Origin of the sequence: Pseudomonas sp. NY15435, from assembly GCF_048068295.1 — a bacterium.
Lineage (GTDB): Bacteria > Pseudomonadota > Gammaproteobacteria > Pseudomonadales > Pseudomonadaceae > Pseudomonas.
On sequence record NZ_JBLUQA010000004.1, the window covers coordinates 1 to 57,078 of the forward strand.

At 63.8% G+C, this 57,078-nt stretch carries 50 protein-coding genes, 1 tRNA gene and 1 pseudogene (1 of these 52 only partly in view); 22 read left to right on the top strand and 30 right to left on the bottom strand.

The window, feature by feature from the left end; genetic code table 11:
* The first annotated feature begins 155 nt into the window (after positions 1-155).
* Positions 156-599, top strand: a complete 444-nt coding sequence (locus ACNFH5_RS10285; protein ID WP_416746432.1) for an REP-associated tyrosine transposase — start codon at positions 156-158, stop codon at positions 597-599.
* Positions 600-701: 102 nt separating this feature from the next.
* Here the strand turns inward: ACNFH5_RS10285 and ACNFH5_RS10290 are convergent, their stop codons facing one another.
* Positions 702-1,715, bottom strand: coding sequence for a succinylglutamate desuccinylase/aspartoacylase domain-containing protein (locus ACNFH5_RS10290; protein WP_416745673.1), 1,014 nt, complete (start codon positions 1,713-1,715; stop codon positions 702-704).
* Positions 1,716-1,845: 130 nt separating this feature from the next.
* Here ACNFH5_RS10290 and ACNFH5_RS10295 point away from each other — a divergent pair, with 130 nt between their 5' ends.
* The gene (locus ACNFH5_RS10295; protein WP_416745675.1) at positions 1,846-2,469 is read left to right on the top strand and encodes a TetR/AcrR family transcriptional regulator; all 624 of its coding nucleotides are present in this window, start codon (positions 1,846-1,848) and stop codon (positions 2,467-2,469) included.
* A 103-nt stretch (positions 2,470-2,572) separates the two neighbouring features.
* Here ACNFH5_RS10295 and ACNFH5_RS10300 read toward each other — a convergent pair whose 3' ends face one another.
* The 4 genes from ACNFH5_RS10300 to ACNFH5_RS10315 form a co-directional block, all read right to left on the bottom strand.
* On the bottom strand, positions 2,573-3,322 hold the full coding sequence (locus ACNFH5_RS10300) for an ABC transporter permease (protein WP_416745678.1): 750 nt from the start codon (positions 3,320-3,322) through the stop codon (positions 2,573-2,575).
* A 13-nt stretch (positions 3,323-3,335) separates the two neighbouring features.
* Complete coding sequence (locus ACNFH5_RS10305) at positions 3,336-4,046, bottom strand: ABC transporter permease (protein ID WP_015475765.1); 711 nt, start codon at positions 4,044-4,046, stop codon at positions 3,336-3,338.
* Positions 4,047-4,119: 73 nt separating this feature from the next.
* Positions 4,120-4,905: a transporter substrate-binding domain-containing protein gene (locus ACNFH5_RS10310; protein WP_416745680.1), complete on the bottom strand. Its 786-nt coding sequence runs from the start codon at positions 4,903-4,905 to the stop codon at positions 4,120-4,122.
* 69 nt (positions 4,906-4,974) lie between these two features.
* A complete protein-coding gene (locus ACNFH5_RS10315; protein ID WP_416745682.1) occupies positions 4,975-7,023 on the bottom strand; it encodes an aminotransferase class I/II-fold pyridoxal phosphate-dependent enzyme in 2,049 nt (682 codons plus the stop codon).
* 278 nt (positions 7,024-7,301) lie between these two features.
* Here ACNFH5_RS10315 and arnB point away from each other — a divergent pair, with 278 nt between their 5' ends.
* From arnB to ACNFH5_RS10355, 8 genes are read left to right on the top strand one after another with little or no spacing between them, the layout of a single operon-like run.
* The gene (arnB, locus tag ACNFH5_RS10320; RefSeq protein WP_416745684.1) at positions 7,302-8,441 is read left to right on the top strand and encodes a UDP-4-amino-4-deoxy-L-arabinose aminotransferase; all 1,140 of its coding nucleotides are present in this window, start codon (positions 7,302-7,304) and stop codon (positions 8,439-8,441) included.
* A 7-nt stretch (positions 8,442-8,448) separates the two neighbouring features.
* A complete protein-coding gene (gene arnC, locus ACNFH5_RS10325) occupies positions 8,449-9,453 on the top strand; it encodes an undecaprenyl-phosphate 4-deoxy-4-formamido-L-arabinose transferase (protein ID WP_416745686.1) in 1,005 nt (334 codons plus the stop codon).
* The gene (gene arnA / locus ACNFH5_RS10330) at positions 9,450-11,471 is read left to right on the top strand and encodes a bifunctional UDP-4-amino-4-deoxy-L-arabinose formyltransferase/UDP-glucuronic acid oxidase ArnA (protein ID WP_416745688.1); all 2,022 of its coding nucleotides are present in this window, start codon (positions 9,450-9,452) and stop codon (positions 11,469-11,471) included. Before arnC ends, arnA begins: the two co-directional genes overlap by 4 nt.
* Positions 11,468-12,355, top strand: a complete 888-nt coding sequence (arnD, locus tag ACNFH5_RS10335; RefSeq protein WP_416746434.1) for a 4-deoxy-4-formamido-L-arabinose-phosphoundecaprenol deformylase — start codon at positions 11,468-11,470, stop codon at positions 12,353-12,355. The genes arnA and arnD overlap by 4 nt, the downstream gene beginning before the upstream one ends.
* Entirely contained in the window at positions 12,352-13,998 is a 1,647-nt protein-coding gene (gene arnT / locus ACNFH5_RS10340; RefSeq protein WP_416745690.1) for a lipid IV(A) 4-amino-4-deoxy-L-arabinosyltransferase, read from the top strand. Before arnD ends, arnT begins: the two co-directional genes overlap by 4 nt.
* The gene (gene arnE, locus ACNFH5_RS10345) at positions 13,995-14,339 is read left to right on the top strand and encodes a 4-amino-4-deoxy-L-arabinose-phosphoundecaprenol flippase subunit ArnE (protein WP_017516757.1); all 345 of its coding nucleotides are present in this window, start codon (positions 13,995-13,997) and stop codon (positions 14,337-14,339) included. The genes arnT and arnE overlap by 4 nt, the downstream gene beginning before the upstream one ends.
* Positions 14,336-14,764, top strand: coding sequence for a 4-amino-4-deoxy-L-arabinose-phosphoundecaprenol flippase subunit ArnF (arnF, locus tag ACNFH5_RS10350; protein ID WP_416745692.1), 429 nt, complete (start codon positions 14,336-14,338; stop codon positions 14,762-14,764). The genes arnE and arnF overlap by 4 nt, the downstream gene beginning before the upstream one ends.
* Before the next feature lie 40 nt (positions 14,765-14,804).
* Entirely contained in the window at positions 14,805-16,187 is a 1,383-nt protein-coding gene (locus tag ACNFH5_RS10355; protein ID WP_416745695.1) for a UDP-glucose dehydrogenase family protein, read from the top strand.
* Between the two features lie 99 nt (positions 16,188-16,286).
* Here ACNFH5_RS10355 and ACNFH5_RS10360 read toward each other — a convergent pair whose 3' ends face one another.
* Genes ACNFH5_RS10360 through ptsP form a run of 3 tightly spaced genes read right to left on the bottom strand, consistent with a single transcriptional unit; the run spans position 16,287 to position 21,897 of the window.
* The gene (locus tag ACNFH5_RS10360; protein ID WP_416745697.1) at positions 16,287-18,041 is read right to left on the bottom strand and encodes a PTS fructose-like transporter subunit IIB; all 1,755 of its coding nucleotides are present in this window, start codon (positions 18,039-18,041) and stop codon (positions 16,287-16,289) included.
* A gap of 26 nt (positions 18,042-18,067) precedes the next feature.
* Entirely contained in the window at positions 18,068-19,003 is a 936-nt protein-coding gene (gene pfkB / locus ACNFH5_RS10365) for a 1-phosphofructokinase (RefSeq protein WP_416745699.1), read from the bottom strand.
* Complete coding sequence (ptsP, locus tag ACNFH5_RS10370) at positions 19,003-21,897, bottom strand: phosphoenolpyruvate--protein phosphotransferase (RefSeq protein WP_416745701.1); 2,895 nt, start codon at positions 21,895-21,897, stop codon at positions 19,003-19,005. The genes pfkB and ptsP overlap by 1 nt, the downstream gene beginning before the upstream one ends.
* Positions 21,898-22,101: 204 nt before the next feature.
* Here ptsP and cra point away from each other — a divergent pair, with 204 nt between their 5' ends.
* The gene (gene cra / locus ACNFH5_RS10375; protein WP_416745703.1) at positions 22,102-23,094 is read left to right on the top strand and encodes a catabolite repressor/activator; all 993 of its coding nucleotides are present in this window, start codon (positions 22,102-22,104) and stop codon (positions 23,092-23,094) included.
* 4 nt (positions 23,095-23,098) lie between these two features.
* The gene (locus ACNFH5_RS10380) at positions 23,099-23,878 is read left to right on the top strand and encodes a TatD family hydrolase (protein WP_416745705.1); all 780 of its coding nucleotides are present in this window, start codon (positions 23,099-23,101) and stop codon (positions 23,876-23,878) included.
* A gap of 317 nt (positions 23,879-24,195) precedes the next feature.
* Here the strand turns inward: ACNFH5_RS10380 and ACNFH5_RS10385 are convergent, their stop codons facing one another.
* The 5 genes and pseudogenes from ACNFH5_RS10385 to ACNFH5_RS10405 all read right to left on the bottom strand — a co-directional run bounded on the left by ACNFH5_RS10385 (position 24,196) and on the right by ACNFH5_RS10405 (position 30,237).
* The gene (locus tag ACNFH5_RS10385) at positions 24,196-24,909 is read right to left on the bottom strand and encodes a methyl-accepting chemotaxis protein (RefSeq protein ID WP_373874415.1); all 714 of its coding nucleotides are present in this window, start codon (positions 24,907-24,909) and stop codon (positions 24,196-24,198) included.
* Positions 24,910-25,053: 144 nt separating this feature from the next.
* Positions 25,054-26,193 (bottom strand): annotated as a pseudogene (locus ACNFH5_RS10390) (HAMP domain-containing protein); the annotation flags it as partial.
* Positions 26,194-26,452: 259 nt separating this feature from the next.
* Positions 26,453-27,295 carry a regulatory signaling modulator protein AmpE gene (gene ampE / locus ACNFH5_RS10395; RefSeq protein ID WP_416745707.1) on the bottom strand — a complete coding sequence of 281 codons (843 nt, stop codon included), beginning with the start codon at positions 27,293-27,295 and terminating at the stop codon, positions 26,453-26,455.
* Entirely contained in the window at positions 27,292-27,864 is a 573-nt protein-coding gene (ampD, locus tag ACNFH5_RS10400) for a 1,6-anhydro-N-acetylmuramyl-L-alanine amidase AmpD (protein ID WP_416745709.1), read from the bottom strand. The genes ampE and ampD overlap by 4 nt, the downstream gene beginning before the upstream one ends.
* A 75-nt stretch (positions 27,865-27,939) precedes the next feature.
* Complete coding sequence (locus ACNFH5_RS10405; protein ID WP_416745711.1) at positions 27,940-30,237, bottom strand: DUF1631 domain-containing protein; 2,298 nt, start codon at positions 30,235-30,237, stop codon at positions 27,940-27,942.
* Between the two features lie 277 nt (positions 30,238-30,514).
* Here ACNFH5_RS10405 and nadC point away from each other — a divergent pair, with 277 nt between their 5' ends.
* Positions 30,515-31,363 carry a carboxylating nicotinate-nucleotide diphosphorylase gene (gene nadC, locus ACNFH5_RS10410; RefSeq protein ID WP_416745713.1) on the top strand — a complete coding sequence of 283 codons (849 nt, stop codon included), beginning with the start codon at positions 30,515-30,517 and terminating at the stop codon, positions 31,361-31,363.
* 127 nt (positions 31,364-31,490) lie between these two features.
* On the top strand, positions 31,491-32,507 hold the full coding sequence (gene galE, locus ACNFH5_RS10415) for a UDP-glucose 4-epimerase GalE (protein WP_416745715.1): 1,017 nt from the start codon (positions 31,491-31,493) through the stop codon (positions 32,505-32,507).
* A 58-nt stretch (positions 32,508-32,565) separates the two neighbouring features.
* On the opposite strand, the gene ACNFH5_RS10420 is transcribed toward galE, so the two are convergent.
* The 4 genes from ACNFH5_RS10420 to ACNFH5_RS10435 all read right to left on the bottom strand — a co-directional run bounded on the left by ACNFH5_RS10420 (position 32,566) and on the right by ACNFH5_RS10435 (position 34,914).
* Positions 32,566-32,641 (bottom strand) — tRNA-Thr (locus ACNFH5_RS10420).
* Between the two features lie 75 nt (positions 32,642-32,716).
* Entirely contained in the window at positions 32,717-33,376 is a 660-nt protein-coding gene (locus tag ACNFH5_RS10425; protein WP_416745717.1) for a methyltransferase family protein, read from the bottom strand.
* The gene (locus tag ACNFH5_RS10430; protein ID WP_416745719.1) at positions 33,373-34,398 is read right to left on the bottom strand and encodes a hypothetical protein; all 1,026 of its coding nucleotides are present in this window, start codon (positions 34,396-34,398) and stop codon (positions 33,373-33,375) included. Before ACNFH5_RS10430 ends, ACNFH5_RS10425 begins: the two co-directional genes overlap by 4 nt.
* Before the next feature lie 57 nt (positions 34,399-34,455).
* Complete coding sequence (locus ACNFH5_RS10435; RefSeq protein ID WP_416745721.1) at positions 34,456-34,914, bottom strand: pilin; 459 nt, start codon at positions 34,912-34,914, stop codon at positions 34,456-34,458.
* 225 nt (positions 34,915-35,139) lie between these two features.
* On the opposite strand from ACNFH5_RS10435, the gene pilB reads away from it, so the two are divergent.
* The 5 genes from pilB to yacG all read left to right on the top strand — a co-directional run bounded on the left by pilB (position 35,140) and on the right by yacG (position 39,814).
* The gene (pilB, locus tag ACNFH5_RS10440; RefSeq protein ID WP_416745723.1) at positions 35,140-36,843 is read left to right on the top strand and encodes a type IV-A pilus assembly ATPase PilB; all 1,704 of its coding nucleotides are present in this window, start codon (positions 35,140-35,142) and stop codon (positions 36,841-36,843) included.
* Between the two features lie 3 nt (positions 36,844-36,846).
* Positions 36,847-38,064, top strand: coding sequence for a type II secretion system F family protein (locus tag ACNFH5_RS10445; protein WP_416745725.1), 1,218 nt, complete (start codon positions 36,847-36,849; stop codon positions 38,062-38,064).
* A 3-nt stretch (positions 38,065-38,067) separates the two neighbouring features.
* A complete protein-coding gene (locus ACNFH5_RS10450; protein ID WP_416745727.1) occupies positions 38,068-38,940 on the top strand; it encodes a prepilin peptidase in 873 nt (290 codons plus the stop codon).
* A 65-nt stretch (positions 38,941-39,005) separates the two neighbouring features.
* Positions 39,006-39,614, top strand: coding sequence for a dephospho-CoA kinase (coaE, locus tag ACNFH5_RS10455; RefSeq protein WP_416745730.1), 609 nt, complete (start codon positions 39,006-39,008; stop codon positions 39,612-39,614).
* On the top strand, positions 39,611-39,814 hold the full coding sequence (yacG, locus tag ACNFH5_RS10460) for a DNA gyrase inhibitor YacG (RefSeq protein WP_416745732.1): 204 nt from the start codon (positions 39,611-39,613) through the stop codon (positions 39,812-39,814). The genes coaE and yacG overlap by 4 nt, the downstream gene beginning before the upstream one ends.
* Positions 39,815-40,000: 186 nt before the next feature.
* On the opposite strand, the gene ACNFH5_RS10465 is transcribed toward yacG, so the two are convergent.
* From ACNFH5_RS10465 to ACNFH5_RS10475, 3 genes are all read right to left on the bottom strand, one after another.
* Positions 40,001-40,216: a hypothetical protein gene (locus tag ACNFH5_RS10465; RefSeq protein ID WP_416745734.1), complete on the bottom strand. Its 216-nt coding sequence runs from the start codon at positions 40,214-40,216 to the stop codon at positions 40,001-40,003.
* 106 nt (positions 40,217-40,322) lie between these two features.
* Complete coding sequence (locus tag ACNFH5_RS10470; protein WP_416745736.1) at positions 40,323-41,012, bottom strand: energy-coupling factor ABC transporter permease; 690 nt, start codon at positions 41,010-41,012, stop codon at positions 40,323-40,325.
* Entirely contained in the window at positions 41,009-41,443 is a 435-nt protein-coding gene (locus tag ACNFH5_RS10475; protein ID WP_416746436.1) for an FAD/FMN-containing dehydrogenase, read from the bottom strand. Before ACNFH5_RS10475 ends, ACNFH5_RS10470 begins: the two co-directional genes overlap by 4 nt.
* A gap of 121 nt (positions 41,444-41,564) precedes the next feature.
* Here ACNFH5_RS10475 and ACNFH5_RS10480 point away from each other — a divergent pair, with 121 nt between their 5' ends.
* From ACNFH5_RS10480 to ACNFH5_RS10490, 3 genes are all read left to right on the top strand, one after another.
* The gene (locus ACNFH5_RS10480; RefSeq protein WP_416745738.1) at positions 41,565-42,194 is read left to right on the top strand and encodes a DUF1780 domain-containing protein; all 630 of its coding nucleotides are present in this window, start codon (positions 41,565-41,567) and stop codon (positions 42,192-42,194) included.
* A gap of 94 nt (positions 42,195-42,288) precedes the next feature.
* Positions 42,289-42,459 carry a DUF3094 domain-containing protein gene (locus ACNFH5_RS10485; RefSeq protein ID WP_416745740.1) on the top strand — a complete coding sequence of 57 codons (171 nt, stop codon included), beginning with the start codon at positions 42,289-42,291 and terminating at the stop codon, positions 42,457-42,459.
* 53 nt (positions 42,460-42,512) lie between these two features.
* Positions 42,513-43,811 carry an NAD(P)/FAD-dependent oxidoreductase gene (locus ACNFH5_RS10490; protein ID WP_416745742.1) on the top strand — a complete coding sequence of 433 codons (1,299 nt, stop codon included), beginning with the start codon at positions 42,513-42,515 and terminating at the stop codon, positions 43,809-43,811.
* A gap of 205 nt (positions 43,812-44,016) precedes the next feature.
* Here the strand turns inward: ACNFH5_RS10490 and cyoE are convergent, their stop codons facing one another.
* From cyoE to ACNFH5_RS10540, 10 genes are all read right to left on the bottom strand, one after another.
* Positions 44,017-44,904, bottom strand: coding sequence for a heme o synthase (gene cyoE, locus ACNFH5_RS10495; RefSeq protein WP_065084247.1), 888 nt, complete (start codon positions 44,902-44,904; stop codon positions 44,017-44,019).
* A gap of 11 nt (positions 44,905-44,915) precedes the next feature.
* Positions 44,916-45,281: a cytochrome o ubiquinol oxidase subunit IV gene (cyoD, locus tag ACNFH5_RS10500; protein ID WP_024765643.1), complete on the bottom strand. Its 366-nt coding sequence runs from the start codon at positions 45,279-45,281 to the stop codon at positions 44,916-44,918.
* On the bottom strand, positions 45,281-45,910 hold the full coding sequence (gene cyoC / locus ACNFH5_RS10505) for a cytochrome o ubiquinol oxidase subunit III (protein WP_015475724.1): 630 nt from the start codon (positions 45,908-45,910) through the stop codon (positions 45,281-45,283). Before cyoC ends, cyoD begins: the two co-directional genes overlap by 1 nt.
* Positions 45,911-45,914: 4 nt before the next feature.
* Complete coding sequence (gene cyoB, locus ACNFH5_RS10510) at positions 45,915-47,897, bottom strand: cytochrome o ubiquinol oxidase subunit I (RefSeq protein ID WP_416745745.1); 1,983 nt, start codon at positions 47,895-47,897, stop codon at positions 45,915-45,917.
* Between the two features lie 6 nt (positions 47,898-47,903).
* Positions 47,904-48,884 carry a ubiquinol oxidase subunit II gene (gene cyoA, locus ACNFH5_RS10515; RefSeq protein ID WP_416745747.1) on the bottom strand — a complete coding sequence of 327 codons (981 nt, stop codon included), beginning with the start codon at positions 48,882-48,884 and terminating at the stop codon, positions 47,904-47,906.
* Between the two features lie 927 nt (positions 48,885-49,811).
* Entirely contained in the window at positions 49,812-51,137 is a 1,326-nt protein-coding gene (locus tag ACNFH5_RS10520) for a TolC family protein (protein ID WP_416745749.1), read from the bottom strand.
* 283 nt (positions 51,138-51,420) lie between these two features.
* Entirely contained in the window at positions 51,421-52,728 is a 1,308-nt protein-coding gene (locus ACNFH5_RS10525; protein WP_416745751.1) for an HlyD family type I secretion periplasmic adaptor subunit, read from the bottom strand.
* A 6-nt stretch (positions 52,729-52,734) separates the two neighbouring features.
* Positions 52,735-54,921, bottom strand: coding sequence for a type I secretion system permease/ATPase (locus ACNFH5_RS10530; protein WP_416745753.1), 2,187 nt, complete (start codon positions 54,919-54,921; stop codon positions 52,735-52,737).
* Between the two features lie 261 nt (positions 54,922-55,182).
* Positions 55,183-56,082, bottom strand: a complete 900-nt coding sequence (locus tag ACNFH5_RS10535) for an OmpA family protein (RefSeq protein WP_416745755.1) — start codon at positions 56,080-56,082, stop codon at positions 55,183-55,185.
* Between the two features lie 103 nt (positions 56,083-56,185).
* Positions 56,186-57,078 carry the end of an Ig-like domain-containing protein gene (locus ACNFH5_RS10540; RefSeq protein ID WP_416745757.1) on the bottom strand. The gene runs 7,594 nt beyond the window's last position, so 893 of the gene's 8,487 nt are visible here — the last part of the coding sequence; its start codon lies off the right edge, out of view — the gene reads right to left on this strand; it ends in the stop codon at positions 56,186-56,188.

Genomic DNA, 57,078 nt, shown 5'->3' on the forward strand with positions numbered 1-57,078 from the left:
CCGTGGGGGGGCTTTTTATTTTCCCGGCCCGGGCTTTTGGTCGGAGCGCGCGGGCGCGCGACCCGCACCCCACCGGTTCGCGAGCAAGCTCGCTCCTACAGGCAGGCCCCACCTCCTCTGCGATTTTTGACGCTGGCTTCCCTGAGGAACTGGCGATGAGTTTTCACGGCAAGGATTTGCGCAGCGGACGTTTCTCGATTCCAGGGCAGGTCTACTTTGTTACCACGGTCACTCATCAGCGCGAGCTGCTATTCCGGGATTGGAGTGCGTGCTGCGCAGCCGCCCGAGGACTCCACAACGAGGCGCACGCCGATCTCCTCGCCTGGGTATTGATGCCAGATCATTTTCACTGCCTGGTCCAGCTCGAAAACGACTCATTGAGTGACTTCATGCGGCGGCTGAAATCTCTTACCGCAATCTCGCTCAACAAAGCACTGAAGCGCACGGGCAAAGTCTGGCAATCGGGCTATCACGACCACGCTCTACGCCGTGACGAAGACCTGAAAGCCGCAGCCCGCTATCTGGTCGCCAATCCCTTGCGCGCAGGACTGGTCAAATCACTTCGTGATTATCCCTTCTGGAACGCTGTCTGGTTGTAACGCATAGCCTGTAGGAGCGAGCTTGCTCGCGAACCCAGGCTTCGCAGCGGGAGCTGTTCGCGAGCAAGCTCGCTCCTACAGAAAAGCAAAAGCAGTTCGGCGCTACGGATCGAGAGCCCCGGCACTCCAGGTGCTCGAAGGCGCTGTGCCGGTAAACTTGCCCGCGATAGCCCCCTGGGGAATCAGCCGGTCACGGTAACGGGTGGCGAACAATCCACTCTGCGGCGCCCGCAGGATGTGCTCACTGCTTGTGTCGCCAGGGCGCGAAACGATGCGCGCAAAGCGCTCGCCCGCCTCGATGTACTCGCCCAACTCACGCTCGAACACCAGCACGCCGGCAGCCGGTGCAAACACGGTTTCCATGAACCCCATGGGCGTAGCGACGCCCTTCCAGTCCGGCAATGGCCCGGCATCGGTGACCACGCCACGGGCGCCGAGGAAGCGGTACAGGCCATCGGCATCCTGCTGCGCCAGCGCGTCGCTGACGTCGCCCTGGCCACGCAGCTCGACGGTCGCCACCAGGCGCCCGGCGAAGCGCTGCTCGGCCAGCCACGGGGCGATCACTACCTCTTCGAACGCGCCGTCGCCATCGCCTTCCCAGATGATCGCCAGCTTCGCGTGCAGCGCGGCGGCAAGGTCCTGCGCGGCCGGCCAGAAGCACTCGTGGATGTAGACGTACTGCAACGCCTCGTCGTCGGTGTGCAGGTCGAGCACGATGTCCGCCGGCGCGGCCAGTTCGGCCAGGCGCTTCTGCCACTGCGTGAGGTTGTCCAGGGTGCCGCTGGCGGCAGCCGAGGCGATGAAGCCACGATTGAAATTGCGCGAGGTCGCGTCGTGGTTTCGACCGAGAATCCGTCCCTGGCGGAACTGCCCGATACCGATGGGATTGGCCTGCGGCACAAGCGTCACGCTGCCATTGAGCACGCCGCGCTCGGCGGCATCGCGCAGGCGCGGCAGCAGCTGGTGAAGCACCAGCATCCCGGCTATTTCATCGGCGTGCACGCCAGCCTGCAAGTGCACCTTTGGCCCCGGCCTGCCGCCGTCGATACGCCACGCACGTACGCGCAGCTCGGCACCGGAATCACCGGGTACGGCAAAGGATACGTCCTCGATCATCTGTGCTCTCTCCTCTGTCTGGTCTCTGTCTGCGCTCTATCCAAAAGGCCCGTGGAAATCTTCTTCGTCGCCTCCTAGTATCGAAACCGTTCGCCGCGTACCGGCACCACGCAACACAGGACGCCCGCCCTTGGATATCCCCCGCCAGAAAGCCCAGCGCGCCACACCCGAGGAACGCCGCGATCACCTCGTGCGCGCCTGCCTCAAGTGCCTGGTCGCAGATGGTCACGCGGGCATCTCGGTGCGCCGCATCGCCAAGGAAGCCGGCGTCGCCGTGGGCCTGGTGAACCACCACTTCGGCAGCATCGACGCGCTGGTCGCCCAGGCCTACGAAACCCTCGCCAGCGAGGTCACCCAGGCGCTCTACCAACAGGTCGATGCGGTCGGCAACGACCCTGCCGCGCGCATGGAAGCCTTCCTCACCGGCTCCTTCTCACCCCAGGTGCTGGACCCGGATCTGCTCAGCCCCTGGGTAGTGTTCTGGAGCCTGATCCGCCACTCGCCGCCGGTGAACGAAGCGCACGAGCGCGGCTACCACAGCTACCTCGCCATCCTGGAAAACCTCATCAGCCAGCTCGCCAGCGCCGAGGGGTTCCGCGTGGCGCGCCCGCGCCTCGCCGCCATCGGCCTCTCCGCCATGCTCGACGGACTGTGGCTGGAGTGGTGCCTGAACCCGACCAACTTCAGCGCCGCCGACGGCCTCGAACTCAGCCGCTGCTGGGTGGAAGGGCTCCGCCGCGGCGCCTACGCCTGAGGTTTGGCGACGATCTGCTGCGCGTCGGCTGGATGTCGTTGAGCGCCGCCCGCCTGATCCAGCTCTAGCTAGCTCGCAAGATCGTAAGGCGAACTATGCATTATCAAACTGCCGTCCTTGCCCTGCGTTTGCCCAACCATGATCGCTGCGCCGGCTTCTGCACCTCGCGGCGAACCGGCGTGGCGCGCTCCAGCACGGCGAACAGCGCCTCGATGATGAAGGTCAGGCAGACGTAGATCGCCGCCACCAGCAGCAGCGGCTCATACACCTGGAAGGTCTGCGCGCGTACCACGTTGGCCGCGCCGAGCAGGTCAACCACGGCGATGGTGGAGGCCAGTGCGGTGGACTTGAGGAGCATCACGCTCTCCCCCGCCAGGGTCGGCAGCAGCAGGCGGATCGCCCGCGGCAGCCACACGCGATAGAGCACCAGCGTGCGGTTCATGCCGAATGCCGAAGCGGCCTCCAACTCACCGCGCGGCACGGCCTTCAGGCCGCCGCGAACCACCTCGCCGACGTAGGCGCCGACCGAGAGGATCAGTGCGATCACGATGTACCAGAGGCCATCGCGCAAATACGGCCAGAGAAAGCTGCCGCGGATCAGCGGGAACTGCGCGAACAAGCTGCCCAGGCCGTAGTAGAAGATGTAGATCTGCACCAGCAGTGGCGTGCCGCGAATCACGCTGGTGTACGCCAGCGCCAGGCGCGAGACGAGGAAGTTGCGCGACATCCGCGCCAATGCCACAGCCAGTGCGAGCACGAAGCCCAGCGTGGCGGAAATCAGCAGGATCACCAGGGTGGTGCCCAGGCCCTTGAGCAACAGGGCACCGTAGACGAATAGCCAGTGTTCGTTCATCGCCGCGCCTCGCTCAGACCGCCGGAATCCAGCGGCGGAAGCGCCGCTCCAGGTAGCCCGCGAACAGGTTGGAAAGCACGGTGAGCACGTAATACAGCGCCGCCGCGGTGAGGTAGAAGGTCAGGTAGTGACGGGTCGAGCCGGCAGCCTGCTTGGCGGTGTAGAGCAGCTCGTTGGTGCCCACCACGCTGATCAGCGCACTGTCCTTGATCAGGTTGACCCACAGGTTGGCCATGCCGGCCAGCGCGTTGGGCGCCATCATCGGCAACGTCACCCGGCGGAACAGACCGAAGCCGTGCATGCCGTAGGCGCGCGCCGCCTCGATCTGGCCATAGGGAATCGATTGAATCGCGCCACGGAAGATTTCCGAGGCGTAGGCGCCCTGCACCAGGCCGAGCACGACGATGGCCACCATCATGCCGTTGAGCTTCACCTGGCCGTAGCCCAGCCACTCGAAGAACTGGTTCAGGCCCATGGAGCCGACGTAGAACAGCAGCAGGATCAGCAGCAGTTCCGGCACCGCCCGGCACAGTGTGGTGTAGCCGCGCGCGAGCATCGCCAGTGGGCGCGGTCCGCCGATCTTGGCGCTGGCCGCGGCCAGGCCGATCAGCAGGCCGACGAGGAAGGCGCCGACGGAAATCTGCAGGGTGACCAGCAGCCCCTTGAGCAGGGCCGGGCCCCAGCCGGTAGGGCCGAAGCCGATCAGGTCGAAGATGCTTTGCATGGCCGTCTCCAGGATAGGAGGCTCAGGGTCAACCCCGTGCCCGCAGCGGGCACGGGTCCAGCTCACACCGGGATCACTGCTTGGGCGCGACACTCATGCCGAAGTACTTGTCCGACAGCGCTTTGTAGTCATCGCTGGCGAGCAGCTTGCCGATGGCCTCGTCCATCTTCGCCTTCAGCTCCGTATCGCCCTTGCGCAGACCGGCGCCGACGCCACGGCCGAACAGTGGGTCGTACTTCACCTCGCCCTTGTTGACGATGCCGGCCGCCTGGGCGTCCGGCGATTTGACGAAGGACGCCACGGCAATGCCATCAGCCATCATCAGGTCGATGCGCCCGGCAACCAGGTCGGCGTTCACCGAGTCCTGGGTGTCGTAGTAGCGCACGTCGGCGATCTTCTCGTAGTACTTCTTCAGGTAGTTGGAGCTGACGGTGGATATCTGCACGCCGATAGCCTTGCCCTTCAGACCCTCGGGGCTGATCTGCACATCCACCGCCTGGGGCGCGGCGACGGCCACCGGGGTGTCGTAGTAGGGGCGACTGAAGGCGATCTGCTTCTCGCGCTCGTCGGTGATCGACAGGGAGTTGAAGATCACGTCGATCTTCTTCGCCAGCAGCGCCGGGATGATGCCGTCCCAGGCCACTTCGTCGATCTCGCAGGTCGCCTTCATCTCGGCGCAGACCTTGTGGATCAGGTCCGGCTCGAAGCCGACCCAGCTGCCATCGGGCTGCTTCTGCGAGAACGGCGGATAGGGTTCGGCGGCCAGGGCGAAGCGGATCGTCTCGGCCTGGGCGCTCGCCACGCCGGCCACCAGCATCGCTGCACCCACCATCAGATTGCACAGACCTTTCTTGTTCATCGTGATCCCCTGCATTGTTTTATTTAGTGTTGGGTCACGCTCATCGATGCGCCGACAGCGCGGCATCGGTCAGCGATTCTGGTGCGCGTTGACGAACTGCCGGCAGCGCTCGCTGCGCGGCCGCGAGAAGACCTCCTCAGCGGTGCCCTCTTCCTCGATCAGCCCCTTGTGCAGGAACGCCACATGGCTGGAAACGTCGCGGGCGAAGGCCATTTCGTGGGTAACCAGGATCATGGTGCGCCCCTCCTCTGCCAGCGAGCGGATCACCTTCAGCACTTCGCCCACCAGCTCCGGGTCCAGCGCCGAGGTCGGCTCGTCGAACAACATCACTTTCGGCCGCACGGCCAGCGCACGAGCAATGGCCACGCGCTGCTGCTGGCCGCCGGAAAGGAACGCCGGGTACTCATGGCGCTTCTCGGCCAGGCCGACGCGCTCCAGCAGCGCCTCGGCGCGTTCGCGGGCCTCGGCCTTGCTCTCGTGGAGGACGAAGGTCGGTGCCTCGATCAGGTTCTCCAGCACGGTGCGGTGCGGCCACAGGTTGAAGCTCTGGAACACCATGCCCAGCTGCGAGCGAATGCGCGTGAGCTGCTTCTGGTCGGCGACCTGCGGCTCGCCATGGCGGTTCTGGGTCAGGCCGATGGTCTCGCCGTTGACGGTGACCGAACCCTGGTTGGGAATCTCCAGCATGTTGATGCAGCGCAGCAGGGTGCTCTTGCCCGAGCCGCTGGCGCCGATCAGCGAGATCACCTCGCCCTCGCACGCCGACAGCGAAACGCCCTTGAGCACTTCGAAGTCGCCGAAGCGCTTGTGGATATCGCGCACCTCGATCACCGGCTTAGTGGCGGGCTGCTCCTGTAGGAGCGAGCTTGCTCGCGAACCAGCCGCAGCGTCAGAAACATCAAGAGCGTTCGCGAGCAAGCTCGCTCCTACAGTTGATTCGGCACTTGCGGGAAGCGATTCGACGAAGCGGATGATCCGCGCGCAGGCCTCCGCCATGCTCTCGTCGCTCAGCCCGAATGACAGCCGCACGAAACCCTGCGCCTGCGGGCCGAAGGCCGCCGCATCGAGCACCGAGACGCCGGTGGCATGGAACAGCTGCCAGGAAAAATCCAGCGAGCTGAGCCCGGTCTCACGCACATCCACCAGGACGAACATCCCGGCTTCCGGCGACAGCACCTTCACCCGCGGGCAGTCGCTCAGCGCAGCGACCACCAGGTCACGGCGGCGGCGGTAGATTTCGCGCATCGCCGACACCACTTCATCGTGGCGCTCCACCGCCGCGAGCGCGGCCTCCTGCACAAAGCCCGGCAGGCCGTAGAACATGTTCAGCGCGAGGTTTTCCAGGTGCCCGACCAGCGTCGGGTTGGCGACTATCCAGCCCGTGCGCCAGCCAGTCATGGCGTGGGATTTCGACAGGCTGCCGATGCTCAGGGTGCGCTCGGCCATGCCCGGTAATGCGGCGAAGCTCTGGTGCTCGCGCTCGAACGTCAGCCCCTCGTAGACCTCGTCCACCACCACCCAGAGGTCGTGTGCCTCGGCCAACGCGGCAATGGCCAGCAGCTCGTCGCGGCTGAGCACCACGCCGGTGGGGTTGCTCGGGTTGGCCAGGAAGATCGCCTTGGTGCGCGGAGTGATCGCCGCGGCGATATCGGCGGCCAGCGGGCGGAAGCCATTCTCCGGGCGGGTCGGAACGCCGACCAGCACGGCACCGGTGGCTTTCAGCGTGGCTTCGTAGGTGACGTAGACGGGGTCGAAGGTGATGACTTCGTCGCCCTTCTCCAGCAGGCACATGGCGGCGGCGAACAAACCGTTCTGCGCGCCGGCGACAACGATGATGTTCTCGGCGGCCACCTTTTGGCCGAATCGTCGTTCATGCAGGGCGGCAATCGCCTGGCGCAGCGCGGGCTTGCCGGCCACGTCGCTGTAATGCGTGTCGCCGTCGCGCAACGCGGAAATGGCGGCATCGGTGATGAAGTCCGGGGTTGCGAAATCCGGGTCGCCGACGCTGAGCACGATCACGTCGCGGCCGGCGCGCTGGGCGGCGATGGCGGCGTAGTGAATGTCCCAGGCGGCAACGCCGGGTCCGACCATCCTGTCCACAAGCGACGAATAACGCATGCAAGGGCCTCATCCGAATGACGGAATGTCCTGCGAAGGGTCCGCAGGAGCGTGGGGCCACCATAGCCAAGGATGAACGAGTGTTCAACAGCGATTCGCGACAAGTCCTACGTCGTTTTCAGATAGTTCATCCATCTTCCCGCCCACCTTCGGGTGCTTCATGTCGCATGTTCGCCCGACCAACGGAAACCCGACATCCACTTAACGCCTTCTTAACGAACTTCCCAGTAGCGTTCTCTTACTCCCTGACAGAGCCGGCACGGCCTTTGGAACACCACATGGAAACGCCCTTCCTCCCCTTCTCCCGCCCCAGCATTGGCGAGGAGGAGATCCAGGCAGTCAACGAAGTCCTGCGCTCGGGCTGGATCACCACCGGGCCGAAGAACGCCGAACTGGAGCAACGCTTCGCCGAGTCGATCGGCTGCCGCCACGCCGTGGCGCTGTCTTCCGCCACCGGCGGCATGCACCTGGCGCTGATGGCCCTGGGCATCGGCCCGGGCGACGAAGTGATCACTCCGTCGCAGACCTGGGTATCCACCGTCAACATGATCAGCCTGCTGGGCGCCACGCCGGTGTTCGTCGATGTCGACCGCGACACCCTGATGACCGACGCCGCCCGTATCGAAGCCGCGATCACCCCGCGCACCCGCGCCATCATCCCTGTGCACTACGCCGGCGCCGCCTGCGACATGGACCCGATCGATGAGCTCGCCCTGCGCCACGGTATCGCCGTGATCGAGGACGCCGCCCACGCCGCCGGTACTCTTTACCGCGGCCGCCCGGTGGGCCAGCGCGGCACCGCGATCTTCTCCTTCCACGCGATCAAGAACCTCACCTGCGCCGAGGGTGGCATGTTCGTCACCGATGACGAGGCCCTCGCCAACCGCGTGCGCACCCTGAAATTCCACGGCCTGGGCGTCGACGCCTACGACCGCCTGACCCACGGCCGCAAGCCGCAGGCGCAGGTGGTGGAGCCGGGCTTCAAGTACAACCTGACCGACATCAACGCGGCCATCGCCCTCGCCCAATTGCCCCGGCTCGAAGCGATCAACGCCCGCCGCGCCGAGCTGGCCAAGGCCTATGCCGAGCGCCTGGCGCATCTGCCTGCAGAGCCGCTGGCGCTGCCGGACTACCCGCAACACCACGCCTGGCACCTGTACATCCTGCGCATCGACCAGGAGCGCTGCGGCATCGACCGCGACGCCTTCATGCAGGGCCTGCAACAGCGCGGCATCGGCACCGGCATCCACTTCATCGGCAGTCACCTGCACAGCTACTACCGCCAGCGCTATCCGCGCGTGCAACTGCCGAACACCGAATGGAACTCCTCGCGGATCGTCTCCATCCCGCTGTTCCCCGATATGACCCAGGCCGACCAGGACCGCGTGGTCGACGCCATCGAAACCCTGCTTCGGTAACGCCACCGTGAAACCCTATCCGATCCACCGCGTGTCCATCGTCATCCCGGTGTACAACGAAGAGGCCAGCCTGCCCGAGCTGCTGCGCCGCACCACCTCCGCCTGCGAACAGCTGGGCCGCGACTACGAGATCGTGCTGATCGACGACGGCAGCCGCGACAGCTCCGCCGAGCTGTTGCAGGAAGCCGCCGAGGCGCCCGGCAGTCACGTGGTGGCGGTGATCCTCAACCGCAACTATGGCCAGCACGCCGCGATCATGGCCGGCTTCGAGCAGTGCCAGGGCGACCTGGTGATCACCCTCGACGCTGACCTGCAGAACCCCCCGGAAGAAATCCCGCGCCTGGTGGCCGAAGCCGCCAAGGGCTACGACGTGGTCGGCAGCGTGCGCCAGCAACGCCAGGACTCCGCCCTGCGCCGCTGGCCGTCGAAGCTGATCAACCTCGCGGTGCAGCGCTCCACCGGCGTGGCGATGAACGACTACGGCTGCATGCTGCGCGCCTACCGCACGAGCATCGTCAAGGCGATGCTCGCCTGCCGCGAGCGCAGCACCTTCATCCCGATCCTGGCCAACAGCTTCGCCCGCCACACCAGCGAGATCCTCGTCGCCCACGCCGAGCGCGAGCACGGCGAGTCGAAGTACGACTTCCTGCGCCTGATCAACCTGATGTTCGACCTGGTCACCTGCATGACCACCTCGCCGCTGCGCCTGCTGTCCTTCGTCGGCGGCGGCATGGCGGTGGCCGGCTTCGCCTTCGCGCTGATGCTGCTGGTGCTGCGCCTGCTGTTCGGCGCCGCCTGGGCCGGTCACGGGGTGTTCGTGCTGTTCGCCGTGCTGTTCATGTTCACCGGCGTGCAGCTGGTCGGCATGGGCCTGCTCGGCGAGTACCTGGGGCGCATGTACAACGACGTGCGCGCCCGTCCCCGCTTCTTCATCGAGCGCATCGTCCGCGCTGATGCATCGCGCCCGCAGATTTCCTCTTCTTCCCCTTCCTTCGAGTCCATCCAGCCATGACCCAGCAGACCATCGTCTTCGCCTACCACGACTTCGGCTGCGCCGGCATCGAGGCACTGCTCGCCGCCGGTTACCAGATCGACGCCGTCTTCACCCACGCCGACGATCCCAAGGAAAACCGCTTCTACGGCTCGGTCGCGCAGCTCTGCGCGCGCCTGGGCATCCCGGTGCATGCACCGGAAGACGTCAACCACCCGCTGTGGGTCGCGCGCATTCGCGAGCTGCAGCCGCAGTACATCTTCTCTTTCTACTACCGCCACCTGCTCAGCGAAGAGCTGCTGGCCTGCGCCACCAAAGGCGCCTACAACCTGCACGGTTCGCTGCTGCCGCGCTACCGTGGCCGCGCCCCGGCCAACTGGGTGCTGGTCAACGGCGAAACCGAGACCGGCGTGACCCTGCACCGCATGGTCAAACGCGCCGATGCCGGCGGCATCCTCGCCCAGCAGAGCGTCGTCATCGGCGCCGACGACACCGCCCTGGTGCTGCACGGCAAGCTGCGCGAGGCCACCCGCGAGCTGCTCGCCTCCGCCCTGCCGCGCCTGGCCCGTGGTGAGCTGCAGGAAGTCGCCCAGGACGAATCCCGCGCCAGCTATTTCGGTCGCCGCACCCCGGCGGACGGCCTGATCGACTGGAAGCGCCCGGCCCGCGAACTGCACAACCTGGTCCGCGCCGTGACCCAGCCCTATCCGGGCGCCTTTGCCCCGGTGGGTGATCGCAAGCTGATCGTCTGGAGTTCGCGCGTCGCCGCCGGCAACAACGGCATGGCACCCGGTTCGGTCCTGTCGGTCGACCCGCTGCGCATCGCCTGCGGCGAAGACTCGCTGGAAATCCTCTCCGGCCAGCAGAACGACAGCGGCCTGTTCCTCGCCGGCCCGCAACTGGCCCGCGAGATGGGCCTGGTGGATGGCTCGCGTCTGCACGGCGCAGTCGGCAAACCCAAGCGCAAGACCCGCGTGCTGATCCTTGGCGTCAACGGTTTCATCGGCAACCACCTCTCCGAGCGCCTGCTGCGCGACGGCAACTACGAGGTCTACGGCCTGGACATCGGCTCCGACGCCATCGAACGCCTGAAGGGCAACCCGGACTTCCACTTCGTCGAAGGCGACATCAGCATCCACACCGAGTGGATCGAATACCACATCAAGAAATGCGACGTGGTCCTGCCGCTGGTGGCCATCGCCACGCCCATCGAATACACCCGCAACCCGCTGCGCGTGTTTGAGCTGGACTTCGAGGAAAACCTCAAGCTGGTCCGCTACTGCGTGAAGTACAACAAGCGCGTGATCTTCCCCTCCACTTCGGAGGTGTACGGCATGTGCACCGACGCCAACTTCGACGAGGACAAGTCCAACCTCATCGTCGGCCCGATCAACAAGCAACGCTGGATCTACTCGGTCTCCAAGCAACTGCTCGACCGCGTCATCTGGGCCTACGGCCAGAAGGGCCTGAAGTTCACCCTGTTCCGCCCCTTCAACTGGATGGGCCCGCGCCTGGACCGCCTGGACTCGGCCCGTATCGGCAGCTCCCGCGCCATCACCCAGCTGATCCTGCACCTGGTGGAAGGTACCCCGATCCGCCTGGTCGACGGCGGCGAGCAAAAGCGCTGCTTCACCGACGTGGACGACGGCATCGAGGCGCTGGCGCGCATCATCGACAACGAGGGTAGCCGCTGCGACGGGCAGATCGTCAACATCGGCAACCCGGACAACGAAGCCAGCATCCGCCAGTTGGGCGAAGAGCTGCTGCGCCAGTTCGAGGCCCACCCGCTGCGCGACCAGTTCCCGCCCTTCGCCGGCTTCCGCGAAGTGGAGAGCCGCAGCTTCTATGGCGACGGCTACCAGGACGTGTCGCACCGCAAGCCGAGCATCGAGAACGCCCGGCGCCTGCTGAACTGGCAGCCAAGCGTGGAGCTCTCCGCCACCATCGGCAAGACCCTGGACTTCTTCCTCCGTGAAGCCTTGGCCGAGCGCTCCGGCGCCCAACCCCACGCCTTTCCGCTGAAGAAAAGCATCGCCTGATGAGAGCGGGCCTGCGCATCGACGTCGACACCTACCGTGGCACCCGTGATGGCGTGCCGCGGTTGCTGGACATGCTCGAGGAAGCCGACGTCAAGGCGACCTTCTTCTTCAGCGTCGGCCCCGACAATATGGGCCGGCACCTGTGGCGCCTGATCCGCCCGCAGTTCCTGTGGAAGATGCTGCGCTCCAACGCCGCCGGGCTATACGGCTGGGACATCCTGCTGGCCGGCACCGCCTGGCCGGGCAAGCCGATCGGCCGCGACCTGGGCCACCTGATGCGACGCGCCCAGGATGCCGGCCATGAAGTTGGCCTGCATGCCTGGGACCACCACGGCTGGCAGGCCAATGCCGGCCGCTGGAGCGTGCAGCAACTGGAGCAACAGATTCGCCGTGGCGTGGACACCCTCGCTGACATCCTCGGCAACCCGGTGGAGTGTTCGGCGGTGGCCGGCTGGCGTGCCGACGAACGCACCGTGGAAGCCAAGGAGCGCTTCGGCTTTCGCTACAACAGCGATTGCCGGGGCTGCTCTCTGTTCCGCCCGCGCCTGGCCGACGGCCGCGCTGGCACCCCGCAGATCCCGGTGGACATGCCCACCTTCGACGAAGTCGTCGGCCCACAAGTGGCTCCATCCGCCTTCAACGACTACATCCTTTCCCGCTTCGACATGGACGCCTTGAACGTGTACACCATTCACGCCGAGGTCGAAGGCATTCTCATGGCTCACGACTTCCGCCGCTTGCTGGCCCAGGCACGGGCCGGCGGCATCCGTTTCGTCCCGCTGGGCCGATTGCTGCCGGACGATCCGACCACCCTGCCCATCGCCAGCCTGGTACGCGGCGAACTGGCCGGCCGCGAAGGCTGGCTGGGGGTGCAGCGCGCATGAACCGCCTGGCCTACCCGACGCTGCTCGCCGCTTTCGTGCTGTGCATTCTGCTGCCGATGGCTTTCCACGGCCTGTGGATTCCCGACGAGTCGCGCAATGCGCAGATCAGCCAGGCCATGCTGCAGAGCGGCGACTGGGTTTCCCCGCACCTGCTCGGCCTGCGCTACTTCGAGAAGCCCACCGGCGGCTACTGGCTGATCGCAGCCAGCCAGGCGGTGTTCGGCCAGAACCTGTTCGGCGTGCGCTTCGCCTCGGCGCTGGTCACCGCGCTGAGTACCCTGCTGGTACTGCTGGTCGCCCACCGGCTGTGGAATGACCCACGCCGCACCTGGGCCGCGGGCGTGCTGTACCTGAGCTTCGGGCTGATCGCCGGGCAGGCCGGTTACGCCAACCTCGACCCGCAATTCACCCTGTGTGTGAACCTCAGCCTCGGCGCCCTGTGGTTCGCCTTCGACGCCAGAACCGCGCGCGGTCGCTTCGCTGCCTGGAGCCTGCTGGGCGCGGCCTGTGCCTTAGGCTTCATGACCAAGGGCTTCCTCGCCTTCCTGCTGCCGGTCCTCGTCGGCCTGCCCTACGCCGTGCTGCAGAAACGCGTCGGCGAGCTGCTGCGCTACGGCCCGCTCGCGGTGCTGGTCGCCGCGCTGGTCGCCGCCCCCTGGGCGCTGCTGATCAATGCCCGCGAACCGGAGTTCTGGGACTTCTTCTTCTGGCACGAGCACATCCGCCGCTTCGCCGCTGACGACGCCCAGCACGGCCGGCCGATCTGGTTCTTCGTGCCGCTGCTGTTCGCCAGTGCGCTGCCCTGGGCGGTGCTGATCTTCCCGGCCCTACGCAACGGGATGAAAGGCTGGCGCGACTCGAAGCTGCTGTTCCTTCTGCTGTGGTTCGTCATGCCCTTCCTGTTCTTCAGCCTGGCCAAGGGCAAGCTGCCGACCTACATCATGCCGTGCTTCGCTCCGCTCGCCCTGCTGATGGCCGACGCCCTCGGCCGTGCGCTGCAGCAGCGCAAGCTGATCACCCTGAAACTCAACGGCGCGCTCAACCTGCTGCTGGGCAGCAGCGCCCTGGCCGGCCTGCTGTTCATGCAGGCCCGCCACCCGCAGTACCACGACGAACTGCCCAGCATCCTGATGATCACCCTGGTCTGCATCGCCTGGCTGCTTGCCGGCCTGCTGCAACTGCTGCGGCCCAGTCGCTTCTGGGCAGCCCCGGCCTTCGCTGCCTGGCTGCTGGTGGCCCTGGTGCCCAATGCGATGCCGAACAAGATGGTCAACAGCAAGATGCCCGACCAGTTCATCGCCGAGCACCTCGACCAGCTCAAGGGCGCCCGCAGCCTGCTGAGCAATGACCTGGGCGCCGCCACCGCGCTGGCCTGGCGCACCCAGCGCAGCGACATCACGTTGTTCAACACCGAAGGCGAGCTGAAGTTCGGCCTGGGCTATCCCGAAGGCCAGGGGCGCAGCATCCCCCCCGAAAGTATCCATGCCTGGGTCGACCGCGCCCGCGCCGAGGGCTCCATCGGCGTGATCATGCGGGTCAACAGCGCCAGCGATGAAGCCGAACTGGCGATGCTGCCCAGCGACGCCATCAGCTACCGGCAGAACCACCTGGTGGTCCTGCTGATTCCGCAGGCCGCGCCATGACCGCCCTGCTGCTGGCCTGCGTATGCCTGCTTACCTGCCTGGGCCAACTGGCGCAGAAATTCGCCGTGGAAAGCTGGCGCGATGCGCCGGCCGGCATCGCGGCGAAACTCCTTTCGCCCTGGCTGCTGCTCGCCATCGCCTGCCTGGGCGGCGGCCTGCTGCTCTGGTTGCTGGTCCTGCAGCGCCTGGAAGTAGGCGTCGCCTACCCGATGCTGAGCCTGAACTTCGTGCTGGTGACGCTGCTGGCGAGCCGCCTGTTCGGCGAGCGCATCGATGCCCGCCACTGGTTCGGCGTGGCACTGATCGTTGGCGGCGTCGCCCTGCTGGGGATGCACTCATGAAACGCGGCATCGCTTTCGCCCTGGGCAGCATGCTGCTGGTGAGCAGTGCGCAGCTGGGCATGCGCTGGAGCATGACGCGCCTGCCCTCGCACTGGCCATTCGACCTGGCACAGCTCGACATCCCTGCCCTGCTGGCCCTGGCCGGCGCGGTGCTGGCCTACGCGCTGTCGATGCTCTGCTGGCTGCTGGCCCTCAAACACCTGCCGCTGAGCCGCGCCTATTCCTGGCTGAGCCTGAGCTACGCCCTCGTCTACCTCGGCGCCGCCGTACTGCCCGGCCTCGGCGAGCCCCTGAGCCTGCCGCGCACCCTGGGCGTTGCCCTGGTAATCGCCGGCGTGATCGCGATCAACGCGCCACGCCGCCATGACAGAACAACCGTCATCAAACCCAGCGACGCTCGCTCCGAGCACGCGCAGTTCGACTGACCTCAATCCCGCTTCAAGTCCCTTTTCGGGAGAGCAGACCATGAAAATCAGCGTATTCGGAATCGGTTATGTAGGCCTGGTGCAGGCTGCGGTCATGGCCGAAGTGGGCCACGACGTCCTGTGCATGGACATCGACGAGGACAAGATCGCCAAGCTCAAGCGCGGCCAGATCAGCATCTTCGAGCCGGGCCTCGCCGAGCTGGTGAAGGACAACCTGGAGGCCGGACGGCTGCGCTTTACCAGCGACGTCGCCGAGGCCGCCGCCCACGGCCGCGTGCAGTTCATCGCCGTCGGCACCCCGCCGCTGCCCGATGGCTCGGCCGACCTGCGCGCCGTGCTGGCGGTGGCCGAAGGCATCGCCCGCCACCGCACCCAGCCGGTGATCATCGTCGAGAAGTCCACCGTGCCCGTGGGCACCGGTGACCGCGTGAAGTCCAAGGTGCTGGCCGTGCTCGCCGAACAGGGCCGCAGCCTGGACTTCGAGATCGTCTCCAACCCCGAATTCCTCAAGGAAGGCTCCGCACTGGCCGACTGCCGCAAACCCGACCGCATCGTCATCGGCTGCGAAAGCCCCGAGGTGCTGGACGTGATGCGCGAGATCTACGAGCCGTTCAACCGCAACCACGACCGCATCCTGAGCATGAACCTGCGCAGTGCGGAGCTGACCAAGTACGCCGCCAACTGCATGCTCGCCACCAAGATCAGCTTCATCAACCAGATGGCCGAGCTGGCCGAGCACCTGGGCGCCGACATCGAAGCCGTACGCCAGGGCATGGGCGCCGACCCGCGCATCGGCTACCACTTCATCTACCCTGGCTGCGGCTATGGCGGTTCGTGCTTCCCCAAGGACGTCCAGGCCCTGATCCACAGCGCCGAGGAAGCGCACTGCTCCAGCGACCTGCTGCGCGCGGTGGAAGCAGTGAACCAGCGGCAGAAGAGCAAGCTGTTCGAGCGCATCCGCAGCTACTACGGCGGCAAGCTCAAGGGCCGCACCTTCGCGCTGTGGGGCCTGTCGTTCAAGCCCAATACCGACGACATGCGTGACGCACCCAGCCGCACCCTGATGGAGGCCCTGTGGGCCGCCGGCGCCAAGGTCCGCGCCTTCGACCCCGAAGCCATGCCCGAAGCGCAACGCCTGTACGGCCACGATGAACGCCTGACCCTGATGGGCACTCCGGAAGCCACCCTCGGCGGCGCCGATGCCCTGGTGATCTGCACCGAGTGGCGACAGTTCAAGGCGCCGGACTTCGAACTGGTGGCCAGCCGCCTGAAGTCCCCGGTGATCTTCGACGGTCGCAACCTGTTCGACCCCGAGCGCGTGGCGCGCTACGGCTTCGAATACTTCCCCATGGGCCGCGGCGACTCACACCGCCTGCCGGTACCGGCACAGGTCGCCGAGCAACGTCACCGCCGCACGGCTTGAAGAGTATTCGCGAGCAAGCTCGCTCCTACAGGAAGGACACGGCTTTTCGTAGGAACGAGCTTGCTCGCGAACCCGCACACATCAACGCGGCCAAGCCTCTCACCCGCGCCCCGGCGCCTGCTCGCCCATCACCATCATTGGCGCCGCTTCGCCGCGCTTGAGCAGCGCATAGAGCAGACCGGTCACCAGGCTGCCGATGGCAATTGCCAGCAGATAAAGCAACGCATGGTTCATCGCGTTGGGGATCAGCAGCACGAACAGTCCGCCATGGGGCGCCAGCAGCTTGCAGCCGAACAGCATCGACAGCGCGCCGGTCAGCGCGCCGCCGGCGATGCTCGCCGGGATCACCCGCAGCGGGTCCTTCGCGGCAAAGGGAATCGCTCCCTCGGAGATGAAGCACAGCCCCAGCACCAGCGCCGCCTTGCCGGCCTCGCGCTCGCTCTGGGCGAACTTTCGCCGCGCCAGCAGCGTGGCGATGCCCATGCCAATCGGCGGGACCATGCCGCCAGCCATCACAGCAGCCATCGGCGCATAGCTCTGCGAAGCCAGCAGGCCGACTGAAAACGCATAGGCCGCCTTGTTGATCGGCCCGCCGAGGTCCACGCACATCATCCCGCCCAGCAGCAGGCCGAGCAGGATGGCATTGGTGGTGCCCATCCCGGCGAGAAAGTCGGTAAGCGAGCGCATCATCGCCGCCACCGGCGAACCCACCACGTAGATCATCACCAGCCCGGTGAACAGGCTGGCCAGCAGCGGAATGATCAGGATCGGCTTGAGCGCCGCGACACTGGCTGGCAAAGGAATCCACTGGGCAATCGCTCGCGCCGAATAGCCGGCGAGCAGGCCGGCGACTATGCCGCCGAGGAAGCCCGCGCCCAGCGTGCTCGCCAGCAGCCCGCCGATCATGCCCGGCGCCAACCCCGGGCGGTCGGCGATGGACCAGGCGATGTAGCCCGCCAGCATCGGTACCATCAGCTTGAACGCCGCGTCGCCACCGATCTGCATCAGCGCCGCCGCCAGGGTGCCCTGCTGCTTGAACGCCTCGATGCCGAAGACGAAGGACAGCGCGATCAGCAGGCCGCCGGCCACCACCATCGGCAGCATGAAGGACACGCCGGTGAGCAGGTGTTTGTAGACCCCTCGCGCTTCGTTCTTCGCCGGCGCCGCAGCACCGCCAGCGGACGAGGCGGACTCCACCGCCGCTTCCTTCAGCGCGCGCTCGATGGTCGCTTGCGGCTGCTTCAGCGCCACGCCAGTGCCGCAGCGGAAGATACGCTTGCCGGCGAAACGCTCGGGATTCACCTCGATATCCGCAGCCAGAAGGACCACATCGGCAGCAGCGATTTCCTCGGCACTCAGCGGATTACGCGCCCCCACCGAGCCCTGGGTTTCCACCCGCAACTCGACACCCATCTGCTGCGCCGCCTGCTGCAAAGCTTCGGCGGCCATGAAAGTATGCGCCACGCCGGTCGGGCAGGCAGTCACGGCCACCAGCTTCGCCGTACTCGCGACAGCGGCAGGCTCATCCGGACGCTCCTCGCCTTGCCAGACTTGCGCCTCCTGCGCCGCACGCGGGAGGAAGCTGGCGGGCTCGGCCAGCGCCTCGGCCGGGCGCGCCTGCAGCAGGCGCTTGCCGACGAAACGCGAGAGGTCCAGCGGCTGCGCACTGACCACCAGCACCCAGTCGGCCGCGGCAATCTGGCCTTCGCCCAGCTGGCGTTCCGGATGCTGCGGGTCACGTTGTTCGACACACACCGACCAGCCCAGGCGCTCCGCCGCCGCACGCAGCAGGCGAGCACTGAGCACACTGGAAATCTGGCCGTTGGGGCAGGCCGTGATCAGGGCAAGGTTCATCGTCATACCTCTTGTTGTTCTCTTGCTCAGGCCTGCGCCCGGACCTGCACCGCGTCTTCGATGCGTTTCAAACGCTGCACATCGCCGATGCCGAACTGGAACTGGGTGACCGCCAGCGCCGCCACCGCCGTGGCCTGGCGCAGCACGCGTTCAGCCGGCCAGCCGGCCAGCAGGCCATGGACCATGCCGGCCAGCAGCGAATCGCCAGCGCCCACCGTGCTGGCCACTTCCACCGTCGGCGGAACTGCCTGCCAGACTCCCGCCGGGCCGAACCAGCGCACGCCATTGGCGCCCTGCGAAACCACCACCTGTTCAATGCCACGAGCGTGCAACGACTCGACCTGCGCCGCTAATTCCGCGGCGCTGCCAGCATGTTGTCCACAGGCCTCGCCCAGTTCCTGATCGTTGGGCTTGATCAGCCAGGGCGCCGCTTCGATGCCCGCACGCAAAGCCGCGCCACTGCAATCAAAGGCGACCTTCAGACCATGTCCCTGCAGGCGCAGCAGCAGCTCGCGCAACCACTGGGGATCGACGCCGCGCGGCAGGCTGCCGGCGACCACCGCGATATCGAAATCGGCGGCGATCAGATCGAGACGATCCAGCAGCGCGTCCTGCTGCATACCACTGACTTCCGGGCCGGGGCCGTTGATATCGGTGATACGCCCAGTGCCTTCGGCGATCTTGATATTGCGGCGCGTCTCGCCCGGCACGCGGACAAAGGCATCGACGAATCCACGGCGGCGGAACAAGGCTTCGAAGGGCAGCACATTGTCCGCACCGAGGAAGCCGGCAACAGTCAGGGAATGCCCCAGATCAGCCAGCACCTGGGCGACATTCAAGCCCTTGCCGGCGGCCTGGCTGAGCATCGACTCGCTGCGATTCACTTCGCCGACTTCCAGCTGCGGCAGGCGCACGGTGAGGTCCAGCGCGGGGTTCAGGGTCAGGGTCAGGATGCGGGCCATCAGTGCACCTCCGGCAGCGTGAGGGCAACGCTCTGGCGCACGTCCGCCGCCGAGCACAGGGCCAGAGCGGCCTGCGCCAGCTCGCGGGAAGTTGGCAGGTCCAACTCGCGGACCCGCGCTTTCACCAGGGGAATGCTGCGCGCCGAGACACTCAGCTCGTCCACCCCCAACCCGACGAGCAGCGGCACCGCCAGCGGATCGGCGGCCAGTTCGCCACACACACCTACCCACTTGCCGTGGGCATGGGCGGCGCGCACGGTCATGTCGATCAGTTGCAGCACCGCCGGGTGCAGACCGTCGGCCTGGGCGGACAGCGTCGGATGGCCACGGTCGATGGCCAGGGCGTATTGGGTCAGGTCGTTGGTGCCGACGCTGAAGAAGTCCACCTCGCGCGCCAGCACCGGCGCCAGCAGCGCGGCGGACGGCACCTCGACCATGATGCCGAGTTGCAGGTCATGCTCGCCGCCCAGCTCCGCGCACAGTTCGAGGGTCAGGTCGCGGGCCTGCCGCCACTCCTCCACCTGCCCGACCATGGGGAACATGATGCGCAGTGGGCGGCCTGCCGCAGCCGTCAGCAGTGCCCGCAACTGGGTACGGAATATCGGCGGGCGCTGCAGCGTTAGACGCACGCCACGAATGCCCAGGTAAGGGTTGGTCTCCTCGGGAATCGGCCAGTACGGCAGCGGCTTGTCGCCCCCCACGTCGAGGGTACGGGCCACCAGCGGGCGGCCCTCCAGCGCATCGAGGACGCGGCGGTACTCGATTTCCTGGGTCGCCTGGTCCGGCGCCTGGGGGTTGTCCATGAAGACGAACTCGGTGCGCAGCAGACCCACACCCTCTGCGCCCAGTTCCACGGCTTTCGCCGCACCGCCGGTGTCGCCGAGGTTGGCGCAGACTTCCACGGCATGGCCGTCGCGGGTCACTGCCGGCTCATGGCGTCGCGCCTCGGCCTGCTCGGCGCGGCGCCGGCGCAGGTCACGCTGAGTTTCAGCGGCGTTCAGCGTTTGCGCATCGGGGGCGACCACCAGTTCGCCCTTCTCCCCATCCAGCAGCAAGGCCGTGTCGGATTCCAGCGCCAGCACGCTTTCCCCGGCGCCCACCAGCGCGGGAATGCCCAGTGCGCGGGCGATGATCGCGCTGTGCGAAGTCGCACCGCCGCGCGCGGTGACGATACCGGCCACGCGCTCCGGGTCGAGCCGCGCCACGTCCGATGGCCCGACTTCGTCCATCACCAGAATGTACGGCTCACCCGGCTCCACCGCACTCTCGACACCACACAGACGCGCCAGTACTCGCCGGCCGATGTCGCGCAGGTCCGCCGCACGCTCGGCGAGCAGCGCATCGCGCAGGGCTTCCTGCTCACCGGCCACACGCTCGATCACCTGGCTCCAGGCCGCTTCGGCGCTGGCGCCTTCGACCAGGCGCGCCTGCACCTCGTCGAGCAGTTCCGGGTCATCCAGTAGGGCCTGGTGGGTGATAAAGATGTCGCGGATCGCCTTCACCTGGCTGCGCTCCACCAAGGTTTCAATTTCCCGGTTGATGGCAGTACGCGCCTCGTCCAGGCGCGCGCGCTCGGCCTCCGGCGACTCGCCGCGCGCAGCGAACTCGAAGGTGCGGGCGACCTGCACATAGGCCGGCCCATGGGCAATGCCCGGCGAGGCGGGAATGGCCTGGATCTGCGCGCCCGCTTCGGGCGTCCGCACGGCCTGTAGTTCCTGCTCATCCAGCTGAACGCTTTCGAAGCTCAGCTCGATGGCTTGCGGCAGTGGCTCGACCTCTTCGCCCAGGCCCTGCTCCACTGCAACGCGCACGGCGGCCAGCGCCGCTTCGGCGATCTCCGGTTCGGCGAAGAACTCCAGCATCTGCCCGCGCCGCGCGCCAAGGCTGAGCAGCTTGCTCAGGCTGCGGATCGACACCGGAGCGCTGTCGCCCTCGGCAAGGCGCACGCGGATTTCTCCGCTGAAGTCCCGCGCCAGCAGCATCAATACCTGCGCCGGCCGAGCGTGCAGGCCGTGCGGGTTGGCCAGCGGCACGCGCACGCTGGGCCAGTCCACCGGCAGTTCGCCGCCCAGTGCTTCCAGCACCGCGCGAACGGCAGTGGCGCTCGCCAGCTCTGCGGCACGCCCATCCACCAGCAGGTCGCACAGGCGTGCGAAGACCGATTCGTGGGCGTCGCCCTGGCGGGCCAGGCAGAACAGGCCGCGCACCGGCTGGCCAGCGTGGCTCAGCTCGCGAGTTGGGGTGACGAAAACGAGGCCGGGGCGAGTGACGCACTGCTCGCTGTCCTGCCACCAGAGCCCTGCGCCCAGTGGCAGGGCTTCCTGGTCGTGTAGCGCGGCGGCGAAGCCGGGCACCACACAGCCGGCCTTCTTCAGGCGCCGCGCGCCGACCAGCGCCAGTTCGTCGAAGTCCTCGGCAGTGACGCCCAGCCCGACCAGGTGCTCGTCGAACAACAGCGGCTGCGGCGCGCCACCCTGCAGCAACTGCAGCAGGTCTTCGGGCTTCTCCGCTGCGCGCAATGCCGCGCCCACTTCGCCGTCACCCAGCGCACGGGTGAGCAGTTGCAGCAAGCGCAGGTGTTCGTCGGACTTGGCGGCAATGGCGATGGCCAGGTGCACAATCTGCCCGTCACCCCAGTGCACACCCTCTGGGAAGTGCATCAGGCGCACGCCGGTGCGTTGCACCAGGTGGCGCGTCTCTGGGGTGCCGTGGGGAATGGCGATGCCCTGGCCGAGGTAGGTGGAACCCTGCGCCTCGCGGGCCTGAATGCCGGCCAGATAACCGGCGCCGACCAGGCCGTCGTCCTCCAGGGCCGCACCGAGCATGGCCAGCGCGGCCTGCTTGTCGGCAGCGCGCTGGCCCATGCGGACCTGCTGCGCGTTGAAATCGAGCATCGCATTCTCCTCACCGGCATTCGTGCGCGCCGGCGCTGGGGGCGGTAGTCCGCTTGTACGGTGATCAGCTTAGAGGTTGCGGCGCAGGAACAGGGTTCAGGCAATACTGCGCGCGCAAAGCTGAATCGTTTCACCTATTGAGACTGGCACGTTACTCGATAATGCGTGATCCTTGAAGCCCCCAATTGTCGGCAGCATCCCGCGTTGAAACTCAGTGATATCGCCCGCCTGGCCGGTGTTTCGGTCACCACCGCCAGCTATGTGATCAACGGCAAGGCCGTCCAGCGCCGCATCAGTGCCGCCACGGTTGAGCGCGTGCGCGCGGTGATCGAGGAGCACGGCTACCATCCCGACCAGCAGGCCGCCAGCCTGCGCCGCGGGCAGACCCGCACGCTGGGTTTCGTCCTGCCGGACCTGGAAAACCCCAGCTACGCCAAGCTCGCCAAGCTGCTCGAACAGGGTGCGCGGGCGCGTGGCTACCAGTTGCTGATCGCCTGCTCCGACGACGAGCCGGACACCGAGCGCCAGGTGCTCAACCTGTTCCGCGCGCGACGCTGTGACGCGCTGATCGTCGCCAGTTGCCTGTCCGCCGATGACGGCAGTCACGCGCGCCTGCAAGCCGACGGTGTGCCGATCATCGCAGTGGACCGCCAACTCGACCCGCAACGCTTCTGCTCGGTGGTCAGCGATGACCGCGACGCCAGCCAGCGCCTCACTGCCAGCCTGCTCAAGCCGGCGCCGCGCAGCATCGCCCTGCTCGGCGCGCGACCGGAGCTGATCATCTCCCAGGAGCGTGCCGCGGGGTTCCGTAGCGCCTTGCGCGACTATCAGGGCCAGGTGCTGATCGAGCATGGCGAAACCTTCAGCCGCCCCTGCGGACGCCGCCTGATGGAGGAACTGCTGGCCAGTCAGGGGCAGTTACCCGAAGCGCTGATCACCACCTCCTACGTGCTGCTCGAAGGCGTGTTCGACGTGCTCCAGGCGCTGCCCGCAGGTTGGCCTGCGAACCTGCGCATTGCCACTTTCGGCGACACCCAGCTGCTGGACTTCGTGCCGCTGAAGGTCAACGCCATTTCCCAGCAGCACGCGCTGATCGCCGAGCGCGCGCTGGACCTGGCGCTGGCCGCCATCGAGCAGAACAGCTACACCCCCGGTGTGCACCCGATCCCGCGCAACCTCAAGCTGCGCACGGAGTGAGCCGATGCGCCTGATCGATACCCACAACCACCTCGACTGCCCGGACTTCGAGCAGGATCGTGCCGCCGTGCTGCAGCGCAGCCGCGAGCTGGGCGTGGAGCGACAGGTGCTGCTGGGGGTATTCCGCGAGAACTGGGAAGACGTCTGGGCGCTGGTGGAAAACGAGCCGGACCTGTACGCAGCCCTGGGCCTGCATCCGATCTACCTGGCGCGGCACCGGCCGGAGCATCTGGCGGCACTGCGCGAGTGGCTGCAGCGCCTCGCCGGGCACCCGAAGCTCTGCGCAGTAGGCGAGATCGGCCTGGACTATTACCTGGAAGACCTCAACCGCGACGGCCAGCAGGACATCTTCGAGGAGCAGCTGCGCATTGCCATCGACTTCGAGCTGCCGGTGCTGCTGCACGTGCGCCGCGCCCATGCGGCGATGATCGCCACGCTCAAGCGCTACAAGCCCAAGCGCCAGGGCATCATCCACGCCTTCGCCGGTAGCCGCGAGGAGGCCCGCGAATACCTCAAGCTGGGTTTCCGCCTGGGCCTGGGCGGCGCGCCAACCTGGCCGCAGGCCAACCGCCTGCGCAAGGTGGTGCCGGAGATTCCGCTCGAATCCATCGTGCTGGAAACCGACTCGCCGGACATGGCGCCGTCGATGTACCCCGGCGTGCGCAACAGCCCGGAGCATCTGCCGGATATCTGCGTGGCACTGGCGGAATTGAAAGGCATCAGCCCGGAAGAACTGGCCAGCGCCAGCACGCGCAATGCCATGGAGCTGTTCGGCTGGAGGTAGGAGCGGACTCCGTCCGCGATCGGTTTCCAGCCACTCCTGATCGCGGATGAATCCGCTCCTACAGGATCACGTTCGGCTGGGGGAGCTTTTCGTAGGAGCGGGCTTGCTCGCGAACCGCCCAACAATGAAGTGACCGGCTGACTCTGTTCGCGAGCAAGCTCGCTCCTACAGGGAATGGCTGCGCCGTCACGATCATGAGTCCACCGACAAACCGATGCCCGTGAGATGGGGTGCATCCGTGCGACCCACGGACATCGGTCTGCTGGCGAAAACCCGTTGCGGGGCGGATGGCAGCGTCCGCCCCTGATCCCTGAAGATCAGACGCGGAACGCGCCGATCAGTCGCTTCAGCTCCACCACCTGCCCGGCCAGTTCACGGCTGGCGCGCTCGGTCTCGCTGGCACCTTCGGAGGTGCGTTCGCCGGCCTGGTTGATCTCGACGATGTTCTGGTCGATGTCATGGGCCACGGCGGTCTGCTGCTCGGCGGCGGCGGCGATCTGCTGGTTCTGGTCGACGATCGCGCCCACCGCGCTGAGGATGTTCTCCAGCGCTTGCTGCACCTGGGCCGATTGGCTGACCGTGCCATCGGCAGTCTGGTGGCTGCTGCCCATCGCCTTCACTGCGGCGCCCACACCGTTCTGCAAGCGCGCGATCATCTGCTCGATCTCTTCGGTGGACTGCTGGGTGCGCTTGGCCAGGGTGCGAACCTCATCGGCAACCACCGCGAACCCCCTGCCCTGCTCGCCGGCGCGCGCAGCCTCGATGGCGGCGTTGAGCGCCAGCAGGTTGGTCTGCTCGGCAATGCCCTTGATCACGTCCAGCACGCGGCTGATCGAGGCGCTGTCGGCAGCCAGTTGGTTGATCACCGCCACCGACTCGTCGATCTCGCCGGCCAGGCGCTGGATACTGCCGACCTGGGACTCCACCAGGGCGCGGCCGCTGGTGGTTTCCTGGTTCACGTTGTGTGCACTGCCCACCGCGACGGCAGCGCTTCGTGCGACCTCCTGGGCGGTCGCGGCCATCTGGTTCATGGCCGTGGCGACCTGCTCGATCTGGTTGCGCTGGCCGGCCACCGCCTGATTGCTTTCGGCGGACACCGACTCCACGCGCACGGTCTGCCGCTCCACTTCGCTGACAGTGCGGCCAACCTGCTCGATCAGGTCATGGATCTTCGACACGGTCTGGTTGAAGGCATCACCCAACTCGCCCAGCTCATCGCGGCTCTGGGCCTGGAAGTTGACGGTCATGTCACCGGAAGCGACGCGCTCCATCATCTTGCCCAGGCTCTTCAGGGTGGTACGGGTGGAGACGTAGAAGCCGCCGTAGAGGTAGACGATGGAGACGAACACCACCACCAGCGCCAGGACCAGCAGCACCATCTGCCGCTGCTTGCTGGCCAGGCGCGCCTGGAGTGCGCCGTCGACGTAGTGAAGGACTTGGTCGTCGAGGCGGTAGGTAACGTCCATCGCCTTGCTGACCTGCTCGTAGAACTCGGCCCAGGGCGTGTCGAGGGTGTCGGCCATGACCACCTTGTCCTCGAACAGCTTGCCCATGCTCTTGATGGTTTCGCGGCTGGCCTGGGCGTCCGCGGACAATGCGCTCTGCGCGGCCGGGCTGGCACCCAGGGCGTCCTGCAGTTTGAGTGCGTACTCGGCGTCGAGCTTTTCCAGGTCCTGCAGCAGGTCGTCCAGCTTGCTGCTGGTGGAGGAATTGAGGAACCCCTGCCCCAGCGCGCCGGCGCCCATGGTGCGGCCCTGGCTGAGGGTCTCGGTGACGTGCGGGGTGCCGGAGGTGATCAGTTCGGCAAGCTGGCGAAGGTCACGGGCATCGTCCTGGCTCAGGCCCGCCTGGGACACCAGCAGCTTGTTGAACACCTGCACTTCGCTGAGCAGGCGCGCGGCCATGGCCGACTTGCTCTGCAGCGAGCCCTCGGCGTCGACACCCTTCAGGCTGGCCAGCAGCTCATCGCGCTTGTTGTTGAATTCGGCAATCTGCTCGGCGTCCTGGGTGACCGGTTGCAGGGCGCTGATCTGCGCCAGCAGATCCTTGTGCAACTGGCTGATGCGCGAATCGATGCCGGCGGATTTGTTCGATTGCCCGAGAATCCCATTGATCTGCAACAGGTCGTTGTAGGACTCGAGGTGGCGGCGCACCTGCAGCCCGTTGCCGATCAGCTGGAGGCTTTCCAGCTCGGCGCGGGTACTGACGAACTGCCCGTAGGAGTCGCGCACCAGGTAGAAGTTGGTAATCAGCATAGGCAGGAAAAACAGCACACTGATCAGGCTGAACTTCATGCCGAAGCTCAGACGGTTCATCAGCGCGATGGCCGGATAGAGCACGGTCCTCACGAAAGACGTCTCCTGTTCCCGTTATTGTTATGTCGCTTGTCGGGGATGGTGCGGCGCGCCCCTGGACGGGCCGTCGCCACGCGCGCTCACCGGAACGGCCACTGCACTGCAGCGGCCGTCACCTCGCGCTTTGGAATCGATGTGTACCTGATATCGGCGGGGAGTTCTGTAACTTAAGGTTAAAATGCCATCATCGGACCGGTGGTCGCCGGTCCGATTCGCCGCCTCAGAGCAGCAGCGCCCAGATGGCAAAGACGGCGTACCAGAGCACCGCAGAGCGCACCAGCAGCTGCCAGAGCGCGTCCAGGCTGGCGACGCCCTTGGCGCCGAGACCGCCTTCGTTGAAGTCTTCGGCGACATAGCCGGCGCGCGCAAGCAGACGAGCGGCCGGTACATCCCAGGCCAGCAGGTCGTGCAGCAGGGTGCGAGTCACCGCAACGAAGTTGCCCACCAGCGCAAAACTCAACACCAGTGCGCGCGAGGGCAGCCAGTCGAAGGCGTGCCGCAGTTGCGCAGCGCGCTCGCGCAGCTCCGGGTGGCGGCCCTGCTCGGCGGCGATGGCGAGCAGCCGGTAGGCCAGCGCGGCCACCGGGCCGAGCAGCGCGAACCAGAAGATCACGGCGAAGAAGGCCTGATAGGCTTCCCACACCAAGGTGCCCTGCACCACGGCGAGCAGATCATCGTCGCCATCGGCCTGCACCTGTACGCCCAGGTCGCGCTCGGCGACGTGATAGGCGGCCTGGGCATCCTCACGGCGCCAGGCATCGCGGAACGGCCCTATGGCGCGCAGCACGTCGCCGCGGCCCAGGCTCCAGACCAGCACCAGCAACTGCACAGGCAGCGCCAGCAGGCCGTAGGCCACCGGTTCAAGAATGGTCAGCAGCAGCGCCAGCAACAGCAGCGGCGGCAGGATCGCCACCAGCAGGCCAAGCCAGGGCTGCGCCACCAGCGACTTCACGCCACCCACGGCATCCAGCCATCCAAGCCACCAGCCGTCACGCTGCACCCGCGCGCGCCAGCCGGAGAACTTCTCGACCAGCAGGACCAGCAACAGCACCAGGAAACTCATGTCGACTCCTTCTTCACACCCGCGCCGATGTCGGCAAAGTAGCGCGCCCAGTCGAACGCCTCGCCAGGGTCGGTCTTGCGCTCCGGCGCGATATCGCAGTGCCCCTGGATGCGCGGCGGAGTGATCGCGGGATAGACCTTGCGCAGTTGCCGTGTCAGTTCTGCGAGCACTTCGTACTGACGCTCGCTATAGGGTTCGGTATCGGTACCTTCGAGCTCGATGCCGATGGAGAAATCGTTGCAGTTCTCGCGACCGTCGAAGCGCGAAATGCCGGCATGCCAGGCGCGCGAGTTGCACGAGACGAACTGGAACAGCGAGCCATCGCGCTCGATGAGGAAATGCGCCGAGACGGTCAGGCTGCAGATGCTGGCGAAGTACGGATGCTCATCGGCGTCCAGGCGGTTCTGGAAGAACTCCTGCACCTTGCAGGTACCGAACTGGCCGGGCGGCAGGCTGATGTTGTGGATGACCAGCAGCGAGACTTCCTCGCCGTCGGGGCGGGCGTTGAAGTTCGGCGAGGGACAGCGCTGGGCTTCGAGGCACCAGCCGGATTCGGGGTCGATCTGCATGGAAGCTCCTTGGCAGAGCCCCACTCTAAAGCAGGCGACCGGGGAAATGAACTCGCTGGCGCGAGGCCAGCGGGCTCAGGCGTTCTTCAGGCGACGCAGGTTGCCGATCACCGACTCCAGAGCGCGGTCGAACAGCAGCGCATCGTCGAGCAGGCGCACGGCATTGCGGCGGAACTCGACGGCGAGGCTCATGCGCGTCTTTTCCAGCACCTTCATGCCGGTGCGGTTGACGAAGATGTAGCGACCGCTGGGGCGAATCACCGCAGCCAGCTTGCAGCGAAGCTTGTGCTCTTCGTCTTCCTGGATTTCCACCCAACTGCCGACACGCAGGTCATCGACCTTGCGCAGCGATTCGTCGTCATCGGCGAAGACTTCTTCAGGCTCCACCGCGCGGGCCTGTTCCGGCGAGGCGAGGATGATCTCCTCGACCACCGCGACCATGGCCGGCTGGGCAGCGGCGGGCGCGACGGCCACTGGAGCGTCCAGCGGGTCGTCCAGCAGCGGCAGGTCATCGTCCAGGTCGAGCAGCGGCGCTTCCTCGACCTGCTTGTAGCGCTGGAAGGCCTGCACGTGCAGCCCTTCCAGGCGACTGAAGAATTCGCCGGTGGAGAACGGATCGAAGGCGGCCGAAGCCAGGCCTTCGCGCAGCGACTTGAGCAGCTGCGGCACCATTTCCAGCAGGCGCAGGCGGGAGTCCGGGTCCTCGTGGGGCTCGACGCTCCAGATCAGGTCATCCATGGTGGCCAGGGCAGCTTCCCATTCGCTGGAATGGGTGCCGTGTTTCAGGCAAGTCAGCAGCAGGACCTGGCTCCAGGCTTCCTGCAGCAGGCGCACCACCACTTCGGGCAGGGTGCGGCCCAGCAGACGCTCGTTGAGCACGCCTTCCACATCCTGACGAGCCAGTTCGGCGCGCGCGCGGCCTTCCTCGGCATCGCGGGTGCGTTGCTCCAGCAGGTCGCTGCGGCGGCGCTCGTCGCCGGTGAAGGAGATGAACTCGTCGAGCAGCTCGGAGAAGATCGCCGGGTCGTCGACGAAGTCGTTCAGCAGACGCATCACCACCTGCTCGATCTTCTGGTACAGATGGTCGCGCTGGCCGTCGGAGTGCTCGGCCCAGCCGAGGGCGGCCGAGGCGATCTCGTTGAGCAGGCGACGCGCCGGGTGGCTACCACGGCTGAAGAAGGTCTTGTCGAGCACCGCGACCTTGAGCATCGGGATCTGCATGCGGCCGATCAGGGCCTTGAGCGAATCCGGCAGGGTGCGGTCATCGAGGATGAATTCGAAGAGCATGGAAACGAGGTTGATGACGTCCTCATCCACCTGGCCGACCACGCGGGAGCGGCCGCTCTTGCTGCTGACGCGGGTCAGCAGATGGTCCAGGTGCTGGCGCACGTCGACTTCGTCGATGGTCTGCGCCGGCAGGTGCGACTGCAGGTGCGACAGCAGGCGCATCAGGTCATTGCTGGTAATAGGCACCGCGTCCGCCGGCATCGGGCGGGACGGTGCGGCGCTGCCGCGAACCTGCGAGAGCAGATCGCGCAGGGCGGCGAAGGCAGCCTGGCTGTCGGCATCCATGTACTGGCCGGCACCCTGCTCGCCCGCTTCGGCGGTGGCAGCAGCGGCTGGCGCAGCACCCTGCTGGCTGCTGGGCACGGTGCGTTGCGGCGGGCGGCGCAGCGGAACGGATTTCAGCTCCGGCAGCACGCCCAGGGCGATCAGGGTCTGGTTGGCTTCCGCGTACAGGTGCTCGGCGTCGGCCAGCACATACTTCTCGAAGAGCTTGAGGATGATCAGCTTGACCTTGATCTCCACGCCCAGGCCACGGCAGGCCTCGAGGAAGGCCTCGCACAGCTGGCGCGGACCGAGCGGGTTGCTCTTGTCCTCGACCTTCTTGCTGACCAGGGTATTGAAGCGGGTGGTGAGGTGCGTGAGGGCAACGCCGTCGCGGCTCATCACCTTGGCGACCATGGCGTCCAGGGCGACGGACTCTTCCAGCTCGTCGTTCTGCACCAGGGTGAGATTCTCGTAGGAAACCGTGTCCAGCGCCGGCGCGCGGCCGATTTCATACTGGTTCAGGTTGGCGAAGCTCTCGAAGACCTTCTGCAGGAAGCCGCGCTCGATGCCCTTGCGCTTGAGGCGCAGGTCGCGCATGGCTTCGAAGTAGGCACTCTGTTCGGCGTTGTTGGCGGCGCGATCGGCCATCTCGAACAGGGTGTCGTCGGCGTTATCGAACAGAGCCTGCATGGCATGACGCAGTTGGACGGCGACCTTGTCGCGGACAGCAACGAGCCCCGCCGGAACGCGTCCAGCGAAGGAAGTCTGCGAGGTTTCCGTGGCCGACTTGTTCAGCGGCACTACGTTCGCGTCGTTCTGCATCGCAAGTCTCCTGCCGTCAGACCCATCTGGCGGCACCAACAGTCATCGAAGCGTCATCCGTAACGTCAATTTAGTGGCGTCAAAAAGTGGAAAGGTTCAACATCATTATAGGGAAGCTTCTTACACAACCAAGAGACATTTCACGCATTCTTGAAGAAATTCACACCATCGCATCCGCCGTCCGTCCGACAAATCGTACGATGATCCAAAATACGCCTTCCCTGCACGCCACGCGCCGTCGCCCGTATAATCGCGCCACTGCGAACAGGAGCCTTCCATGCCGAACCTCACCCTCGCCGAGCTTTCCGGGGAAATCCAGGCCAACGTCCGCGCCGCACTGGCCGAAGACGTCGGCAGCGGCGACATCACCGCCCAACTGATCCCCGCCGAGCGCGACGCCAGCGCCCGCATCATCACCCGCGAGAACGCCACGATCGCCGGCACCGCCTGGGTCGACGAGGTGTTCCGCCAGGTAGACCCGCGCGTACAGGTGAAGTGGCAGGTCCGCGAGGGCGATCAAGTCAGCGCCGACCAGACCCTGTTCACCCTGGAAGGCCCGGCCCGCGCGCTGCTCACTGGCGAACGCAGCGCGCTGAACTTCCTCCAGTTGCTCTCCGGCACCGCCACCCGCGCCCGCCACTATGCCGACCTGGTGGACGGCACCGGCGTGAAGCTGCTCGACACCCGCAAGACCCTGCCCGGCCTGCGCCTGGCGCAGAAGTACGCGATCACCTGCGGTGGCTGCCATAACCATCGTATCGGCCTGTACGACGCCTTCCTGATCAAGGAAAACCACATCGCTGCCTGCGGCGGCATTGCCGGGGCCATCGCCGCCGCCCACCAGATCGCCCCCGGCAAGCCAGTGGAGATCGAAGTGGAAGATCTGGACGAGCTGCGCCAGGCCCTGGACGCCGGCGCCGACATCGTCATGCTGGATGAACTGAGCCTGGACGACATGCGCACCGCCGTGGCACTCACCGCCGGCCGCGCCAAGCTCGAAGCCTCGGGCGGCATCACCGAGACCACCCTGCGCACCATCGCCGAGACCGGCGTGGACTACATCTCCATCGGCACCCTGACCAAGGACGTCAAGGCGCTGGACCTGTCGATGCGCCTGAGCCTGTAAGCCGGGCGTACGACCTTTCGGACCTGCCGACACGGTCACGCCGCCCTCGATGGTGCCGATTCGTGCGCCTCTGACATACTCAGACGCTCACGAATCGGCGAACCGCGAAGGGAGCAAGAGCGCGATCATGACGAAAAGGATTCTGTTGACCGGGGGCTGTGGCTATATCGGCTCCCACATCTGCCTGGAACTGATCGAGCAGGGCTTCCACCCCGTCGTCCTCGACAACCTCAGCAACAGCTCGCCCATTCCACTGCAACGCATCGAGCAACTCACCGGCCAGACAATTCCCTTCGTGGAAGGCGACGTTCGTGACGAAACGGTCCTCGACCGCCTGTTCCGCGAACACGACATCGACGCCACCATTCACCTCGCCGGCCTGAAGTCCGTCGCCGAATCGGTGGCCGACCCCATCGCCTACTACCAGACCAACTTCGCCGGCACCGTGACCCTTTGCCAGACCATGCAGCGTCATGGCGTGAAGCGCTTCATCTATAGCTCCTCGGCGACGGTCTACGGCCTGGCAGCCGAAAGCCCGATCCGCGAGGACGCGCCCACCGGCCCGGCCAGCCCCTACGGGCAATCCAAGCTGATGGCGGAAATCGCCCTGCGCGACATCGCCCGTGCCGACCCGCAGTGGACCATGGCCATCCTGCGCTACTTCAACCCAGTCGGCGCCCACGCCAGCGGCCGCATCGGCGAAGACCCCAATGGCATCCCCAACAACCTGATGCCCTACGTCTCCCAGGTCGCCACCGGCAAGCAGCCCTTCATCCGCGTATTCGGCAACGACTACCCCACCCCGGACGGCACCGGCGTACGCGATTACCTGCACGTCGTCGACCTGGCCAACGCCCACCTCAGTGCCCTGCGCTGGCTGGACGGCGCCAGCGGCGCGAAGACCTTCAACATCGGCACCGGCCGCGGCTACAGCGTGCTGGAAATCATCCGCGCCTACGAAAAAGCCTGCGGCCGCGAACTGCCCTTCCAGTTCCTCCCTCGCCGCGACGGCGACATCGCCAGCTACCACGCCGACCCAGCCCTCGCCGGCGAAGAACTGCACTGGAGCGCCACCCGCGACATCGAAGACATGTGCCGCGACGCCTGGAACTGGCAAAGCCAGAATCCCAGCGGCTACGCCTGATTTTTCTGCAATCGGAAAACAAAAAGCCCCGCTCGCAAGCGGGGCTTTTTGCTGAAGATGGTGCCGGTAAGAGGAATCGAACCCCCGACCTTCTCATTACGAATGAGCTGCTCTACCGACTGAGCTACACCGGCAAGTGGCGCGAAAGATTGCAGGATGCTCGGCTAAAACGCAACCCTGCGAACTCTATCAGCAACAAGCACACCACATCAGAATATCCCCGGCAGGAATCGCCAGCGCGTCCTGACCATATAACTCTGGTAAAGTGGATCCAAGCGAAGAACCTTTTCCTCTTCGAGAATTCGCACAAACTGAACTCCGTAGAGGAGTGACAAAACTATTAGGTTATGAACGCTGAAAGCACCGAGCAAGAATCCTACATGAGCAATAAAGTACCCCAAATAGATCGGGTGCCTTACTAATCGATATGCACCACCGGTGACGACATTACGATTCGCAGGTACCAATCCGAAGCTGCGCCCCAGACTAAGCTTCGCAAAAATCTGGAAAAGAACTCCCGTAATCTGTATCGACTCCGCGAGGCGCAGAGGAACAAGGCTGACTGAGTGAGCACTGAAACTGAAAAACAGATAATAGAAGCTGCCGGTGAACGCAGCTAAAATTGAAACCAGAGATAAACCAACCGCTCGCGCCCCACGGGCCGAGAGAACCAAACCCAGCGTAATCGACTCACCCACCAGCAAGACCAAATAATTAACAGTCTTATGCAACTGGTAGGCCTGAATTGCGGAGATCGCAAAACCTGCGATCATAAAGAATACAACTACTCTCGCACCAATGCGCGTAGCTGGGTATGACCATAGATAATTTGCAAAATCCTCAAATCTTTTGAGCTGAGCAAACATCATTGCATTACCACATATTTTCTGACTTCAGCATTGGTTCCGCGCCATATCACGCTATCAAGAAAATAATGATGAATATTGACAAACAACAGAAACGCAACCATGAAAACAGTTGGTGAAATTTCACTCACCCCAAGAGCATCGTCCAGCCGCACAGGTAACAGATAAAAGTAAACTGCCGCTACAGTAAAAGCAAAGCCCCACCAGTGGAGATACCCCGCCCAACCTTTTCCCGACTGCCGCACACGTCCCCGGGTGTAGGCGCCGCTAAACAGCAAGTACTGAAGCGAATGAAAGAGAGGCACCAAGTATAGAAATCCTGCATCCATAAAAACAGGAGCGAGCCACAGGTAAATCGCAACAAGCGGGGTAAGGGCAACAAGACCGGGGAGCGGCATTTTAAGCACAAAGCGCCTTATGAGAATCCCCATCATCAACAGGATACTGACAGCGGAGAACACCTGGCTCAACAACTCTAAGTCAAAATCAATCGGCGATTGGTACTTCAGCCCCCAAAAATCGCCGTCTCCCACCGTCGCAAAGAAAAATGAATAGGAAGCCCACCACAATGGAAAAAGTGAGTACTTGAGCGCATTCAGCTCAACTCGAGAAAATCGTACGCCCTGCCCGCCTGAATAAACGATGAAACAACCGTAGGCTTGCTTGACATAGTGCCAGCCGACCAAAAACACCATCGCATAGAGCAGATAGACGAAAACCGCTTTACTGACAAAACTGAACCCGAGTGAGATCAGGGCTATTAGGACGAATGGAACAACAACACCCACAAAGAATGCCGGAAACTCACGAAAGAGCGTAGCAAACTTACTCACATAGAAAATCTGATAACTAACAAGAAAGTGCGGCCCATTGACAAAGAAAGCAAGAATCAACGCCCACCATGCAATGCTGGCGGCATCAATGCCCCCACGCAGAACAATAAAAAATGGATAGCACAGAATCGACAGACCACCGATCATGAGAAAGTCGATCTTCGGCGAGAAAAGGCTCTTGCTTTTTGCCATAATATTACTTCTTCCAAAAAAAATGCGCCGCAGTGCGGCGCATTTCTTAAAACAACATTACGGGCTAGGAGCAGCGGCAGCGATATTGTTTTTGGTGATCGCGCCCGAGGCAACAGTGTTGGACACAGTAGTTGCATTGGACCAAGTCAGCGCGCTTCCCCCTGCAGTGGAGGTCGGAGTCATAGTAATGGTCTGGGAATCAACGCCAGTGCCAATACCGGTAGCCAAGGTCAGCGTAATAACGCCGTCGGCAACGGTAGCGCCGGATACTTCTTTGGTTGCGGTGAAGGTCGGCATACCAGCGGCACCCGTGTCGCAAGAAGTCAGAACGCCGCCGGCCTCCTGGGCACACAGGGCAACTGCAGTTTTCAGCGAGTCAGCCGCAGTGAGAGCGTTACCGACCTTGGCCTTAATGGTGTAATCCTGGTATTGCGGGATAGCAACAGCAGCCAGGATACCGATGATCGCAACGACGATCATCAACTCGATCAGAGTAAAACCTTTTTGAGCCTTCATAATTCTCTCCAGTGTTTAGGTGCCGGTCGTAGGACCTGACAGTTACGAAAGCAGATTCCATGCCAATACGTTCAGCGCCAAAATTAACGGAGCTCGAAGGTTTTCTCCGTTTCTACAGAGCGAAATTACGCAGGAACTGACAAATTTTGACACCTGTTAGCGTCTGATTTGGCACCTCACCGCATCTGCGTTATAAGGCTTGAAACTCTTATCTGGCTATTTTCCATGAACGATCAAGTCGTACTGTCAGGACTCGCTCGTCAGTTGGTGCAATTTCAGCTGCTCGACGAGAAAAGTGCCCGGCAGGCCCAGGAGCAGGCCCAGCGCAATAAGCTGTCGCTGGTCACCTATCTGGTACAAAACAAGCTGGTCAAAAGCCGCCCGCTAACTGAACTCGCCGCAGAGCAGTTCGGCGTGGCCTTTTGTGACCTGGGCGGCCTAGATCGTGAGACATTTCCTAAGGAGCTGGTGTCTGAAAAGCTTGTGCGCCAGCATCGCGCGCTCCCCCTATGGAAGCGGGGCAACAAGCTATTCGTGGGCGTCTCAGACCCGACGAATCACCAGGCAATTACAGACATCCAATTCAGCACGGGGCTCACCACCGAAGCGATTCTGGTTGACGATGACAAGCTTGGCGACGCCATCGAAAAACTGTACGAAAGCGCCACAGGCGGCCTCGACGATCTTGGCGACATTGATCTCGAGAATATCGATGTTGAGGGCGGCAGCGCTGCCGCAAGGGACGAGGACGTCGGAGGGGACGCCGATGATGCGCCGGTCGTGCGATTCGTCAACAAGATGCTGCTAGATGCCATCCGCGGCGGGTCTTCCGACCTCCACTTCGAACCTTATGAGAAGGTTTACCGGGTTCGTTTTCGTACTGACGGCATGCTGCACGAAACAGCCAAACCGCCGATCCAGTTGGCGAGCCGCATATCCGCGCGCTTGAAGGTCATGGCGGGCCTGGACATTTCGGAACGCCGCAAACCCCAGGACGGCCGCATCAAGATGCGCGTGTCTAAGACCAAGTCCATCGACTTCCGCGTCAACACCCTGCCTACGCTGTGGGGCGAGAAGATCGTGATGCGGATTCTCGACTCTTCCAGCGCGCAGATGGGCATCGATGCCCTGGGTTATGAAGAATCGCAGAAGCAACTCTACCTGGACGCCCTCAAGCAACCCCAGGGCATGATCCTGGTGACCGGCCCCACCGGGTCGGGCAAGACGGTATCGCTATATACGGGCCTGAACATTCTCAACACGCCGGATATTAACATCTCCACCGCCGAAGACCCGGTGGAGATCAACCTAGAGGGGATCAACCAGGTCAACGTCAACCCGCGCCAGGGCATGGACTTCGCCCAGGCGCTTCGAGCCTTCCTACGCCAGGACCCGGACGTGATCATGGTCGGCGAAATCCGTGACCTGGAAACAGCCGAGATCGCCATCAAGGCTGCGCAGACCGGCCACATGGTAATGTCCACATTGCACACCAACAGCGCCGCCGAAACCTTGACCCGTCTACTCAACATGGGCGTTGCGTCGTTTAATCTGGCCACGTCGACCAACCTCATCATTGCCCAACGCCTGGCACGCAAGCTCTGCCCGCACTGTAAAAAGGAACATGACATCCCTCAAGAAGCCCTTCTGCATGAAGGTTTCCCGGCGGACAAGATCGGCACGTTCAAGCTGTACTCCCCCGTCGGGTGTGAGAATTGCAAAGGCGGGTACAAGGGACGCTTGGGTATTTATGAAGTGGTTAAAATCACGCCTGCCCTGCAGCGGATTATCATGGAAGAAGGCAACTCCATTCAGATCGCCGAACAGGCCCGCAAAGAAGGCTTCAACGATCTGCGCACTTCAGGGCTGATGAAAGCGATGCAAGGCATCACCAGCCTCGAAGAAGTCAACCGCGTGACCAAGGATTAATCCATGGCGGAAAAAGCATTGAGGACCAGTGTCTTTACCTGGGAAGGCACTGACCGTAAGGGCGGGAAGGTTAAAGGGGAGCTTTCCGGAGTCAACACGGCGCTGGTCAAGGCACAGCTTCGCAAGCAGGGTATCAACCCGATCAAGGTGCGAAAGAAAGGCATTTCGCTGCTGAGCAAGGGCAAGAAGATCAAGCCTATGGACATCGCCTTGTTCACCAGACAGATGGCAACCATGATGGGCTCGGGCGTCCCCCTGTTGCAGTCCTTCGACATCATCGGCGAGGGCTTCGATAATCCAAACATGCGCAAGCTGGTCGATGAGATCAAGCAAGAAGTAGCCTCGGGTAACAGCCTCGCGAACTCTCTACGCAAGAAGCCGCTCTACTTTGATGATCTGTACTGCAACCTTGTGGATGCAGGCGAGCAATCCGGTGCTCTAGAAACTTTGCTGGACCGGGTTGCCACCTACAAGGAAAAGACCGAGTCGCTCAAGGCCAAGATCAAGAAGGCCATGACCTATCCCATCGCGGTCATCGTGGTTGCCGTTATCGTTTCAGCCATTCTGCTGATCAAGGTCGTCCCGCAATTCCAATCGGTATTTGCTAACTTTGGTGCAGAACTTCCAGCATTCACACGCTTGGTTATCTCCATTTCAGAGGTGTTACAAGCATGGTGGTTCATCGTCCTGATCGCTCTGTTCGTCATTGCCTTCATTCTGAGGGAAGCTCATCGGCGATCAGAACCTTTCAGAGACATGGTTGACCGTGGGGTACTGAAGCTCCCGATTATCGGCGACATCATCTACAAGTCTGCTGTAGCCCGTTATGCTCGCACCTTATCCACAACATTCGCCGCCGGGGTTCCACTAGTTGAAGCCTTGGACTCTGTATCCGGTGCTACCGGTAATGTGGTGTTCCGCACGGCAGTGAACAAGATCAAGCAAGACGTTTCTTCGGGCACCCAACTGAACTTCTCCATGCGTACCACCGGCGTATTCCCAAGCATGGCCATCCAGATGGCCGCCATCGGTGAAGAGTCTGGCTCGCTGGACGCCATGCTTGACAAAGTGGCCAGCTACTACGAAGAAGAAGTCGACAACGCCGTCGACAACCTGACCACCCTGATGGAACCCATGATCATGGCGGTCCTAGGTGTTCTGGTAGGCGGCCTGATCATCGCCATGTACCTGCCGATCTTCCAACTGGGCAACGTCGTATAACCCATGTCCGTTCTTAACTTCCTGGCCAGCACCCCGCTGGCCTTTGTTTTATGCGTCACCCTCCTCGGTCTGCTGGTCGGCAGTTTCCTTAACGTGGTGATCCATCGCCTGCCGCGGATGATGGAGCTCGACTGGCAGCAGCAGGCGCGGGAAACCCTGGGCCTGCCGGAGGGCGATAAGCTCCCGACCTACAACCTGGTCCTGCCCAACTCCCAGTGCCCGCATTGCGCCCACGAGATCAAGGCCTGGGAAAACATCCCGGTGGTCAGTTGGCTGGCGCTGCGTGGCAAGTGTTCGTCCTGCAAGGCGCCGATCAGCAAGCGTTATCCGCTGGTGGAGCTGGCCTGTGGCGCGCTCTCTGCCTTTATCGCCTGGCACTACGGCTTCGGCTGGCAAGCCGGGGCGATGCTGCTGCTGACCTGGGGTCTGCTGGCGATGAGCATGATCGACGTCGATCACCAGTTGCTGCCGGATGCCCTGGTGCTGCCGCTGCTCTGGCTCGGGCTGATCGTCAATCACTTCGGGCTCTTCACCAGCCTGGGCGATGCGCTCTGGGGCGCGGTGTTCGGTTACCTGAGCCTGTGGTCGGTGTACTGGCTGTTCAAGCTGATCACCGGCAAGGAAGGCATGGGCTACGGCGACTTCAAGCTGCTGGCCATGCTTGGCGCCTGGGGTGGCTGGCAGGTACTGCCGCTGACCATCCTGCTGTCGTCGCTGGTGGGCGCGGTGCTGGGGGTGATCATGCTGCGCCTGCGCAATGCAGAAACCAGTACGCCGATCCCCTTCGGCCCCTATCTGGCCATCGCCGGCTGGATTGCGTTGCTCTGGGGTGATCAAATAACCGCGACCTATCTGCAGTTCGCCGGTTTCCGCTAGCCTTCTCCTGCGCCGAGCCCCATCGGCGCATCTGGACGGCCACCGGGCCGGCTGAAAGGAGAACCATGAAACCCTGGATCCTGGGCCTCACCGGCGGCATTGGTAGCGGCAAGAGCGCCGCTGCCGAGCATTTCGCCTCGCTAGGCATACATATGGTTGATGCCGACCACGCCGCGCGCTGGGTCGTGGAGCCCGGCCGCCCTGCCCTGGCAAAGATTGTCGAGCGCTTCGGTGACACCATGCTGCTGCCGGACGGCCAGCTCAATCGTGCTGCCCTGCGCGAGCGCATCTTCAAGGCCGAAGACGAACGCCGCTGGCTGGAACAGCTGCTGCACCCGCTGATCGGCCAGGAGATCGTCAGCAACCTGGCGCAGGCGCAGTCGCCCTACGCCATCCTGGTTTCGCCGCTACTGGTGGAGTCCGGGCAGTACCGCATGGCACAGCGCGTGCTGGTGGTGGATACCCCCGAACACCTGCAACTGGAGCGCACCATGCGCCGGGACCAGGTGTCCGAAGAACAGGTCCGCTCGATTCTCAAGGCCCAGGCCTTGCGCGATGACCGACTCAAGCACGCGGACGACGTGCTGCTCAACGATGGCGACCTCGGCCACCTGCACCAGCAGGTCGAGCGTCTGCATCAGTTCTATCTAGGCCTGCGTGGAGGACAACCATGAGCCAACCCTTGACCGTGGAATGCCCCACCTGCGGCGCCCCCGTGGAGTGGAGCCCGAAGAATGAATACCGCCCCTTCTGCTCGCACCGCTGCAAGCTGATCGACCTCGGCGCCTGGGCGGCGGAAGAGCACGCCATTCCCGGCGACAACCTTGAGGATGAGCTGTTCTCCGGTGATCTGGAGAAGCCACGCGGACATTGAGCCGTGAAAAAGCCGCCCTTCGGGGCGGCTTTTTTATGTCTGATAATTCCAGCTCGGTGATGGCGCCTTTTGCAGGAGCGAGCTTGCTCGCGAACCGCCCGAGCGCCGGGGCGGCAAGGAAGAGCGTTCGCGAGCAAGCTCGCTCCTACAACAGAGCAAAAGCCCCGCGGATGGGGGGGCCTTCAATCAGGGGCGCATGAACGAGTAGTCCCGCTCCTCGTCCAGGTTGTCGGCGAGGAAGTGCAGTTCGTGGCCCAGGTCTTCCTGCGTTCGAACCTGCGAGTTGGCCTGCACCACCACGCTGAGCAGCGCGCGCACCACCAGTTGCGGGTCCTGCCCGGCCGCTTCGGCTTCGATCAGCAGTTCGTTGAGGCGCTGTTCGGCCCAGCTGTGAATGCTCATCGGCAATCTCCTTGCGAATGGGGGCCAAGCTTCCCTGATCGCAGGACGTTTCCGAACTGACCTGGGTCAAACCGCGGGGGCAATGGACCTAGCAGATGGCCGAACATCAACGCGACTCATCGTCATCCTTCCACGGCGCTTGCAGGTAGCGCGTACGGTTGAAGGTTTCCAGCCAGTCCGGATAGAAGACCACCAGCCCGGTGACGATGGTGCCGTTGATGAAAGCCTCGGGGAACATGATCAGCCACAGGTAGCCAATGAAGTCCTCGATCCACGGCGGCATGGGGAACAACCCGTCCATCCACAGCAGTCCGAGGCCCAGCAACAGGCTGCACACTGCCGCCAGCGCCGCTGGGAAGAAGCCCGAGCAGAAGATGTAGACGAACAGGTTGCGCGGCTGCCGGCGCTCCACCAGTATTGCCGCCACCTCGGTGATCAGCACCGGAATCAGGATCAGCAGGATGCCGTTGACGCCGATGGCCGCCCAGTCCTGGCGGTCGATCAGGCACAGGCCGATCTGCGCCACCAGCCCGACGATAATCGCCAGCGGCCAGTCCAGCAGCAGGGTCACGGCGGTCATGCCGATGAAATGGAAGGACACTCCGGAAGCGAAGTCACGCCGCACCAGCCAGAGCAGGAACAGCCCGAGCATGGTGCCGAATACCAGGTGCTGTCGGCGGAAGTCGCTGACCAGCTCCAGCCAAGGCGCGCGCCAGATGGCCCAGGCGACGATGGGCAGGTAGATCGCCCAGCCGATCTCCAGGGTTTCCGCCGACAGCAGCTGCGCGGCAATCACGGTGTGCCCCGCTCCATCGCCTGGCGCAGGGCTTCAGCCGACTCGAACTGCTCGGTGGCGACGACTGAGCCCTGCTCCAGCTGCAGCCAGGTCACCGTGTCGGCCTTGGCCGGGAACCGATTGGCCACGCGCGGCTCGCGGTCCAGCAGTACGCGATAGGAGTAGTCACGCATCGCGGGGACCGCGAACAGCTTCGAGATAGGCGCAGGCATGCGGCTGATGTCGGCGACAAAAACCGCGCCACGAGACTCCAGATAGCCTGCCGGGCGATCCACCAATGCGGCTTTCACCAGCTTGGAGCCGGCCATGTCGTGGGCGACCAGCAGCACTTTCAGGTCAGCTGTCGCCGTGTAGGGCTTGTCGAACTGATCCAGCAGCGTCCATCCGATGGCCGGCGACTCCTGCGCCAACGCCACGCTCGCCAGCACCATCAACAGCATCCCGCCCAGCACTCGTCTCACGCTTCCCCCTTTCCCGGAACCGTCAATGATTGGCAACAGTCTACACCGCCATCGGCGCCCGCCCGTGCCTGCCAGCAACTATGCTTGAGGCATGAACGAGTCCGACTATCTGCGCCTGCTGACGCGCCAGGCGGAACAAGCCAACGACTTCCTCTCCAACGCCCGCAAGTGGGAGCGCGAGTGCTGGGCCTGCCAGCGCCTGCTGCAGGCGCTGAAGGTGCCGTATCGCCAGGAAGACTTCATTGCGCCAACCCAGCAGCCGCCGGACGTATTGTTCCGCGACGCAACCTTCGAGGTGTTCTTCGTGCTCGACCAGGGCCGCCGGCTCAACGAGGAGTGGAAGGAAGAACTGCTACGCCGGCGCATGGCCCAGAGCATCAACCAACTGATTCGCCGCGAGCAGCGACCACGGCGGATTCCCTGCGCGGAGCTGCAGGCGCGCCTGGCACCGACGCTGCGCAAGAAAGCGCACAACTACACCGAGCGCGGCATCGATCCACGTGAGCTGGACCTCCTCGCCTTCGTCAGCCTCAAGCGCGAGACGCCGGACTTCAACACCCCTTTTCCGCCGCCCACCGAGTACCTGCGGCAGGGTTGGCGCTCGTTGTCGGTGGTCGGCCCGACTTTCGCCCGCGTGCTCTTCGCCCACAGTGATGCGCCGGACTTCCTGCGCAGTAGCCTGGGTCGCAGCATCCTTTTCGACATGGGCGTCGGCCTGTAAATAGGCGCCGACGCAAAGCTGCATTGATCGGCGGCGCATTGAGAGGCCGCCCAAGCCCTACTAGAATGCTCGACATTATAAACGGAGGCCGCCCATGCCCAGTCGCCTGAGCCCCGAAGACCAGCAGAAGGTCGATCACTACCTCAGCTCTCCCGTGCACCAGGTCGAACGAGCGCCGTTCAAACCCTGGCTGATGATGGGAGCCTTGCTCGCTGTGGTCATCGCCCTGGGTTTGCTGAGCCGCCTCCTGGCCTACCTTGCGTGAGCGCCGTGCCGCCACGGGCCGATACAGGATTCCTTAAGCTATGAGAATGCACCATGTCCCATCGTATCGTGATCGTCGGCGGCGGCGCCGGCGGGCTGGAGCTCGCGACCCGTCTCGGCCGCACCCTGGGTAAAAAGGGCAAGGCGCGCATTACGCTCGTCGACGCCAACCTCACCCACATCTGGAAACCCCTGCTGCACGAAGTCGCCGCCGGCTCGCTCAACTCTTCCGAGGATGAGCTGAACTACGTCGCCCAGGCGAAATGGAACCACTTCGAATTCCAGCTCGGCCGCCTCGACGGCCTGGACCGCGCGAGCAAGCGTATCCAGCTCGCCGCCACGCTCGACGAGCAGGGCGAAGAACTGGTGCCTGCGCGCAGCCTGGAGTACGACACGCTGGTCCTGTCCATCGGCAGCACCACCAACGACTTCGGCACTGCCGGAGCGGCGGATCACTGCATCTTCCTGGACACCCGCGAGCAGGCCGAACGCTTCCACAAGCAACTGCTGACCCACTACCTGCGCGCCCACGCCGGGCAGGACAAGGACGACCAGATCAGCGTCGCCATCGTTGGCGCCGGCGCCACGGGTGTCGAACTGTCGGCCGAGCTGCACCATGCGGCGCAGGAGCTGGCGGCCTATGGCCTGACCGGCATCCAGCCGCAGAACATGCGTATCACCCTGATCGAGGCTGGCCCGCGCGTGCTGCCGGCGCTGCCCGAGCGCATCAGCCAACCGGTCCATCAGACTCTGGAGAAACTCGGCGTGCGCGTGGCGACCGGGTCGGCGGTACAGGAAGTGACGGCCGACGGCCTGCGGACTTCGGCTGGCGAGTTCATTCCGGCGAGCCTGAAGGTCTGGGCGGCGGGCATCCGCGCGCCGAGCCTGCTCAAGGAGATCGACGGCCTGGAAACCAACCGTATCAACCAACTGGTGGTGCGCTCGACGCTGCAGACCACCCGCGACGACAACATCTTCGCCTTCGGTGACTGTGCCGCCTGCCCGATGGGCGATGGCAGCGAACGCACCGTGCCGCCGCGCGCCCAGGCCGCGCACCAGCAAGCTTCGCTGCTGGCCAAGGCCCTGGTCGCGAAGCTCGATGGCAAGCCGCTGCCGGAGTACCGCTACACCGACTACGGCTCGCTGATCTCGCTGTCGCGCTTCAGTGCGGTGGGCAACCTGATGGGTAACCTGATGGGCAGCGTGAAGCTGGAAGGCTGGCTGGCGCGGATGTTCTATGTGTCGCTGTACCGCATGCACCAGATGGCGCTGTATGGACCGTTCCGCACGGCGCTGCTGATGATTGCGGACCGTATCGGGCGCAGTACCGAGCCACGCTTGAAGCTGCATTGATCGGGTAGCAATGGCGGGTTAAGTCCGCTCCTGCGGGAATTGCCCCTTGTAGGAGCGAGCTCGCTCGCGAACCGCCCTAGCCTTGTGCTGCCGGCAAAGAGCGTTCGCGAGCAGGCTCGCTCCTACACAACGCTGTATCGCCGATAAATACCAGGCACAAAAAAGCCGCCCCGAGGGGCGGCTTTTTCGTTACAGCCGAGCAGCCTTACAGCGCCGCCAGCATCGACTGGGCCGGGATGGCCTGGAAGTCGATGGACATCATCAGGCTCAGCACGCTGATCGCGATGATGGAGAAAGCGAACAACTGACGTGCCCAGCGGCGGTCATCTTCGGCACTGAAGCCTTTCACCGCGATGAACAGCCACCAGGCGCTGACAGCCAGCGCCACCACCAGGTAACCGTAGCCGGCGAAGCCGGTCACGGTCAGCAGCAGGGTCGCCAGGCCGAAGGCCAGTACGTAGTAGAGGATCTGCTTCTTGGTCGCTTCGATGCCCCGCTCCACCGGCAGCACGGGAATTCCGGCCGCGCGGTAGTCGTTGAGGCGGAAGATCGCGATGGCGTAGCTGTGGGGCATCTGCCAGAGGCAGAAGATCAACAGCAGCACCGCCGCGCCCATGTCGAAGTGACCACTGGCGGCACAGTAACCCACCACCGGCGGCATGGCCCCGGAGAGACTGCCGACCAGCGTGCCGTAGACCGAGCTGCGCTTGAGCCAGAGGCTGTAGAGCACGACGTAGACGAAGAAGCCGAACGCGGCGAGCAGGGTCGCCTGCACGTTGGTCTTCCACGCCAGCAGGCCGAAGCCCGCCGCGCCGAGGACCACACCGTGGGCCAGGGCGGCCTTCAGCGAGATCTGCCCGGTCACGGTGACACGGCTGCGGGTACGCTCCATGAAGCGATCGATGTCGCGGTCGATGCAGTTGTTGAACACACAACCGCTGGCAACGACCAGGGACAGGCCGATCACGGTGGCCAGCAGCAGCATCGGGTCAACGCTGCCGCGAGCGGCGAGGAAGTAACCCCCCGCCACCGCGATCAGGTTTCCGAAGATGATGCCCGGCTTGGCGACCAGGAGATAACGCTTGAGTTTCACGGCATCGGCCCTCAGGGCATCGGCATCATCAGGGTGTCTGCGGTGTAGATAATCCACAGCGACAGACCGACCACCAGCAGGATGATGATGGCGGTGAAGATGAATGCCATGACGTTCCAGCGGCCTTCGGAGCTGAAGTTCATGTGCAGGAAGCAGATCAGGTGCACGACGACCTGAACCAGGCCCAGGATCACCATGGTCAGCAGGGTGGCGTGACGCGAGAAGCCACCGTCGATGACCATGTAGAACGGGATAGCGGTCAGGATCACCGAGAGCACGAAGCCGATGGCGTACGAACCCAGACTGCCGTGGCCGGCACCGTGGGAATCGTGGCCGTGGGCGCCGTGGGAGTCGTGATGATGTGCAGCAGCGGACATTACAGAGCCCCCATCAGGTAGACGACGGTGAATACGCAGATCCAGACGATGTCCAGGAAGTGCCAGAACAGGCTCAGGCACATCATGCGGGTGTTGTTCTGCGCGGTCAGGCCGCGGGTGCCGATCTGCGCCATCAGCACCAGCATCCACAGCAGGCCTGCGGAAACGTGCAGGCCGTGCATGCCGACCAGGGTGAAGAAGGACGACAGGAAGGCGCTGCGGCTCGGGCCGAAGCCTTCGACGATCAGGTGATGGAACTCGTTGAGCTCCATGCCGATGAACGCGGCGCCGCAGAGGAAGGTCACGCCCAGCCAGGCGATGGCCTTGCCCTTGGCACCCTTGTGCGCGGCCAGCATGGCCAGGCCGTAGGTGCAGGAGGAGATCAGCAGGATCGCGGTTTCGACGGCCACGTAGGGCAGTTCGAAGATGTCCTTGCCGCTCGGGCCGCCGGCCGTGTGGTTGACCAGCACGGCGTAGGTGGCGAAGACGCTCGCGAACAGGATGCAGTCGGTCATCAGGTACAGCCAGAAGCCGAAGACCGTCATGCCGCCGCTGTCGTGGGCGTGGTCATGGTCGTGCGCCGCTTCGTGCGTATCGACCAGGTGTTGATTCAGTACTGCCGTCGACATGGTTTTATACCTGCTGCGCGGTGGCGAGTTTCTGGAAGTTGGCGTTCTCGATGCGCTCGATCTCATCCGGCTGGACGTAATAGTCCACGTCGGTGATGTAGCTGCGCACGATGACCGAGGCGATCATGCCGACGAAGCCAACACCCACCAGCCACCAGATGTGCCAGATGGCGGCGAAGCCGAAGAGGAAGGCGAACACGGCGATGGAGAAGCCAGCGGCGGTGTTCTTCGGCATGTGGATCGGCGCGTAGGCCGGCAGCTTGCGGTACGCGGTACCGGTCTGCTTCATGTCGTGGAACGCGTCGATGTCGTTGACCTTCGGCAGTTCGGCGAAGTTGTAGTACGGCGGCGGCGAGGAAGTGGACCATTCCAGGGTACGGCCACCCCACGGGTCGCCAGTCAGGTCGGCCAGTTGCTTGCGGTTCTTGATCGATACCAGCAGCTGGATCAGCTGGCAGGCGATACCGAAGAAGATCAGCACAGCGCCGAAGAACGCCACCACCAGGTACGGCTTCCACATCGGGTTGTCGTAGTGGTTCAGGCGACGGGTCATGCCCATGAAGCCGAGTATGTACAGCGGCATGAAGGCCATGTAGAAGCCGACCAGCCAGCACCAGAAGGAACGCTTGCCCCACTTCTCGTCCAGCTTGAAGCCGAAGGCTTTCGGGAACCAGAAGACGAAGCCGGCCAGGTAGCCAAACACCGCACCACCGATGATGGTGTTGTGGAAGTGGGCGATCAGGAACAGGCTGTTGTGCAGCAGGTAGTCAGCGCCCGGAATGGCCAGCAGAACGCCGGTCATGCCACCGATGGTGAAGGTGACGATGAAGCCCAGGGTCCACAGGATCGGGGTGTCGAAGCGCAGGCGGCCACGGTAGATGGTGAACAGCCAGTTGAACAGCTTCACCCCGGTCGGGATGGAGATCAGCATGGTCGCAACGCCGAAGAAGCCGTTGACGTCGCCGCCCGAACCCATGGTGAAGAAGTGGTGCAGCCACACGGTGAAGCCGAGGAAGGTGATCGCGGCGCTCGCCCACACCATCGAGGTGTAGCCGAACATTTTCTTGCCAGCGAAGGTCGCGGTGACTTCGGAGAAGATACCGAACGCCGGCAGGATCAGGATGTACACCTCAGGATGGCCCCAGGCCCAGAAGAGGTTGATGTACATCATGGCGTTGCCGCCCAGCTCGTTGGTGAAGAAGTGCATGTCGAAGTAGCGGTCCAGCGACAGCAGGCCCAGGGCTGCGGTCAGGATCGGGAACGACGCAACGATCAGGATGTTGGCGAAGGTGCAGGTCCAGGTGAAGATCGGCATCTGCATCAGCTTCATGCCGGGGGTGCGCATCTTGAACACGGTGACCAGGAAGTTGATACCCGTTAGCAAGGTACCCATACCCGATATCTGCAGCGCCCAGATGTAGTAGTCCACACCCACGCCCGGGCTGTAGGCCAGTTCGGACAGCGGCGGGTAAGCGACCCAACCGGTACGGGCGAATTCGCCCAGACCCAGCGAGACGTTCACCAGCATGGCGCTGACGACCAGCAGCCAGAAGCTCAGGGAGTTCAGGAAGGGGAACGCCACGTCGCGTGCGCCGATCTGCAGCGGCACGGCCAGGTTCATCAGACCGGTCATGAAGGGCATGGCCATGAAGATGATCATGATCACGCCGTGAGCGGTGAAGATCTGGTCGTAGTGTTCCGGCGGCAGGTAGCCGTGGTTGGCGCCTTCAGCCAGCGCGAGCTGGCCGCGCATCATGATGGCGTCGGCGAAGCCGCGTAGCAGCATGACCAGGGCGACGATGATGTACATCACGCCGATTTTCTTGTGGTCGATGGACGTCAGCCATTCGGTCCACAGGTAGGTCCACTTGCGGTAGTAAGTGATCGCGCCGAACACACCGAGGCCCAACAGGGCGACGATGGCCAGCGTGATGACGATGATCGGCTCGTGATACGGCACGGCCGACAGTGTCAGTTTCCCGAACATCTGCGGTTACTCCTGGCTCGGATTCATTTGCATGCCCTGCATGCCTTGCATGTTGCTCATGTCGTGGCCCGCCATGGCGGCCTCGTCATGCGCTTCGCCGTGTTCACCCTTGGCCGCCTGCTCGGCTTTCGCCATGGCGTGGCCGGCGTGTTCCCACTTGTTCAGAACCTGGGAGAACAGCTCGGGGCTGACGGTTGCGAAGTAGGTCGCCGGAACGTTCTCGGTCGGTTTCACCAGCTCCGGGTACTGATCCAGGTTCAGGGTCTGCTGCGAGGCCTTGACCTTCGCGACCCAGTCCTGGAAGCCCTGCTCGGAGGTGGAGATGGCCTTGAACTTCATGCCCGAGAAACCGCCGCCGCTGTAGTTCGCGGAGATGCCGTCGAACACGCCTTCTTCGTTGGCGATCAGGTGCAGCTTGGTGAGCATCCCGGCCATGGAATAGATCTGGCTACCCAGTTGCGGGATGAAGAACGAGTTCATCACCGAATCCGAGGTGATCTGGAAGTTCACCGGGGTGTCTTTCGGGAAGGCGATTTCGTTGACGGTGGCGATGCCCTGTTCCGGGTAGATGAACAGCCACTTCCAGTCCAGCGAGATGGCCTGGATGGTCACCGGCTTGACCTCGGAGTCCAGCGGACGGTAAGGGTCCAGCTTGTGGGTGCTCTCCCAGGTGATCCAGCCGAGCACGGCGATGATCAGGCAGGGAACCAGCCATACCACCAGCTCGATCTTGGTCGAGTGGGACCAGTCCGGCATGTAGGTGGCCTTGGTGTTCGAAGCCCGGTATTTCCAGGCGAACGCGAAGGTCATCAGGATGACCGGCACCACCACGATCAGCATCAGCAGGGTTGCCGTGATGATCAGGGACTTCTCGTCAGCGCCGACCTGCCCTTTCGGGTCGAACAGCGCCATGTTGCAACCACCGAGCATCAGCATCGGCAGCCACGCAAGTCTCTTCAAAATTCCTGTGTACTGCTCTTTTTTCATCTTGCGGCCTTAGTGGATGAAAATCGCTTCACCGCCCATGAGCCTTCGCCACGCATCGCTCGACGACTCGTTACCCGCGACCTTTCCAGGTCGCCTGCCAGGGCTGTCATGGATTCACGAATGCGGCCGCAAGGATTCCAGGCAAAGGGAGGTCGCCCGGTCTTCGCGATGCGAAACCGATTTCGTCAGCTGATTCGTTCCGTGAGTATTCAGCGTGTGGTGTCTGGACTGGCGGCTTGTTGAAGCACGCGCGTCGCACACCGATTGCACGAGCGGATTGCCCGACTCGTCAGATGACAGGAGCCCACCGATGGCAGCCCCCTGTTGTTATGCCGCTGCACCGAAGGGTGAACACTGGCCATGATCTGCGTCAGTGCGACTCAGCGATTTGGGGGTAGGAAATGGACGGCGGGTATTACAAAGCATTTCAGAAACGCCTTTCAAGGCCCATTCCGCCCATTTTTAACAAGATATTTTCTCAGCTCGAGAAACAGTCCCGCCTGAAATCGCTCAGAAAACGATCAACTCCTACCAATGGCGCAAGGTTTCCCCTCGCTGCCAGGGGCTTGCACGCGCGTGCCACACGACTGTGTCAGAACCGTGAAACACGGGGCTTCCAGCCCATCACCAAGAGGGCATCAGGAGGTGCCAACGCCTTTGGCAAAGACCTTGCCATGATGGGGATCAAGAACCGTTGCGAAAGAAGCGTTAACGCCTTGCGCACCCTGCGACACATCGACGCACTGGAATTTTTGCAAGACTGAAAGTCATTCAATTTGTGACGACAGTACCCGGAGAATCAGATCGATCCCACGACATGCTCGTATGGTTCCAGGGACGAACTCGGCTGCCATGGCCGCCGAGACGGCCATGGCAGGAAGATGAAATACCCGGGGCGAAAACGCTCCCGACACCGAGCGCTGTCGATCAGTAGCTGGAGGCTTCGTGCCCGGGCGCCAGCCAGGCCATCAGACCGCTGGTCTCGGCACGAATGCGCAGATCGGAGGTGACCGAGTTGTAGTAGGTATCCGACGCTTCGAGCTGGTGGGAGTAGTACTCGTTCTCGGCGATCAGCACATCCAGCAGGGTGCGCTTGCCCAAGTGGTACCACTGGTCATAGAACATCTTGCGGACCCGATCGGACTCGGTGAGCAAGTCCTTGTAGTCGGCCGCCCGGGCGGCCGACAGATCACGCTGCTGGGCCAGGTTGCGAATGGTGTACTCCGACTCACGACGGGTCGCTTCCATTTTCTGCTCCGCCGCGCTGGCCCGCGAGTAGGCCGCACGCTGCGCCGCCGATGCCGAACCACCGGTGAAGGCCGTCCACTCCACAGCAAGGCCCGTCGACCAGGGCACATCGTTGTTCATCATGTTGCCACCGGCACTGCGCCCGAGGACCCAGTTCAGCTTCGGCATGCGCGAGGACTTCACCGAGTCCGCGTTGGCCAGCGCCGCCTCCTGCTCCCAGCGTGCCTGGCGAATCGCCGGCACATCCGACAACTGAGCCAGCGCCTGATCCAACGGCATAGGAGTCCAGTCCCATTTCGCATTGGCCGGCACCGTTACGTCTTCGCCGACCAGTCTGGCCAGGGTGGTTTTCACTTCCTCGAGCTTGGCTTGCACCGTGTCACGCGCGGTCTCCGCCTGCAGGAGGCGCGAGCGAGCCTGCACTGCCTCACTGGCTCGACCGGGGTCCACCTGGGCGATTTTCGACAGCATGTCCACCAACTCACGCATGCGGGTCACGTACTGGTCACTGATCTCCAGCGCCTGTTGCTGGTGAGCCAACTCCACCACGGCCGACGCCGTGTTGTACGCAACGGTGACCTCCGACTGCGCCATCGCTTCCTGCTGCGCATTCGCGGTTTTCTCACGGCTATCGATGGTGTGGCCGATGGTGCCGAAGTCATAGATCGGCGTAGTCATTTGCACGGTGGTGCTGCCGCTGTTGTCGTACTGGTCGCTCTTCTTGCTCTGCCAGGACTTCGAGGCCGCGCTGACCTGGACCTGCGGCCAGCGTGCGCCCTTGGCCTGGTCCACATCACCTTTGGCAGCCTGCCAGTTGGCATCGGCCTGCTTCATCTCCGGGCTGATCTGCAACGCGGTGCTGACCATCTGGCGCAGGTACGCCAACGAGGCCTCGGAGCTTCCTAGGCTGGGGGCGGAAACACTGCTGCCTGAGCCGAACGAAGTACCAACGCCGACACCTATCGGCACACTCAGGTCCAGCTTGGGCTCGGCGACTTGCTTCATCGGCCTGGCCGGAGCAACGGACGCAGTTGCCAGGGTTACGTTCGCGCTTTCGACAAGCGGAGCAGCGCTCGAGGGCGTGGCGACAACCACAGCTGCCGGGGCCAGTTCGGCAGCCTGAGTCGATCTCGGCGCGGAGTAGAAGGTCAACGTGTCGCTGAAGCCATCAGCAGAAGCATCGGCGAGGCCTGCCAGCGACGACATCGCAATGACCAGAGCCGGGCGACAGATACACCATCGGTGATTATTGAATGGGTGGAAGCTGAATGTACGGCTGCTCATTGCATTATCTCTCTCGGAAGGCCTCACGCGCCTTGAGCGCGGGTTTGAGGATGTAGTCCAGGATGGTTTTCTCCCCGGTACGCATCTCGACCGTCGCGGTCATACCGGGGATGATCGGGAAGTGTTTGTCGCCGCGAGTGAGCTCGGCCTGGTCGGTGCGAATCAGTACGCGGTAATAGGTGTCCGGCTTGCCCTGCTGGCGGGCGCGGTCGTCGTCCTTGATGGTGTCCGGGCTGATGAGCTCGACCTTGCCGCTGAGGCCGCCGTAGATCGCGAAGTCGTAGGCGGAAATCTTCACGGTGGCCTCCAGCCCGGGGCGCAGGAATGCCACGTCGGAGGGCAGGATCTTGGCTTCCACCAGCAGCTTGTCCTCCAGCGGGACGATTTCCATGATGTCCTGGCCCTGCTGGATGACGCCGCCGATGGTGTTGACGCGCACGTTCTTCACGATGCCCTTCAAGGGAGCCATCAGCGTGGTGCGTTTCATCACATCCTCGCGCCCCGCCGCGCTCTCCACCGACTGCGCGAGCTCACTTTCGACGCGGGTCAGTTCGGCGTTGGCGTCAGAGCGGTACTTGTTACGGCGCTCGCTGATCTGCAGGTTGAACTCGTTGGCCTGGCGTTTCATGCGCAGGATTTCGACGTCGGAGATCAGGCCTTGCTTGGCCAGGCGCTCCGAGACGGCCAGTTCACCGTTCGCCAGTGACAGGCTCTTCTGCAGCCCCGAAATGCCCTCGTCCAGAGCTTGTTTACGGGCGTTGTAAGCCTCGGTCTCGGCACTGACGATCGACGGCACGGCGATCACATCCGCAGGGAACACCAGCGGCTGACCGTAGGCCTCCGAGCGCAGGCGGGCGAGCTGCCCCTTCAGCGCCAGGGCTTTCGACTGCGCCTCGCGATAGGAGGCGCCGGCACGGGTCGGGTCGATCTTCAGCAGGACCTGCCCGGCCTCCACCACATCGCCCTCGCGCACGTTCATCTGCTCGAGGATGCCGCCTTCCAGGCTCTGGATAACCTGCTCGCGACTGGACGGGATCACCCGGCCCTCGCCCTTGGTGATTTCTTCCACCCGAGCGAAATAGGCCCAGATGAGCAGACCGAAGAACACCGCGGCGATCAGCAACAGCACCACCATGCTCGCGGTGGTCTTCTGGGCGATCAGCGCTGCCTGCAGGTCCGAGACATAGGCAATGTCGTTGTCGCGCAGCCGTGCGACTTCTTTCGAGTAAGGAGAAACGTTCGTGGTCGCTACGGCCTTTTTGGGCTGAGCGACGGCGGGCACCGTTGCCGGCTTGGTTGGAGTATCGGTCATGAGGGTTTACCTGGCGGCGGCCGGAGCCTTGCCCGGCGCCGTGGAGTTGTTGGCCTGCAGGGCGCGCAGCACTTCGCCCTTCGGGCCGTCGGCGACGATCTGGCCGGCATCGATAACTATCAGTCGCTCGATCTGCTCCAGCACCGAGAAGCGGTGCGTCACCACCACCAGCGTGCAGCCCCGGGTAGCGGTCTCCAGGCGTTGCAGGAACTGGCGTTCGGTCTGCATATCCATGCCGCTGGTAGGCTCGTCCAGCAGCAGCACCTGGGGATGCAACAACAGGGAGCGCGCCAGGGCGACGAGCTGCCGTTGACCACCGGAAAGCGCCTGGCCCATTTCCCCCACCGGGCGGTCGAAGCCTTGCGGATGACCCGCGACAATGGCGTCCAGGCCGGTCAGGCGCATCACATGCAGCACTTCCTCGCTGGTCGCAGACGGGTTGCCGATCAGCAGGTTGTCACGCAGTGAACCGAAGAACAGTCGCGCATCCTGGCCAACGAAACCGACCGTGGAATTCCAGTCCGCCGGGTCGATCTGCTCGGCATCGATGCCGTTGACCAGCAGTTGGCCTTCCACCGGCTGGTAGAGGCGAGCCATGACCCTCAGCAGCGTGGATTTTCCGCTGCCGATACTGCCGACAATGGCAACGCGCTCGCCGTGCTTGATGCTCAGGTTGATGTTGTTCAGCACGGTCGGCCGCGGTTGCATCGGCGGAGCCGGATAGGAGAATTTCAGCTTGCGCAACGACAGCGTCGCGTTCTTCGGCGCGTCCAGATAACGGCGGCTGTTGTCGCGAACCGTGGGAATTTCCATCAACTGATTCAGCGAGTTCAGCGCGGTCTTGGCCTGCTGGTAACGCACGGCCAGGCCCACGGCACTGGCCAGCGGCGCAAGCGCGCGGCCACTGAGCAACACCATGCCGACCAAGGCGCCCTGGGTCATGTCGCCATCACCGATGCGATACACGCCCCACAAGACCAGGACCACCGTGGTCATCTGAGTGATCAGCGAAACCGAGTTGGCGGCCAAGTTCGACAGGGATTTGGTCTTGATCGACGAAGCCGCCAGTTGCGCGCTGAAATCTTCCCAGCGACGCAGCATGCTGCCCTCGGCGTGTGTCGCCTTGAGCGTCTCGACACCCTCGATCGCCTCGATCAGCAGGCCGTGTTTCTGCGAGGCCTCGCGAAGGTTCTCCTTCATGTAGCGCGATAGCGGCAACTGGATGTAGGCACACACGCCGAGCAGGACAAACATCGACCCCAGCGGCACCATCGCCAGTGGGCCGCCGATGAGGAACAGCACCAAGACGAACAGAGTGCAGAACGGCAGGTCCGCCAGGGTCGCCAGGGATGCCGAGGTGATGAAGTCACGCACCGACTCGAACTCGCGGAACTGGTTGGCGAAGGAGCCGGCGGACGGCGGCTTGTGCTCCAGTCGCACCTCCAGCAACTGACGGAACAGCTTCGCGCCGAGGATCAGGTCGGCCTTCTTGCCGGCAGTATCGATCAGGTAGGCGCGAACCTGGCGCGAGGTGAATTCGAAGGCGATCGCCATCACTACACCCGCCGCCAAAGACCAAAGCGTCACATAGGCCTGGTTGGGCACGACGCGGTCATAGACGTTCATGATGAAGAAGGTGCTGGCCAGCGCCAGGATGTTGATCAGCACGGTCGCCAGCGCACCGCTGTAGTAAAAGCGGCGGTAGTTCCACAGGGTGGAGAACAGCCAGTGGCCCTTGCTCTCCCCGCGCGGAATTTCGGTGCGCGCATCCGGCGCCGCCTTGGGCCGCACCAGCAGCGCGTAGCCCAGGTAATTCTCCTGCAGCTCTTCCGCACTCAGGGTGATGGTGCCGCCGCCAGCTTCGGGGATGATCAGGTCGAATTCTTCACCCCGGCGGGCCACCAGGATACGGGCTTCGCCATTGCGGAACAGCAGCATCAGCGGGAACAGGTAGGAGGACAGCTCGGCCGGGCGTCGCTTCACCCAGCCCGCCCCGATACCGGCCTGTTCGAGCATGCGCACCACCAGGCTGGGTCTCAGGCGCTGATCGCGCGGCAATCCGGCATAAAGAGACTCAAGGCTCGCTGGTCGCTTGAAGTGCGCGCAGAACCAGCGCACACCGGCCAACAGACTGTCGCTGTCGGAAGCAACGCCCAGGTCGACAACGGCCTCGGGCGTTAAAGAGGGATTCATGGGCACACCTTCAGGGACCAGGGAGGAAAAACTGTCCGCATGGTAGAAATGCGCCGTTTCCGGCGGCATCGGAAAAGACTGATTGGACTGGGGTACCTTTCCCTCACCTGCCTGGGGCAATGCGGGGTGTGCGGTCTCAAGGGGGGATAAGAGAGAGGCCAGCGCGAGGGGGCAGGGATACAGCGAGAAAAGATCCCGCCAGAACCGTGCCGCGATGGCACGTCCCGGCGGGATCAGGCGGGAGATGGAAAGTGAGTTGGATCAGTTGCCCGCGGTGTTCTGGATGATCAGCTCAACGCGGCGGTTCGGCGCGTTACAGGCAATATTCTGGCTGCGCGCCCCGGAGTTGCACTGCACCACCGGCTCGGAGCTGCCGCGACCGCTGGCATGCACCAGTTGGCTCTGTACACCGCTATCCAGCAGCGCGGCGCGTACCGTCTCGGCGCGCTGCTCGGACAAGCGCAGGTTCGCTTGAGCTTTACCAATCGGGTCGGCGTGGCCCACCACTTCGATGCTGGTGATGTTCTCTTGCTTCTGATTGATCTCTTCGACTACCTGACGCAGCTGGGCATGACCTTCGGGTGTCAGGTCGTTGTAGCCGCTCTTGCCAAACTTGAACAACACGTCGCTGCGCAGGCTCAGCTTGGTCTGGGTCTGGCACGGCACCACGGAAGCGGCACGGCTGATCACATGAATCTGCCGGCGCATGCCCTGCAGGCTCTGCTCGGCGTCCTGACCGCTGTGCACGATCGGGGTGCTCTGGTTCGGGACGACTGGCGTTTCCAGAACATAGGTGCGGCCGCCGTCGAATTTCGCGTAGCTCTGCGGATTGCGCTTGCCGGTGTATAGCGGCTCATCGCCGATATAGGACTCTACCGAGTGCTCGCCTGCAGGCGTGCAGAACACGGTATAGCCTCCAGGCATGAGAGCGCTGTGCAGTTGGCCGTCGATGTAAACGTGGGCGGCATTCTTGCCGTCGTCGTGGCCACGGAACATCACGATCTGGGCCTGCTGGGCGATGACGGATTCTGTCCGCTGGTAAGTCTCGCCATAGATCTTCTGATTAAGCTCGAAGGCCATGCTTTGCGGAGCATGGACAGCGGCCATCACAGCCAGGGCTGCCAGCGTCAGGGACCACTGGCGCTTGATAGACGATTTCATTGTCAAAACTCTCTGGTTGGCGTCGCCCGGTGGGCGACGCGCAGGAATTGGGATGGACGACGGGAGACGGGACGCAGGTCCCATCTCCCCTTCAAGGCCATGATTAGACGAGGGTGCTGGTCACCGCCTGCTTGATCAGAATCTCAGCATCCAGGTTGCTGTAGCTGTAGACGTTGTAAGTCTCGCCACCGATGGATGCCGTACCCGCACTCTGCCAGACGCCAGGCGCGGTACCGTGATCATGCAGGTTGGATAGCTCCACCCGATCTCCCGCATCACCATCGACCATTACCTGGACCTTGCCATCGGCACGGAACAGGTTGGTTTCGCCCAGGTTCAACACGTCGTTGAGGGATATCTTCAGCGTGTTGTCGCCGGTGCCGGTGATGTCGAACTTCTCGATGCTGGCGATCTTGCCTTGGTCGTGGTCGCCGATGAGCCTGGTCAGGTCAAGGACCTGATTTGCACCGGTCAACTTCAGCGTGTCGAGACCCGCGCTGCCGTGGATGTGCGCGCCGTCCTGGGCAAAGTACGCCACTGGGTCGACAGCCATCGAGATGATGTCGCCGCCGGACAATATCGACGAGGAAACGTGGGTCACATAGGTGCCGCCTTGGTCACCCGTGATCTCGATTCTGCCAATGTTGTTGCTGCTCGACTCGTAGGAGAACGACTGGATGTCGTAGGTACCGATGGGGTTGAGCATCTGGACAGTATCCAGCACGGTTCCGTCGGTACTGTAGACCGTCATTACAGCTGCATTCCCGGTCCCTGGCTCGATACCAGTGACGCCGATCTCGACTGTGGAGCGTGCCGTGTCGAAGGTGATAACCGCCGTCTTGTCCGCAGCCACGAACATTGAACCGCTCGTGGCGTTGGCCCACATGTTGCCGCTCGATGCCGTCTTGGTGGCAGTGCCGGTGACAGTAAAGGTCCCACTGGTGCTGTGATAGCTAGCCAAGGACGTACCATCGCTGAAGGATTGCACAGCAAAGG

Bases quoted from the DNA above. Each gene is read 5' to 3' on its own strand.
- yacG (WP_416745732.1), top strand. From the start codon at position 39,611: ATGAGCCAACCCTTGACCGTGGAATGCCCCACCTGCGGCGCCCCCGTG.
- cyoD (WP_024765643.1), bottom strand. From the start codon at position 45,281: ATGTCCGCTGCTGCACATCATCACGACTCCCACGGCGCCCACGGCCAC.
- arnF (WP_416745692.1), top strand. From the start codon at position 14,336: ATGAAACGCGGCATCGCTTTCGCCCTGGGCAGCATGCTGCTGGTGAGC.
- arnB (WP_416745684.1), top strand. From the start codon at position 7,302: ATGGAAACGCCCTTCCTCCCCTTCTCCCGCCCCAGCATTGGCGAGGAG.
- ACNFH5_RS10425 (WP_416745717.1), bottom strand. From the start codon at position 33,376: ATGATGTTTGCTCAGCTCAAAAGATTTGAGGATTTTGCAAATTATCTA.
- nadC (WP_416745713.1), top strand. From the start codon at position 30,515: ATGCCGAACCTCACCCTCGCCGAGCTTTCCGGGGAAATCCAGGCCAAC.
- ACNFH5_RS10305 (WP_015475765.1), bottom strand. From the start codon at position 4,046: ATGCAAAGCATCTTCGACCTGATCGGCTTCGGCCCTACCGGCTGGGGC.
- arnT (WP_416745690.1), top strand. From the start codon at position 12,352: ATGAACCGCCTGGCCTACCCGACGCTGCTCGCCGCTTTCGTGCTGTGC.
- ampD (WP_416745709.1), bottom strand. From the start codon at position 27,864: ATGCAGATCGACCCCGAATCCGGCTGGTGCCTCGAAGCCCAGCGCTGT.
- ACNFH5_RS10530 (WP_416745753.1), bottom strand. From the start codon at position 54,921: ATGAATCCCTCTTTAACGCCCGAGGCCGTTGTCGACCTGGGCGTTGCT.
- ACNFH5_RS10355 (WP_416745695.1), top strand. From the start codon at position 14,805: ATGAAAATCAGCGTATTCGGAATCGGTTATGTAGGCCTGGTGCAGGCT.
- ACNFH5_RS10465 (WP_416745734.1), bottom strand. From the start codon at position 40,216: ATGAGCATTCACAGCTGGGCCGAACAGCGCCTCAACGAACTGCTGATC.
- arnE (WP_017516757.1), top strand. From the start codon at position 13,995: ATGACCGCCCTGCTGCTGGCCTGCGTATGCCTGCTTACCTGCCTGGGC.
- pilB (WP_416745723.1), top strand. From the start codon at position 35,140: ATGAACGATCAAGTCGTACTGTCAGGACTCGCTCGTCAGTTGGTGCAA.
- ACNFH5_RS10535 (WP_416745755.1), bottom strand. From the start codon at position 56,082: ATGAAATCGTCTATCAAGCGCCAGTGGTCCCTGACGCTGGCAGCCCTG.
- ampE (WP_416745707.1), bottom strand. From the start codon at position 27,295: ATGAGTTTCCTGGTGCTGTTGCTGGTCCTGCTGGTCGAGAAGTTCTCC.
- ACNFH5_RS10310 (WP_416745680.1), bottom strand. From the start codon at position 4,905: ATGAACAAGAAAGGTCTGTGCAATCTGATGGTGGGTGCAGCGATGCTG.
- ACNFH5_RS10475 (WP_416746436.1), bottom strand. From the start codon at position 41,443: ATGGTGCTGGCGAGCGTGGCGTTGGCGCAGGAGTCGCCGGCCATCGGA.
- ACNFH5_RS10480 (WP_416745738.1), top strand. From the start codon at position 41,565: ATGAACGAGTCCGACTATCTGCGCCTGCTGACGCGCCAGGCGGAACAA.
- ACNFH5_RS10525 (WP_416745751.1), bottom strand. From the start codon at position 52,728: ATGACCGATACTCCAACCAAGCCGGCAACGGTGCCCGCCGTCGCTCAG.
- ACNFH5_RS10300 (WP_416745678.1), bottom strand. From the start codon at position 3,322: ATGAACGAACACTGGCTATTCGTCTACGGTGCCCTGTTGCTCAAGGGC.
- ptsP (WP_416745701.1), bottom strand. From the start codon at position 21,897: ATGCTCGATTTCAACGCGCAGCAGGTCCGCATGGGCCAGCGCGCTGCC.
- ACNFH5_RS10290 (WP_416745673.1), bottom strand. From the start codon at position 1,715: ATGATCGAGGACGTATCCTTTGCCGTACCCGGTGATTCCGGTGCCGAG.
- ACNFH5_RS10385 (WP_373874415.1), bottom strand. From the start codon at position 24,909: ATGAACCAGATGGCCGCGACCGCCCAGGAGGTCGCACGAAGCGCTGCC.
- ACNFH5_RS10380 (WP_416745705.1), top strand. From the start codon at position 23,099: ATGCGCCTGATCGATACCCACAACCACCTCGACTGCCCGGACTTCGAG.
- ACNFH5_RS10490 (WP_416745742.1), top strand. From the start codon at position 42,513: ATGTCCCATCGTATCGTGATCGTCGGCGGCGGCGCCGGCGGGCTGGAG.
- cyoA (WP_416745747.1), bottom strand. From the start codon at position 48,884: ATGAAAAAAGAGCAGTACACAGGAATTTTGAAGAGACTTGCGTGGCTG.
- ACNFH5_RS10315 (WP_416745682.1), bottom strand. From the start codon at position 7,023: ATGCGTTATTCGTCGCTTGTGGACAGGATGGTCGGACCCGGCGTTGCC.
- ACNFH5_RS10445 (WP_416745725.1), top strand. From the start codon at position 36,847: ATGGCGGAAAAAGCATTGAGGACCAGTGTCTTTACCTGGGAAGGCACT.
- ACNFH5_RS10450 (WP_416745727.1), top strand. From the start codon at position 38,068: ATGTCCGTTCTTAACTTCCTGGCCAGCACCCCGCTGGCCTTTGTTTTA.
- ACNFH5_RS10360 (WP_416745697.1), bottom strand. From the start codon at position 18,041: ATGAACCTTGCCCTGATCACGGCCTGCCCCAACGGCCAGATTTCCAGT.
- cyoB (WP_416745745.1), bottom strand. From the start codon at position 47,897: ATGTTCGGGAAACTGACACTGTCGGCCGTGCCGTATCACGAGCCGATC.
- ACNFH5_RS10430 (WP_416745719.1), bottom strand. From the start codon at position 34,398: ATGGCAAAAAGCAAGAGCCTTTTCTCGCCGAAGATCGACTTTCTCATG.
- pfkB (WP_416745699.1), bottom strand. From the start codon at position 19,003: ATGGCCCGCATCCTGACCCTGACCCTGAACCCCGCGCTGGACCTCACC.
- cyoC (WP_015475724.1), bottom strand. From the start codon at position 45,910: ATGTCGACGGCAGTACTGAATCAACACCTGGTCGATACGCACGAAGCG.
- coaE (WP_416745730.1), top strand. From the start codon at position 39,006: ATGAAACCCTGGATCCTGGGCCTCACCGGCGGCATTGGTAGCGGCAAG.
- arnA (WP_416745688.1), top strand. From the start codon at position 9,450: ATGACCCAGCAGACCATCGTCTTCGCCTACCACGACTTCGGCTGCGCC.
- ACNFH5_RS10285 (WP_416746432.1), top strand. From the start codon at position 156: ATGAGTTTTCACGGCAAGGATTTGCGCAGCGGACGTTTCTCGATTCCA.
- ACNFH5_RS10485 (WP_416745740.1), top strand. From the start codon at position 42,289: ATGCCCAGTCGCCTGAGCCCCGAAGACCAGCAGAAGGTCGATCACTAC.
- ACNFH5_RS10405 (WP_416745711.1), bottom strand. From the start codon at position 30,237: ATGCAGAACGACGCGAACGTAGTGCCGCTGAACAAGTCGGCCACGGAA.
- ACNFH5_RS10435 (WP_416745721.1), bottom strand. From the start codon at position 34,914: ATGAAGGCTCAAAAAGGTTTTACTCTGATCGAGTTGATGATCGTCGTT.
- galE (WP_416745715.1), top strand. From the start codon at position 31,491: ATGACGAAAAGGATTCTGTTGACCGGGGGCTGTGGCTATATCGGCTCC.
- ACNFH5_RS10520 (WP_416745749.1), bottom strand. From the start codon at position 51,137: ATGAAGCAAGTCGCCGAGCCCAAGCTGGACCTGAGTGTGCCGATAGGT.